This window comes from Clostridium prolinivorans, from assembly GCF_004011155.1.
Taxonomy (GTDB): Bacteria; Bacillota; Clostridia; order Clostridiales; family Clostridiaceae; genus Clostridium_AT; species Clostridium_AT prolinivorans.
The window spans coordinates 519,043-565,418 of the sequence record NZ_RJWG01000001.1 but is presented as its reverse complement, the minus strand read 5'-3'; the positions used below and the strand labels follow the sequence as shown (position 1 = coordinate 565,418).

General features: G+C 27.2%; 37 protein-coding genes, 1 pseudogene, 2 riboswitches and 2 other annotated features (1 of these 42 running past the window's edge). Of the genes and pseudogenes, 25 read left to right on the top strand and 13 right to left on the bottom strand.

The annotated features are described in order from the left end of the window. Positions 1-213 precede the first annotated feature (213 nt). The 6 genes from EGD97_RS02735 (at position 214) to EGD97_RS02710 (ending at position 5,138) form a co-directional block, all read left to right on the top strand. The gene (locus tag EGD97_RS02735; RefSeq protein WP_078681367.1) at positions 214-726 is read left to right on the top strand and encodes a GNAT family N-acetyltransferase; all 513 of its coding nucleotides are present in this window, start codon (positions 214-216) and stop codon (positions 724-726) included. A gap of 443 nt (positions 727-1,169) precedes the next feature. Further along, positions 1,170-2,132 (top strand): aldo/keto reductase, encoded by a 963-nt coding sequence (locus EGD97_RS02730; RefSeq protein ID WP_127836437.1) that lies wholly within the window; start codon positions 1,170-1,172, stop codon positions 2,130-2,132. Between the two features lie 93 nt (positions 2,133-2,225). Next, the gene (locus tag EGD97_RS02725; RefSeq protein WP_078681369.1) at positions 2,226-2,594 is read left to right on the top strand and encodes a MerR family transcriptional regulator; all 369 of its coding nucleotides are present in this window, start codon (positions 2,226-2,228) and stop codon (positions 2,592-2,594) included. A 95-nt stretch (positions 2,595-2,689) separates the two neighbouring features. After that, positions 2,690-3,034 (top strand): phenylpyruvate tautomerase MIF-related protein, encoded by a 345-nt coding sequence (locus EGD97_RS02720; protein WP_078681370.1) that lies wholly within the window; start codon positions 2,690-2,692, stop codon positions 3,032-3,034. Between the two features lie 219 nt (positions 3,035-3,253). Further along, the gene (locus tag EGD97_RS02715) at positions 3,254-3,658 is read left to right on the top strand and encodes a MerR family transcriptional regulator (RefSeq protein WP_078681371.1); all 405 of its coding nucleotides are present in this window, start codon (positions 3,254-3,256) and stop codon (positions 3,656-3,658) included. A 25-nt stretch (positions 3,659-3,683) separates the two neighbouring features. Continuing rightward, a complete protein-coding gene (locus EGD97_RS02710; protein ID WP_078681372.1) occupies positions 3,684-5,138 on the top strand; it encodes an MFS transporter in 1,455 nt (484 codons plus the stop codon). A 111-nt stretch (positions 5,139-5,249) separates the two neighbouring features. Here the strand turns inward: EGD97_RS02710 and metA are convergent, their stop codons facing one another. Further along, positions 5,250-6,170, bottom strand: a complete 921-nt coding sequence (metA, locus tag EGD97_RS02705) for a homoserine O-acetyltransferase MetA (RefSeq protein ID WP_127836448.1) — start codon at positions 6,168-6,170, stop codon at positions 5,250-5,252. Positions 6,171-6,297: 127 nt separating this feature from the next. Then, positions 6,298-6,415: riboswitch (SAM riboswitch) on the bottom strand. A 164-nt stretch (positions 6,416-6,579) separates the two neighbouring features. Between metA and EGD97_RS02700 the strand changes: the two genes are divergently transcribed. Genes EGD97_RS02700 through EGD97_RS02690 form a run of 3 tightly spaced genes read left to right on the top strand, consistent with a single transcriptional unit; the run spans position 6,580 to position 11,042 of the window. Then, positions 6,580-8,502, top strand: coding sequence for a PrkA family serine protein kinase (locus EGD97_RS02700; protein ID WP_078681373.1), 1,923 nt, complete (start codon positions 6,580-6,582; stop codon positions 8,500-8,502). 4 nt (positions 8,503-8,506) lie between these two features. Beyond that, entirely contained in the window at positions 8,507-9,673 is a 1,167-nt protein-coding gene (gene yhbH / locus EGD97_RS02695) for a sporulation protein YhbH (protein ID WP_078681374.1), read from the top strand. A 1-nt stretch (position 9,674) separates the two neighbouring features. Beyond that, a complete protein-coding gene (locus tag EGD97_RS02690) occupies positions 9,675-11,042 on the top strand; it encodes a SpoVR family protein (protein ID WP_127836436.1) in 1,368 nt (455 codons plus the stop codon). A gap of 93 nt (positions 11,043-11,135) precedes the next feature. Here EGD97_RS02690 and treR read toward each other — a convergent pair whose 3' ends face one another. From treR to ilvB, 6 genes are all read right to left on the bottom strand, one after another. After that, positions 11,136-11,849, bottom strand: a complete 714-nt coding sequence (gene treR / locus EGD97_RS02685) for a trehalose operon repressor (protein WP_127836435.1) — start codon at positions 11,847-11,849, stop codon at positions 11,136-11,138. A 36-nt stretch (positions 11,850-11,885) separates the two neighbouring features. Next, a complete protein-coding gene (gene treC, locus EGD97_RS02680) occupies positions 11,886-13,550 on the bottom strand; it encodes an alpha,alpha-phosphotrehalase (protein ID WP_127836434.1) in 1,665 nt (554 codons plus the stop codon). A 94-nt stretch (positions 13,551-13,644) separates the two neighbouring features. Then, positions 13,645-15,072 carry a PTS system trehalose-specific EIIBC component gene (treP, locus tag EGD97_RS02675; RefSeq protein ID WP_127836433.1) on the bottom strand — a complete coding sequence of 476 codons (1,428 nt, stop codon included), beginning with the start codon at positions 15,070-15,072 and terminating at the stop codon, positions 13,645-13,647. Between the two features lie 291 nt (positions 15,073-15,363). Further along, entirely contained in the window at positions 15,364-16,233 is an 870-nt protein-coding gene (locus EGD97_RS02670; protein ID WP_127836432.1) for a fumarylacetoacetate hydrolase family protein, read from the bottom strand. Between the two features lie 172 nt (positions 16,234-16,405). Continuing rightward, complete coding sequence (ilvN, locus tag EGD97_RS02665) at positions 16,406-16,723, bottom strand: acetolactate synthase small subunit (RefSeq protein WP_127836431.1); 318 nt, start codon at positions 16,721-16,723, stop codon at positions 16,406-16,408. Continuing rightward, positions 16,713-18,395, bottom strand: coding sequence for a biosynthetic-type acetolactate synthase large subunit (gene ilvB / locus EGD97_RS02660; protein ID WP_127836430.1), 1,683 nt, complete (start codon positions 18,393-18,395; stop codon positions 16,713-16,715). Before ilvB ends, ilvN begins: the two co-directional genes overlap by 11 nt. 51 nt (positions 18,396-18,446) lie before the next feature. Next, positions 18,447-18,710, bottom strand: a binding site (T-box leader). A gap of 666 nt (positions 18,711-19,376) precedes the next feature. On the opposite strand from ilvB, the gene EGD97_RS02655 reads away from it, so the two are divergent. The 4 genes from EGD97_RS02655 (at position 19,377) to EGD97_RS02640 (ending at position 25,823) form a co-directional block, all read left to right on the top strand. Next, on the top strand, positions 19,377-19,820 hold the full coding sequence (locus EGD97_RS02655; RefSeq protein WP_127836429.1) for a MarR family winged helix-turn-helix transcriptional regulator: 444 nt from the start codon (positions 19,377-19,379) through the stop codon (positions 19,818-19,820). A 43-nt stretch (positions 19,821-19,863) separates the two neighbouring features. Further along, positions 19,864-21,591, top strand: a complete 1,728-nt coding sequence (locus EGD97_RS02650; RefSeq protein WP_127836428.1) for an ABC transporter ATP-binding protein — start codon at positions 19,864-19,866, stop codon at positions 21,589-21,591. 1,145 nt (positions 21,592-22,736) lie between these two features. After that, positions 22,737-24,929 carry an ABC transporter ATP-binding protein gene (locus EGD97_RS02645; RefSeq protein ID WP_164850144.1) on the top strand — a complete coding sequence of 731 codons (2,193 nt, stop codon included), beginning with the start codon at positions 22,737-22,739 and terminating at the stop codon, positions 24,927-24,929. A 180-nt stretch (positions 24,930-25,109) separates the two neighbouring features. Then, positions 25,110-25,823 carry a polysaccharide deacetylase family protein gene (locus tag EGD97_RS02640; RefSeq protein ID WP_078681384.1) on the top strand — a complete coding sequence of 238 codons (714 nt, stop codon included), beginning with the start codon at positions 25,110-25,112 and terminating at the stop codon, positions 25,821-25,823. Positions 25,824-25,969: 146 nt separating this feature from the next. Here EGD97_RS02640 and feoB (EGD97_RS02635) read toward each other — a convergent pair whose 3' ends face one another. Together feoB (EGD97_RS02635) and EGD97_RS02630 are read right to left on the bottom strand one after the other, a co-directional pair. After that, positions 25,970-28,087, bottom strand: coding sequence for a ferrous iron transport protein B (gene feoB / locus EGD97_RS02635; protein ID WP_127836427.1), 2,118 nt, complete (start codon positions 28,085-28,087; stop codon positions 25,970-25,972). Between the two features lie 35 nt (positions 28,088-28,122). Then, complete coding sequence (locus tag EGD97_RS02630) at positions 28,123-28,350, bottom strand: FeoA family protein (RefSeq protein ID WP_127836426.1); 228 nt, start codon at positions 28,348-28,350, stop codon at positions 28,123-28,125. Positions 28,351-28,800: 450 nt separating this feature from the next. On the opposite strand from EGD97_RS02630, the pseudogene EGD97_RS02625 reads away from it, so the two are divergent. The 5 genes and pseudogenes from EGD97_RS02625 to EGD97_RS02605 all read left to right on the top strand — a co-directional run bounded on the left by EGD97_RS02625 (position 28,801) and on the right by EGD97_RS02605 (position 35,961). Then, positions 28,801-30,355, top strand: a pseudogene (locus EGD97_RS02625) (alpha-glucoside-specific PTS transporter subunit IIBC). 70 nt (positions 30,356-30,425) lie between these two features. After that, a complete protein-coding gene (locus EGD97_RS02620; protein WP_078681388.1) occupies positions 30,426-31,751 on the top strand; it encodes a 6-phospho-alpha-glucosidase in 1,326 nt (441 codons plus the stop codon). 308 nt (positions 31,752-32,059) lie between these two features. Next, the gene (locus tag EGD97_RS02615) at positions 32,060-32,830 is read left to right on the top strand and encodes a MurR/RpiR family transcriptional regulator (RefSeq protein ID WP_127836425.1); all 771 of its coding nucleotides are present in this window, start codon (positions 32,060-32,062) and stop codon (positions 32,828-32,830) included. Between the two features lie 219 nt (positions 32,831-33,049). After that, positions 33,050-33,260, top strand: a binding site (T-box leader). A gap of 60 nt (positions 33,261-33,320) precedes the next feature. Beyond that, on the top strand, positions 33,321-35,024 hold the full coding sequence (gene argS / locus EGD97_RS02610) for an arginine--tRNA ligase (RefSeq protein ID WP_078681390.1): 1,704 nt from the start codon (positions 33,321-33,323) through the stop codon (positions 35,022-35,024). A gap of 148 nt (positions 35,025-35,172) precedes the next feature. Then, positions 35,173-35,961, top strand: coding sequence for a ribonuclease H-like domain-containing protein (locus EGD97_RS02605; RefSeq protein WP_078681391.1), 789 nt, complete (start codon positions 35,173-35,175; stop codon positions 35,959-35,961). 41 nt (positions 35,962-36,002) lie between these two features. Here EGD97_RS02605 and EGD97_RS02600 read toward each other — a convergent pair whose 3' ends face one another. The 3 genes from EGD97_RS02600 to EGD97_RS02590 are packed head-to-tail and all read right to left on the bottom strand — an operon-like array spanning position 36,003 to position 38,204. Beyond that, the gene (locus tag EGD97_RS02600) at positions 36,003-36,149 is read right to left on the bottom strand and encodes a FeoB-associated Cys-rich membrane protein (protein WP_078681392.1); all 147 of its coding nucleotides are present in this window, start codon (positions 36,147-36,149) and stop codon (positions 36,003-36,005) included. 15 nt (positions 36,150-36,164) lie between these two features. Beyond that, positions 36,165-37,937 (bottom strand): ferrous iron transport protein B, encoded by a 1,773-nt coding sequence (gene feoB, locus EGD97_RS02595; protein ID WP_127836424.1) that lies wholly within the window; start codon positions 37,935-37,937, stop codon positions 36,165-36,167. Positions 37,938-37,973: 36 nt separating this feature from the next. Then, on the bottom strand, positions 37,974-38,204 hold the full coding sequence (locus EGD97_RS02590; protein WP_078681394.1) for a FeoA family protein: 231 nt from the start codon (positions 38,202-38,204) through the stop codon (positions 37,974-37,976). Positions 38,205-38,535: 331 nt separating this feature from the next. On the opposite strand from EGD97_RS02590, the gene pflB reads away from it, so the two are divergent. The 7 genes from pflB (at position 38,536) to EGD97_RS02555 (ending at position 46,119) form a co-directional block, all read left to right on the top strand. Beyond that, positions 38,536-40,758, top strand: coding sequence for a formate C-acetyltransferase (gene pflB, locus EGD97_RS02585; protein WP_078681395.1), 2,223 nt, complete (start codon positions 38,536-38,538; stop codon positions 40,756-40,758). Positions 40,759-40,879: 121 nt separating this feature from the next. Continuing rightward, on the top strand, positions 40,880-41,605 hold the full coding sequence (pflA, locus tag EGD97_RS02580; RefSeq protein WP_078681396.1) for a pyruvate formate-lyase-activating protein: 726 nt from the start codon (positions 40,880-40,882) through the stop codon (positions 41,603-41,605). A gap of 267 nt (positions 41,606-41,872) precedes the next feature. After that, a riboswitch (SAM riboswitch) is annotated at positions 41,873-41,983 on the top strand. A gap of 89 nt (positions 41,984-42,072) precedes the next feature. Further along, a complete protein-coding gene (locus tag EGD97_RS02575) occupies positions 42,073-43,041 on the top strand; it encodes a methionine ABC transporter ATP-binding protein (RefSeq protein WP_078681397.1) in 969 nt (322 codons plus the stop codon). After that, the gene (locus tag EGD97_RS02570) at positions 43,031-43,687 is read left to right on the top strand and encodes a methionine ABC transporter permease (protein ID WP_078681398.1); all 657 of its coding nucleotides are present in this window, start codon (positions 43,031-43,033) and stop codon (positions 43,685-43,687) included. The genes EGD97_RS02575 and EGD97_RS02570 overlap by 11 nt, the downstream gene beginning before the upstream one ends. A 31-nt stretch (positions 43,688-43,718) precedes the next feature. Then, the gene (locus tag EGD97_RS02565) at positions 43,719-44,567 is read left to right on the top strand and encodes a MetQ/NlpA family ABC transporter substrate-binding protein (protein WP_127836423.1); all 849 of its coding nucleotides are present in this window, start codon (positions 43,719-43,721) and stop codon (positions 44,565-44,567) included. A 126-nt stretch (positions 44,568-44,693) separates the two neighbouring features. Beyond that, a complete protein-coding gene (locus EGD97_RS02560; protein ID WP_078681400.1) occupies positions 44,694-45,422 on the top strand; it encodes an HAD-IB family hydrolase in 729 nt (242 codons plus the stop codon). A 16-nt stretch (positions 45,423-45,438) separates the two neighbouring features. Beyond that, positions 45,439-46,119 (top strand): ribonuclease H-like domain-containing protein, encoded by a 681-nt coding sequence (locus tag EGD97_RS02555; protein ID WP_127836422.1) that lies wholly within the window; start codon positions 45,439-45,441, stop codon positions 46,117-46,119. A gap of 143 nt (positions 46,120-46,262) precedes the next feature. Here the strand turns inward: EGD97_RS02555 and proS are convergent, their stop codons facing one another. Next, on the bottom strand, positions 46,263-46,376 hold the end of the coding sequence (proS, locus tag EGD97_RS02550) for a proline--tRNA ligase (protein ID WP_078681402.1). It continues 1,329 nt past the right edge of the window; only the last 114 of its 1,443 coding nucleotides appear in the window; its start codon lies off the right edge, out of view — the gene reads right to left on this strand; it ends in the stop codon at positions 46,263-46,265.

Here is a 46,376-nt window from a genome sequence, read left to right as displayed (position 1 = left end):
CCCCTGTAGAATATAGATTATAAAAAATGACCGAATAAAAATTGTACAAAAAAGTGTTGACAATCCATATTGGATAGATTACAATAAATTAGACAATAAATATTTGCTCATGATATAATATAAAAAAATTAATTAATAAAATTAATTTCACGTTTTGTATAATAATATTCTAAAATAAAATATAGGAAAAAATTTATTGTAAAAGGAGAAAAAATGATAAGAGAAGCAAGTGAAAAAGATTTAAAAAGTATTTTAGATATTTATAATGACGCTATATTAAATACAACAGCAATTTATGCGTATAAGATTCAGACTCTTGAGGAGAAAAAACAATGGTATGAAAAAAAGAAACAAAATGGATATCCGTTGTTAGTATTTGAAGAAAATGGTATGGTTGCTGGATTTGCTACATTTGGTCCATTTAGGGAATGGCCAGCATATAAATATACAATAGAGCATTCTGTATATGTTCATAAGGATTATAGAAATCAAGGGATTGCAACAAAATTAATGAAAAAGATAATAGAAATTGCTAATGAAAAAGAATATGCAACACTTGTTGCTGCAATTGACTCGTCGAATAAAACTAGTATAAAAATGCATGAAAAAATAGGATTTAAGTATTCTGGTACAATAAAAAAAGCGGGCTTTAAATTTGGTAAATGGCTAGATCTTGATTTTTATCAATTAAACTTAATAGGGCCTAAAATGCCTTTAGAAGAATAGGAGTTATTTTAGCTATCCAAAGTTTAGCAATGACATTGATTGAAACAACTTAATTAAATTTTGAAGTTATTATTAAAAAATACAAAAAACATAGCCTCTTATAAAAGAAGATTATAGTTTAATGGCAAGATGGTAAGCCACCCGTTTGGGTGGCTTATAATTTTTGCTTGATTTATAAATTTTTACCTTTTGTATTGATGATACAATGTTTTTTAATATATCTTCATTATAAAGAATAATAAGAATGCTTTCACTTTTCAAATTTTTTAGAAAAAACTATTGACTTAGAGTGAACTCTATGGGGTAAAGTAATAATAAAGTAAAAAAGAAAGGAGAATTGCAAAAATGTTTTTCTAGAAGAAGCATTAGTGTGAATGAATCAGAGGAATAAATTTTCAAATAGGTTAAAAATAATATTTTTTAAAATATGAGGAGAAAATAAAATGGAATATTCAAAATTAGGAAATTCAAACATTCAAGTTTCACGTCTTTGTGTAGGGTGCATGAGCTTTGGTGATCCCAAAAGCAATTTTCACGCATGGACATTGAGTGCTGAAGAGAGTGAGAAGATTGTCAAACATGCTCTTGATTTAGGTATCAATTTCTTTGATACAGCTAATACCTATTCAGCCGGTACTAGCGAAGAGTATTTAGGCCGAGCAATTAAAAACAATGTTGCCAGGGATAAGGTAGTTATTGCTACTAAGGTTTATTTTAATGAGGGTAAGCTCTCAAAAAAAGCTATATTGCGTGAAATTGATGGCTCACTCAAAAGACTGGGCACAGATTATGTTGATCTTTACATTATTCACCGTTTCGATTACAATACTCCTATTGAGGAGACTATGGAGGCTTTAGATAGTCTTGTTAAGGCTGGTAAAGTGAGAGCACTTGGTGCTTCTGCAATGTATGGTTATCAGTTTCATAATATGCAGATTGTAGCTGAGCGAAACGGCTTTACGCCTTTTAGTTCTATGCAGAACCACTATAATCTGCTTTATCGTGAGGATGAGCGAGAACTGATTCCAATTTGTAAGCAGCAAAATGTAGCACTTACTCCATACAGCCCTCTTGCTGCTGGTAGGCTTTCCCGTCTTGAGTGGAAGGCTGATACGAAGCGTAGTCAGACAGATAAAACAGCAATTTCCAAATACGATAGTACACAAGAAACTGATTATCCTATAGTGCTTCGGGTACATGAACTTGCTAAAAAGTATGGAGTGACAATGACTCAAATTTCTCTTGCATGGCTGCTTTACAAGGGAGTGACTGCTCCAATTATCGGAGCAACAAAGGCAAAGTATTTTGATGATGCTGTTGGAGCGTTAAATGTAAAGCTTACTAATGAAGACATAGATTACCTTGAAGAACTGTATGTTCCACATAAAATAGTCGGTGCAATATAACATTTGATTTTAGATAAAGGTTTTAATGATTGTCTTGAGAGGTTACCTTATGAAGAGTATAATAGATTTAAATAATGTAAGGAGGTAAATCCAATGACGATTTCAGAAGTAAGTGTGAAATTTGATATTTCACAAGATACACTTCGTTATTATGAACGTATTGGTCTAATTCCACCTGTAAATCGCAATAAAAGTGGAATTAGAGATTATAAAGAAGAAGACTGCAAATGGATAGAATTTATAAAATGTATGAGAGGTGCAGGACTTCCTATTGAAGCTTTGATTGAATATGTTAATCTGTTTCAAAAAGGTGATGAAACAATTGAGGCAAGAAAAGAACTTTTAAATGAACAGCGTAAAAAACTTATAGCCAAAATAGAGGATATGAAAAAAACATTGGAACGTTTGAATTATAAAATTGCAAGATATGAAAAAATAGTAATTGAAAAAGAAAAAAAGTAAAAAAGGTTTGATAATTAATTATTATTGTAAATAGTTATAGAATATTTTTATTATGGTAAAATATCTTTATAAAATTTTAAGAAAGGATGATTGATATGCCATTTATAAATTCAAAAGTAACAGTTAAACTTTCTGATAGGGAAAAAGACTTATTAAAATCTAAAATGGGAGAAATTATAAAAGAGTTTCCAGGTAAAACTGAAGAATGGTTAATGGTTAGTTTTGATGATGATAAAAACATATACTTTAAAGGACAAAAGATGGAATATGCAGCTTTTGTTGAAGTTAAAATACTTGGAAGTGCTGAAAAAAAATATAAAAATAAGGTTGCAGATTTAATAAGCAGTCTTTTTAAAGAAACACTTAATATTCCCAAAGAAAGCATATACATAACTTTTGAAGAAATAAAAGATTGGGCATGGAATGGAGAACTTCTTTAATAATTATTTATTTTAAATTTAAGACGGTTGCAATTATAACTGATTTTTGTAGAATGTAATAATTGCCAACCGTCTATTTTGTAATATAAGTTTTTAGTAGAAATCATAAGAAAGAATTAAAAAATAGCTAATTTTTCTTCTTATTTTGTCAAAAATACTTTACCATGGGAAAACTATAACATTGACGTAAATGTTATAATGATAAAAGGAGGAATGAATATGGATAATAAATATTATCAAATTGAAGAGGTAGCAGCCAAAACAGGTCTTACTAAAAGAGCCATACGTTATTATGAAGATATTGAACTTATAAAACCTATTAGGACTAAGTCTTTTTATAGACTTTATACTGATGAAGATATAGAAAATATATTGAGGATTAAGGATTTAAAAGGTAAACTTGGTTTTTCTCTTAATGAAGTTAAAGATATATTTGAGCTTGAACTTGATATAAAAAGTATTTTTAAAGGTGAAAAATATGATCATGATTTTATAGAAGACTCTATAAAAAAAATTGAAGGACAATTAAAGATTATTGAAGAAAAAGAAGAAACGTTGAAAAAAGTGAAAAATAAATATATAGAAATTTTAGAAAAACTTTTAACAATCAATTATAATAAATAAATTATACAAAAATGGAGGTAATAAGATGAAAAAAGATAATTATAAGTGGGTTGCACTTTCGTGTACTACGATAGGTGCACTTTTTTCTGTGTTAAGCGGAAGTACATTAATGATTGCACTTCCTGTTATTATGAAAGATTTAAATGCAAGCATGGGAATTGTTACATGGATTCTTATGGGGTACATGCTAGCTATGACTATATTAGTACCTTCAATAGGTAGAATAGCAGATATGTTTGGGAGAAAAAAGCTTTATGTAAGTGGTTTTGCTTTATTTACATTTGCTTCATTTTTATGTTCAATATCAAAAACAGGAATACAGCTATTAATATTTAGAATGATTCAAGCTATAGGTGGATCTTTAATGGTTGCAAATAGTACAGCTATAGTTGCAGATGCCTTCCCTAAAAAAGAACTTGGAAAAGCCTTAGGTATTAATAGTATGATTATAAGTATAGCTTCTATTATTGGGCCAATTTTAGGTGGATTTCTAATAAGCATTGGATGGAGAAGTATATTTTATATAAATATTCCAATAGGAATTATAGGAACACTATGGGCTGCTTTTCAATTAAAAGAAACTGCTACAATTTCTAAAAAGCATAAATTTGATTTTAAAGGTACGCTGACTTTTTCTTTTGGTATGTTGGCATTATTAGTTGCTTTAAGTTTTGGAGGATTTATTGGATGGGTTAATATAACTGTAATAAGCCTTATAATAGTTTCTATAATATTATTGGTGTTATTTGTATATATAGAAAACAATACAGATGAGCCAATGCTCGATTTAAGGCTTTTAAAAACTAGAGTATTAGCTTTTGCATATACTAGTAATCTTTTAAATGGAATAGCAAGAGGAGCAGTTACATTTTTATTAATTTTTTTCTTTCAAGGAGTTAAGGGGATTGATCCTATTGTAGCTGGAATGTTATTAGCTCCATTAGCTGTATCTATGATGATTGTATCTCCAATTAGTGGATATTTATCAGATAAATATGGTGCGAGAATTTTAAGTTCATTAGGTTTGCTTATTTCTGCGGTAGGTCTTTTAGGTATGATGTTTATAACAGAAAATACATCAACATTTGAAATTATAATTTGGATGCTTATAATGGGATTTGGATCAGGAATGTTTTTTTCTCCAAATACAAGCTCAATAATGGGTATGGTACCAGCTGATAAAAGAGGTATAGCAGCAGGATTAAGAACAATGGCTAATAATGCAGGTAATGTATTAAGTATAGCAATTTCAATGGCTATAGTATCTTCAAGTATATCACAAGAAGCAATGCAGGCATTGTTTGTAGGTACACAGGTAGGTTCTAAAGGTATTGCAGTCGATCAATTTGTATTAGGACTTAGAACTGCATTTACAATATCTTTTATTTTTAGCATTATAGCAGCTGTAATTTCTTATTTAAGAGGTAAAGAACCAGATTGGGAAGAAGAATTAGAAGAAGAATTAGAAAAAGCACAATAGTATACAATATAATTTAAAATAAAAAAGCACCAGTTTAATAAAAGTCTATTTAAACTGCTGCTTTTTTATTTTAAATTTTTAAGTGTTTAAATAAAATTGATAATTTTAAATTTAATTGTTAAGCTTACTTAAATCATAAGGTGTATTTTGATAAACATAATAATTAAGCCAATTTGAGAATAATAAATTAGCATGACTTCTCCATTTAACTACTGGCTTGTTTAATGGATTATCATCTGGAAAATAATTTTTAGGAACTTTTATATTAAGGCCTTTAGCAATATCGCGATCATATTCTGCTTTTAATGTTAAAGGATCGTATTCTGAATGACCTGTAACAAAAATTTGTCTTCCATTTTTATTTGCAACTATATATACGCCAGCTTCATCAGATTCTGACAATATAGATAATTCAGGAATTTTCTCAATATCTTCTTTTCTTACTTCAGTATGCCTAGAGTGTGGCGCAAAAAATTTATCATCAAAGCCTCTAAGTAATGGTATATTTTCTTTTAAAATCTTATGCTCGAATACACCAAACATTTTTTCTTTAAGAGCATATTTTGGAATATTATAATGATGATATAATCCAGCCTGAGCACCCCAACATATATGAAATGTAGAATATACATTATGTACACTCCAGTCCATTATATCTTTTAATTCATCCCAATAATTAACCTCTTCAAAAGGCATTTGTTCAACAGGGGCACCTGTAATGATTAATCCATCAAATTTTTGATATTTTATTTCATCAAATGTTTTATAAAATGTCATTAAATATTCTTCTGAAGTATTTTTAGAAATATGACTTTTAGGATGTAATAATTCAACTTCAATTTGTAAAGAAGTATTAGCAATAAGTCTTAAAAGTTGAACTTCTGTGGTAATTTTAGTAGGCATAAGATTTAAAATAGCTATTTTTAAAGGACGAATATCTTGATGAAAAGCCTTGCTTTCAGGCATTACAAATATATTTTCATTATATAAAATTTCAGCAGCTGGTAAATCGTCTTTTATTTTTATAGGAATAGTAATCACCTCTCAATTCTGTTTGCTTTTGTAACCACATTAAACATAAAAAAGTAAAAAAAATAAAGGTTAGCTTTCTAAGACAGGAAAACCAACCTTGAAAATATAATTTTCATTATTTGCTGATTTCCTATCTTTCAGAATAAATATAATTTATTCTGCAGGAATTGACACCGATGCATTATAAGTATAATGCCGGTTGTCGAGCTTCATAGGGCCAGTCCCTCCGCTTCTCTAGATAAGAACATTAAATTAATAAATATTCAGATGAAAACATCTTACATTATAGAGGTGAAATTGTCAATAGTAATACATTTTAAATTTTTATTTTAATTTATGAAATTAAAGTCATAAAATACCGTCATTGAAAAATAAAATATATTAAACATAATTTTTGGAGGTACCATATATGGATTTTAAGGAATTAATAAATAATGATAGAGAGCAACAAAAGAAAAATAAATTTGAAGGTACCATGCTTGACTATCTTGAGATAGTCAAAGAAAACCCTGATGTAGCAAAACTTGCACATAAAAGAATGTATGACATTATTATGGAAAAAGGCTTTGAAATACTAAAGCCTGAAGAAAATCAAAGAATTAGAAAGATATATGGCAATGAAACAATAAAACGCTATAATTTTTTTAAAGATGATTTTTTTGGAATAGATAAAGTAATTATGAAGCTAGTAAATTATTTTCATGCTGCATCTATGAAAGGTGAGGAGTCAAGACAGGTATTATATCTTGTAGGACCTGTAGGTGCTGGTAAATCTTCTATTGTAGAAGCTTTAAAAAAGGCATTAGAATCTGCACCACCTATATATTCGATTAAAGGTTGCCCTATGTCAGAAGAACCACTACATTTAATTCCAAAACATTTAAGAAAGGAGTTTGAGGAAATTTTAGGGGTTCAGATAGAAGGAGATTTGTGTCCTGTATGCAGATATAGATTGCTTAATGAATATGATGGACAATTTGAAAAAGTTCCTGTAGTAAAAAATACATTTTCTATAAGATCAAGAAAAGGAATAGGAGTTGTTCCTCCTGTTGATCCTAATAATCAAGATACTTCTATACTTACAGGCTCTATAGATATATCTAAAATGGATATGTATCCAGAGGATGATCCACGTATTTTTTCATTAAATGGTGCTTTTAATGTAGGTAATAGAGGTATGGTTGAATTTATAGAGGTGTTCAAAAATGATGTAGAGTATTTGCATACTATAATAACTGCTACTCAAGAAAAATCTATACCATCTCCAGGGAAAGGTTCAATGATATATTTTGATGGAGTTATTTTAGCTCATTCAAACGAAGCTGAATGGAATAAATTTAAGTCAGATCATACAAATGAGGCTATTTTAGATAGAATCGTTAAAATAGAAGTTCCTTATTGTTTAGAATTAAATGAAGAAATAAAAATATATGAAAAGATACTTAAAAAGAGTAATTTTAAGGCACATATAGCGCCACATACTATAGAAACTGCAGCTATGTTTGCTGTACTTTCAAGACTTACACCTTCTGCTAAAGTTGATCCTATGACAAAGTTAAAGATTTATAATGGTGATGAAATAGTAGAAAAGGGAACTACTAAAAAGATAGATATAGAAGAACTTAGAGAAGAAGCTGGTATGAGAGAGGGCATGAGTGGTATTTCAACAAGATTTGTTATTAAAGCTATAGATAATGCTTTATCAAATTCAGAGCATAATTGTATAAATCCTCTTAGTATTATGGAAAGTATTATAAAATCAGTTAAAGAACTTGATATAGCAGAGGATGAAAAAAAGAAATATTTAACATTTGTACAAGATACTATTAGAAAAGAATACAATAAAACATTGGAAAAAGAAATTACTAAAGCTTTTATAATTAGTTTTAAAGAACAGGCAGAAAGTTTGTTTAATAACTATATCGATAATGCTGAAGCTTATGTAAATAAAACAAAGCTTAAAGATAAATCAACAGGAGAAGAACTTCAACCAGACGAAAAATTTATGAGATCTATAGAAGAACAAATAGGTATAGCAGAAAGTTCTGCAAAGGGATTTAGAACTGATGTAACTTCATATATGTTTTATGTTGTAAGAAAGGGAGGAAAGATAGATTATACTTCTTATGAACCTCTTAAGGAAGCTATTGAAAAGAAACTTATGGCTTCAGTTAAAGATTTATCAAGAATAATAACAAAGTCTAGAGTGAGAGATAAAGAACAAGAATCAAAATATAATATTATGGTAGAAGAAATGAAGGAAAATGGATATTGTGAGCATTGCTGTGATGTTATATTAAAGTATGCAGCTAATAACCTATGGAAGGATTGATATTATGGCTATTTTTAAGGAATATAGTCCAGTAGATCATGATAGATCCATAGAAGATAGGAGACGACATAGAGAGCTTATTGAGAAATCTATTAGAGATAATTTGGGGGATATATTATCTGAAGAAAGCATTATAGGTGAGGGGAAAAATAAAAAAATAAAAATACCTGTTAGAGGAATTAAGGAATATCAATTTATTTATGGTAAAAATGCTCCAGGAGTTGGAAGTGGAGATGGAACTGAAAAAAGAGGGGATAAAATAGGAAGTGATAAAAGCGGTGAGGGAAAAGGCAGCGGTAGAGCAGGTAATGAAGAAGGAGAAGATATATATGAAACTGAAATTTCGATAGATGATGTTTTAAATTATCTTATGGAAGATTTAGATTTACCTGACCTTGATAAAAAGAAATTTTCTGAAATTTTATCAGAAAATGCAACTAAAAGATCCGGTTATCAAAAGCATGGTATAAATCCAAGACTTGCTAAAAAAAGAACTGTAATTGAAAAAATTAAAAGGGAACAAGGGAAAAAAAGGGCACTTAAAGAAGCAGGAATAGAAGAAAAAATAGAAAGATTCCCATTTAAAGAAGATGATTTAAGATACAACAGAATGAAAAAGACAAAAAAGAAAGAATTTAATGCAGTAATATTTTGTATAATGGATACCTCTGGATCTATGGATAGTACTAAAAAATATTTAGCTCGATCATTTTTCTTTGTATTATCAAGATTTATAAGAATGAAGTATACTAATGTGGAAATTGTATTTATAAGTCATTCTACTACAGCAAAGGAGGTTAATGAAAACGAGTTTTTTCATAAGGTTGAGTCTGGAGGAACTTATATATCAAGTGGGTATATAAAGGCTTTAGAAATTATTGAAGAAAGATACAATCCGAACTTTTGGAATATATATACTTTTAATGTTAGTGATGGAGATAATTGGACAGAAGATAATGAAAAAGCAATAAAGGTTGCAAAGCAATTAACGGATTTATGTAATATGGTTGCTTATGCAGAAATTATGCCTAGTTTTTATTCAGCAAATCTTAAAGATAGATTTTCTAAAGAAATAGATAATAAAAAATTTATTTCAGTATCAATTAAAAAAAAGGAAGATTTATGGAATGCCCTCAAAGGTATTTTAAAAAAAGAAATAAAGGAGGGCTAAAATGGAATATACTATTAAAGATTTAGAAAAGTGGAATGAAAAAATAGAAGCATTAGCTAAAAATATGGGACTTGATTTTTATGAACAAGAATTTGAAATTATTAATTATAATGATATGTTAGCTTATGAGGCTTATGTTGGTATGCCTTCAAGGTATCCTCATTGGAGCTTTGGAAAATCATACGAAAGAAATAGAACAATGTATAAATATAATCTTACAGGGCTTCCATATGAAATGGTTATAAATTCCAACCCTTGCTTAGCATATTTAATGAAAGATAATACATTATTGCTTCAAATTTTAACTATTGCTCATGTTTATGGTCATAATGATTTTTTTAAAAACAATAGGCTTTTTAAAGAAGGAACTTATGCTGATTATACTATTGAAATGTTTAAAAGTCATGCTGATAAAATAAGAAGTTATATAAATGATCCTAGTATAGGATATACTAATGTTGAAAGAGTATTAGATGCTGCTCATTCTATAAAGCTTCAAATTTCAAGGGTACCAGGAGAAAAGAAAATAAGTAATGATGAAATTGCTAAAAGAATTATAGATGACTATAAGAAGAAATGTGAAAAAAGAGATATTCTTAAGCCTTATGTAAAACCTGAAGAACCTGATATAAATAAGGTTCCTTTAGAACCTGAAGATGATATATTGTATTTTATAATGCAATATGGAAATCTTGAGGAATGGGAAAAAAATATACTTGAAATAGTAAGGGAAGAAACTTTATATTTTATTCCTCAGATAGAAACAAAAATAATGAATGAAGGCTGGGCTAGTTATTGGCATTACAATATATTAAAAAACCTTCAACTTTCAGATCCATTTTATCTTGAATTTATAAAAAGACATAATGATGTAATTACACCTTGGCCAGGAGGATTGAATCCTTATTATTTAGGATTTAAAATATTTCAAGATATTGAAAAAAGATATGGAAGAGATAAAATATTTGAAGTTAGAGAACTTGAAAGAGATTCATCATTTTTAAGAAGATATCTTACTGAAGAACTAAGTGAAGAAATGAATTTATTTGAGTATGTAAAAAAAGGCAACGATTATGTTATTGAAGAGGTTTCTGACGAAAAAGGCTTTATTGAAATTAGAAATGTACTTAGCTCAAGTTGTGGTATGGGATCAGTTCCCGTTATGAAGATAATTGATATGAATATTAAAGATAGAACATTAACAATTGAACATGTATTTGACGGAAGAGAACTAAATTTAACTTATGCAGAAGCTACATTAAAATATATTCAAAAATTGTGGGGACATAATGTAAATCTTTTAACTAAAATTAATGGAAATAATATAAAATTAAATTGTAATGGAGATAAAGTAACATTTATGGCTTAAATTTTAAGTAAAAATATGTTTAAATAAAATATTATCTAATATGGGAATATCTCATTTTTGGATATTCCCATTACTATTTTTATATTTAATAATTTAATAAATTCTTCTAGCAAAATCTACAAACCTAAATTTGTCTGGTCTGTGTCTAGATTCAGTATATTGAAATAAATCTGCATTATCTAAATAAGTATAATTTTTTACAACTACAATCATATCATAATTTTCTAAGTCTAAATATTTTTTATCTTCTTTTGAAGCTTGTTGCATTGTAATTTCTTTTTTTGCAAAGCTGATTTTAAGACCTAAATCATTTTCGATGTATTCATATATTGAGTTTTTACAAATATCTTTAGTTAATAAAGGTACATATTTTTTGTTTAAAAAATCTTTATCTAAAATAATTTTTTTATTTTCTATTTCTCTTACTCTTACAACTTTCCAAACATCATCATCTTTAGATACATCTAGATGTTTCATTAAATATTTATCAGGTTTAATTAATTCTAATTCTTCTACAATTGTATTTGATTTTATACCAAGTTTTAAAGATAACTCTTTAAAACTTACTAATCCTGAAACAGGAAAATCAAATTTATTAAAGTCTAATACAAAAGAACCAACTCCATTTATTTTTTGAATATATCCGTTCATTTCCAATAAGTTTAAAGCTTTCCTTACTGTATCTTTAGAAACATTATAATATGCCATTAATTCACTTTCGGAAGGAAGTTTTGTTTTTGATTCAATTTTACCACTTTTTATTTCATTAACAATTTCATTATAAATAGTTAAATATTTTCTATTCATATAGTCATCACCAAAGATATTGTATCATTTATTATGTTATCTCTCAAGGTGATATACAATTGATTCATAAGGTCTTAACTTTATTTCTTTAAAATCAATAGGAGAATCTTCATAATTAGAAATTAAAATTTTACTTTTATATTCATAAAAATTTATATGAGAAGGAAGCTTAAAAGTAGTTTCAGTTCCATAAAAATTATTTATTACTAATAATTTTTCATTTTTATATGTCCTAATATATGAAAATATTTTATCATGTTCTTTTAGTATTAGCTCAAAATTGCCATGAGAAATAATATCATATTCTTTTCTTAACTTAATTAATTTTTGGTAGTGATAAAATATTGAATTTTTATCATTTAGTGCCTTTTGAACATTAATTTCTTTATAATTTTGATTTACTGATATCCAAGGTGTTCCAGTAGTAAAGCCAGCGTTGTTATCATCATTCCACTGCATAGGAGTACGAGAGTTGTCACGTGATTTTTGTTGTAAAATTTTAATTATATTTTCTTCATTTACTCCTTGTGTTTTTAAAATATTATAATAATTGATTGATTCTACATCTTTATATAAATCAATTTTATCAAAGTATGGATTTGTCATTCCAATTTCTTCACCTTGGTAAATATAAGGTGTTCCTCTTAACATGTGTATTGCAGTTGCAAGCATTTTTGAAGATTCAACGCGATACTTTTTATCATCTCCAAAACGAGATACAATACGCGGCTGATCATGATTACACCAAAATACAGCATTCCAGCCATTTCCTTCTTGCATTCCAACTTGCCAGTAATCGAAAATTTCTTTTAATTTTTTAAAATCAAAATTCATTAATGTCCATTTATCTCCATTTTTATAATCAACTTTTAAGTGATGAAAATTAAATACCATTGATAATTCTTTTTCATTTGGGTTTGAATATTTAATACAGTTATCTATTGTTGTTGATGACATTTCACCAACTGTAATAATATCTTTATATTTACCAAAAGTTTCTTTGTTTAATTCTTTTAAGTATTGATGAATGTGTGGGCCATCTGTATAAAAACGACGTCCATCACCTTGTAAATCATCTTCATATTTATCTGGTTTAGAAATTAAATTTATAACATCAAAACGGAATCCTTTAACTCCTTTGTTAATCCAAAAGTTAACTACATCAAAAATTTCTTTTTTTAAATTTTCGTTTTTCCAGTTAAGATCTGCTTGAGTAACATCAAATAGATGAAGATAATATTCGTTAAATTCTTTTACATATTCCCAAGCAGAACCACCAAATTTTGATAACCAGTTTGTTGGTTCTTTACCATTTTTAGGTTCTTTAAATATATAATAATTTTTATATTTTTCATTTCCATTTATAGCTTTTTTAAACCATTGATGTTCTGTTGAAGTATGGTTAAATACCATATCAAGCATAACATCTATACCATATTCATTAGCTTTACATACCATTTCTTCAAAGTCTTGCATTGTTCCAAAACGTTTATCGATTTTGTAATAATCAGAAACATCATAACCATTATCTTTTTGAGGAGAAACATAAAATGGAGTTAACCATATATAATCTACTCCTAATGTTTTTAAATAATCAAGTTTATTGGTTACACCTTTTAAATCACCAAATCCATCACCATTAGAATCGTTAAATGATTTAGGGTATATTTGATATATTACACTTTTTCTAAAATCTTTCATGACCATTGCTCCTTTAATTAAATATATTGAAGAAAAGGAAGGACATAAAATTCCTTCCCATATTTTAATTTTATTAATAAATAATTATTTTAATTTACATATCTTTTTTCTTTGCTAATTTTGTCTTAGAAAAGATATTAGTTAATACAAATGGAATAACAATTGCTACTAACATTGCAATAGCAAAAACAAACATATGCTGTGGTTTTATAGACAATATACCTGGCAATCCACCAACTCCAATTGAATTAGCCATAACACCTGAACCTACTGAAATAACAGATGCAATTGAAGAACCAATCATAGCAGCTAAGAATGGATAAATATATTTTAAATTTATACCAAACATAGCTGGCTCTGTAACACCTAGGTAACAGGAAATTGCAGCAGGAATAGATACTTGTTTTTCTTCATCATCATGTCTATTGATAAATATCATAGCTAAAACTGCAGAACCTTGAGCAATATTTGATAAAGCAATCATTGGCCATAAGTTAGTGCCGCCTAGTTGCCCCATTAATTGTAGGTCTATAGCATTTGTCATATGATGTAGTCCTGTAATTACAAGTGGTGCATAAGTAAATCCAAATAAAGCAGCAAATAACCATCCAAATGATGATGTTAAACTTGAGTATACAATAGAAGATATTCCTTTACCTATTGCCCAGCCTAATGGCCCTAAAACAATATGTGCTATTAATACAGTTGGAACTAATGATAAAAATGGTACTACTATCATTGATATATATTCAGGTACAATTTTACGAACATTTTTTTCTAATATTGATAAAAGAAATCCTGCTAAAATTGCTGGGATAACTTGTGCTTGATAACCTATCATTTGAACTTTTGCAAATCCAAAATCCCAAACTGGAATTTTATCAACAGGTGTACTAGCAACGGCATAAGCATTTAATAATTGAGGAGAAACTAATGTAATACCTAAAATAATACCTAATATTTGAGTTGTACCCATTTTTTTAGAAATTGACCATGTTATTCCAACTGGTAAAAAGAAAAATATAGCTTCACCAATTAACCATAAGAAAGAATGAACTCCAGTCCAAAATTGTGATATTTGTGTTAAAGTTTTTGTTCCTCCTTCAAATAATTTGATATCTCCAATTATATTACGAAATCCTAATATTAAACCTCCAACTACAAGTGCAGGAATAAGAGGTGTAAATATTTCTGCTAAATTAGCAAGTAATCTTTGAATAAAATTCATATTACTTTTAGCTGCAACCTTTGCAGCTTCTTTACTAACTCCATCTATACCAGATATTTCTATAAAATCATTATAAAATACAGATACTTCATTGCCTATTATAACTTGAAATTGACCAGCTTGGGTAAAAGTTCCTTTTACAGATTTTATACTTTCAATTTTTTTGACATCTGCTTTTTTGTTATCTTTTAATACAAAACGCATACGTGTTGCACAATGAGATACTGCAGCAATATTTTCCTTACCACCAACATATTCCAATAATTGTTGAGCATCATTAAAAAACTTAGACATACTGAAATCCTCCTAATTAATAATTAAATTATTCCACATTAATAATTTAGCAATTAAACCTATACGTAAAGGTACCTTTGTTTTAATTATAAACCTTTACGTATAGGTTCGTCAATACGATTTCACAACATTTTTTGATAAATATCAACATTTTTTATACTTTTAAGTAAAAATTTATTTAGAATATATTTAGTTTTCATTTGTTTTAATATTGATATCTATAATAAAAAAAGAATTTGTTTTAATTTTAAAATTAAAACAAATTCTTTTTTTTTTTTACTTTTAATATTTTTATATAGATTTTACAGTATTAATTAAAGTGCCTATTTTTTCAATATAACATTCAACAATATCTCCATCTTTTAAAAGCTTAGGGGGATCAAAGCTTAGACCAACACCACTTGGAGTCCCTGTACAAATTATATCACCAGGTTTTAAAGTAAATCCTTTTGATAAATCGCTTATTATATAAGGAATATCAAAAATTAAATTCTTTGTATTTGAATTTTGTCTTATTTCTCCATTTACTTTACATGTAATATCAAGTTCTACTGGGAAAGGGATTTTACTTTTATGAACTATTGAGGGACCTATAGGGCAGAATGTATCTAAACTTTTTGCTTTAAACCATTGATTATGCTTAACTTGAAGATCTCTAGCAGATACATCATTAACTATAGTGTATCCAAATATATAATCTTCTGCATCTTCTTTATTTATGTTTATTCCTTCTTTTCCTATAACTATAGCTAATTCTGATTCATAATCTACTTGACTTGTAACATTTTTATAAAATTTAATATAATCATTATTACCTATAACAGATCCATTAGATTTAGTAAAATATATTGGTGCATTTGGTATAAATGTGTCTGATATTTTAGTTGTCATTAATTCTTTTGCATGATCTTCATAATTTTTGCCAAGACATAAAATATGTCTTTTAGGATAAGGAATAGGGGCAAGTAATTTTACTTTTTCTAATGGAATATAATTATAATCATTTTTATAAATAATATTTTCAAATTTTTTTAAAATTTCTTCATTAAAATTTTTAATCAAATCAATCATTGAATTATATTTTTCAAGATGTATTATTCCGTTTTCAGTTAATATTCCAACATTTTCTTTATTATTATAATAATAAGAAATAAATTTCACAATAAAATCTCCTTTTAAATAAAATTTTAATTATAGATATAAAATTTTAAAGAATAAATTCTAGTAAAATAATAATCCTCTCTACAAAAGCCTTTACTTCTAAATATTGTTGTATAAAATAAAATATGCTTTTGATTGGATTATTATTTTACTATATTATACTTAATTATACTTAGTTTTCATTTTTGATATCTATATCTAATTTTAAAATTTTATCTATATTATCAAAAATATTATTATTAAGAGAATAATTCAATACATTAACTTCCAAAACATCATAAAGTTTTTTTAACTGCTTTATGATTTGTTCTTTAGAATCATCGTTATTTATAAGTAAATACATTTTACTTTTAGTTCCATCGCCGATTCTTCCACATAATATACCTTCAAGGTTAAAAGCTCTTCTTGCAAATAAACCTGTAATGTGGGTCATAACTCCCGGATGATTATTTACTATTAACTCTATAATACAAAGATCATTAATTACCATAATATTCACCACCTATTATCATTTCAGTATTTCCTGCACCAGGAGGTACAATTGGAAGTACATTTTCATTTTCTTTTATAGGTATATTTATTAAGGTAGGGCCTGGTTTTATTAAAGCTTCTGTGAGTAGTTTTAAAGGTTCATTTTCTTTGCTAAGGTCATAAGCTTTAACACCAAAACCTCTGCTTATAGCTGCAAAATCTGGATTAGTTATAAATTTTGAAGCTATATAATGTTCTTTATAAAACATCTGTTGTTGCTGTCTTACTAGTCCTAGATGGCCATTATTTAAAATAAGTATCTTTACATTAAGATTTAAATCAGCTAAAGTAGCTAGTTCTTGAATATTCATAAGTATAGAACCATCTCCGCTAAAGCATATAACTTCTTTGTCTGGATTTGAAAGAGCTGCTCCTATTGCTGCTGGTAGCCCAAAACCCATAGTTCCAAGCCCTCCTGAAGTTAATAGGTTACGTGGATATTTAAAAGGATATACCTGAGCAACCCACATTTGATGCTCTCCTACATCTGTAGTGATTATAGAATCTTTTGAAACTATATTACTTACATATTTTATGATATTTATAGGATGCATATATTCATCTTTGCTAGGCATAATAAAAGGATGTTTATTTTTCATTTCTTTAATTCTTGCAATCCATTTTTTTCTAGGATTATTTTCAACATAAGATAAAATATCCTTTAAAGAATAATCTATATCTCCATTTATATATAAATGAGACTGTTTTATTTTATTTATTTCAGATTCATCAATGTCAATGTGAATTATTTTTGCCTTAGGACAAAATTTTTCAGTATTTCCTATAGCTCTATCATCGAATCGAACACCAAGGGCTATAATTAAATCTGCTTCATGCATTAAAAAATTAGTATAAGGTGCTCCATGCATACCAAGCATTCCTAAATATAAATTATTATCATGATTAAATGAACCAAGTGCCATTAATGTTGAGACTACTGGAATATTGTTTTTATATGCAAGCATTTTAACAGCTTCTGAAGCATTACTACTTATAATACCTCCTCCAATATATAAAATAGGTTTTTCAGAATTATTTATCATTTCTGCTGCTTTCTTAATAAATTTATCTGGAACAGGATTTTTTATTTTTTCATATTTATAGGGTTTTGGCCATTCATCAAATTCAATTTCTTCTAATTGTATATCTTTAGGAATATCAATATTAACAGGGCCTGGCCTGCCTTCTTTAGCTATTTTAAAAGCTTCAGGAATTACATAAAATAATTCTTCTACAGATCTTACTAAAAAATTATGTTTTGTTATTGGTATTGTAAGTCCATAAGTATCAACTTCTTGAAAAGCATCAGTGCCTATTGCACAATGGGAAACCTGACCTGTTATCGAAATTATTGGAACAGAATCGAGTTTTGCGTCTGCAATTGCAGTGAGTAAATTTGTTGCACCAGGTCCTGAAGTTGCAAAACATACAGAAACTTCACCAGTAGATCTAGCCATACCTTGAGCTATAAAGGCTGCCCCTTGTTCATGTCTAGCCAATATATGGTTTATACTACTTTGGTATAAAGCATCATAAAGAGGTAAATTTGAACCTCCTGGAATTCCTATAATATTTTTAATTCCTTGTCTTTCTAATAATTTAATAGTTATAGCTGCTCCACTATATTTCATAAAAATGCCCCCTTTATTTAGATTATTTTGTTAATAAAAACCCTTCATCCTAACAAGGACGAAGGGTTAACTCCGCGGTACCACCTAGATTCGTATAGAAATACACACTCAAACATAGCACAAATAAAATAAATGCTATTTTCCATTTAACGGTGGAATTACGGTTAACTCTACTTTCAATATATTTTTATTATATATTGATTTCATTTAACAACTCCGAGGCTACCTTCTATATATTTCCTCAGGGAATTTTCACCAGCCTTCCCTCTCTAAACTTTGGAATATATATATACTCCTCCTCATCAAGATTTTTTCTGAAAATTCTATTTTTAGAAATTTTACAACATAAATCTTTTATAGTCAATAGCTTTTTACAATTTTATTTTAATTATATGTAAAAAATAAATAATTATAAATAAAATTATAAAAAATATTTAATGTTTGTGATGTTATATGATTAGCTATAATAAGTCTTTCTACTATATAAGTTATAAGAGAAGATATATATATAGACATAACCAAGAAAACAGAGATAATTAGTTTTTTACTATATATGTTATAAGAGAAGTTGCTAAAGACAGGGAAATATAAAAAACTAAAAAATTTTCTTATATATATTTATATACTATAAGAGGTGTTTCTAGTTGATAGAAGATTTTAAAAATTTTAATATAATAGTAGAGGAGTTTTATTAGATTATATTTAGTTTTTAACTTAAAGTATATATAAATAAAATAATAATTAATAGTTGCTTATAATAATTTTGATTTAATTCAAGTATAATTAATGAAATAAAATAATATATTAATAATAATTTTAAAATATGTATATAATTTTTTTATAATTTTAAATAAATGACAAGGATTACACTTATAAAAATGGAAAAAATATATTGACTATTAGACGGCTAAGTGATAACATAAACAATGTTAGATAACTAAGTAATATTGTTGAGATAGTGATAAACAAAGGAGGCATATGATGAATGAGTACAATAGAGATAGTTTATACCATATATTTGCTGAAATAATAAAACTCCATTTTGCCCGTTCTCACAATTTACTAGAAAAACTAGGAATTTATCCAGGGCAGCCACCATTGCTTTTTGCACTTTATTGCAAAGATGGTCAAAGCCAAAGAGAACTTGCAGAAAAGTTAATAATTAGTCCTGCTACAATGACTGTGATGTTAAAAAGAATGGAAAAATCAGAACTTATAACAAGAAAACAGGATGATAAAGATCAAAGAATATTAAGAGTTTATCTTACTAAAAAAGGCAGAGAAACTTGTGAAAAATTAAAAAGTACTATGAAAGTATTGACAGAAGAGTGTTTTTGCAACTTAACAGAAGATGAGAAAATTTTATTAAGAAGGTTGCTTATGCAGATAAGAGATAATTTAATAAAAGCAAATAAAAGAAATTAGATAGCTAATTAAATTTATTTTAAATGGTAGGAGATGGTTAATAGTGATTAGGCTATATAAATTTTTAAAGCCATATGCTGCTATGGTAATAGCTGTATTTATACTTGTGGCTTTACAAGCCATAGGAGATCTTTATCTTCCAACTTTGATGTCAGATATAATTAATGATGGGGTTATGCAGGGAGATACAAATAAAATTATACAAATTGGTGGAACGATGTTATTGGTTGCTTTAGGAATAGTTATTTGTTCAATTTTAGCAAGTTTTTTATCAGGAAAAGTTTCATCAAATCTTGGAGCAATATTAAGAAGCAAGGTATTTAGAAAAGTTGAAAGTTTTTCACTACATGAATTTGATAAATTTGGTACATCAACTCTTATTACTAGAACAACTAATGATATTACACAAATTCAAACAGTTACTGTTATAATAATGCGTATGATGATTAGTGCACCAATTATGGCTATTGGTGGTATTACTATGGCGTTAAAAAAAGATAAACCTCTTACATTAGTTTTTGCTGTTTCAATACCAGTTCTTATAATAACTATAGGATTAATAGCATCAAAATTAATTCCTCTTTTTAAACAGGTGCAAGTAAAAATCGATAAAATTAATTTAGTATTACATGAAAAACTTACAGGTATAAGAGTTATTCGTGCTTTTAATACAGTAGAAAAAGAAAGCAAGCGTTTTGATGAAGCTAACGTAGATCTTACAAGCAATTATATTAAAGTTAATAAAATAATGGCATTTATGATGCCTTCTATAATGCTTATTATGAATTTTACTTCTTTAGCAATTCTTTGGTTTGGTGGAATTCGTATAAGTGAAGGCAATATGGATTTAGGTGCTCTTGCTGCATTTACTCAATATGCTATGCAAATTATGATGTCAATGCTTATGTTTGCTATGATGTATATTATGGTTCCACGTGCACAAGCTGCAGTAGCAAGAATTAATGAAGTACTTGATACTGTACCAGAAATAACAGATGCAAAAGAAACTAAAAATAATTTTGAACGCAAGGGATATGTTGAATTTAAAAATGTAACATTTAGTTATCAAGGTGCTGAAGAACCAGCTATTAAAAATATTTCTTTTACAGCAAATCCAGGAGAGGTTGTTGCTATTATAGGTAGTACAGGTTCTGGTAAATCTACATTGGTAAATTTAATTCCAAGATTTTATGATGTAGATAGTGGAAGTGTTTTAGTAGATGGCGTAGATGTTAGAGAAATTTCTCAAAAAGATCTTAGAAACAAAATAGGTTTTGTACCTCAAAAGGCAGTTTTATTTTCAGGAACAATAGCTGAAAATATTAGATTTGGAAATAAAAATGCAACAGATGAAGAAGTTAAACATGCAGCTGAAGTTGCACAAGCTGCTGATTTTATAGAAACAATGGATGGAGGATATGAGCATGAAATTGCTCAAGGTGGTACCAATTTATCTGGAGGTCAAAAACAGCGTCTATCTATAGCTCGTGCATTAGTTAAAAAAGCTGAAATATATGTTTTTGATGATAGTTTTTCAGCTTTGGATTTTAAGACAGATGCAAAACTTAGAGCTGCATTAAAAAATGAAACAAAAGAATCAACTGTAATTATTGTTGCGCAAAGAGTTGGAACTATTATGGATGCTGATAAAATTATAGTTTTAGATGAAGGTTCTATTGTGGGGATGGGAACTCACAAAGAATTATTAGATAATTGTGATGTATATCGTGAAATTGTAGCCTCACAGCTTTCAAAGGAGGAGATAGCATGAGTGATAATAAAAGCAAAAGACCTGTGAGAATAAGAGGCGGCGGTGGTAGAGGTGGATTTGGAAGACCAGTAGAAAAACCTAAAGATTTTAAAGGTAGTTTTAAAAGACTTGTTGGATATCTAAAACCTCATAAAATTAATTTAATTATTGTTGTTATATTTGCAATAATGAGTACAACATTTGCAATATCAGCTCCTAAAATAACAAGTAAAGCAATGAATAAACTTCAAAATGCTTATATGGCTCGTAAAATGCTATCAGAATTATCAAAAGGTCAAAATGAAGCATTAGATCAAATGAAAGACAAAATGGGAGATGTTCAAGAAGAAGCTATAAACGAAATTAATAATAAAATGGCTGATGGGCAAAAGAAAGCAGTAGATGAAATAACTACTAAAATGGGTGATGCTCAAGTTAAAGCTGTAGATGAAATTTATGAATCTATGGCGGTACAAGTATATCAAGGAGTATTAAATGGACAAAAAACTGCTGTTGATAAAATAACAGAACAAATGGCTTCTGTACAAAAGAGCATGGTATCTCAAATTAATCAGCAGATGCAGCAAATGCAGCAAATGCAACAGCAGATGCAGCAAGCTGCCCAAAATGGAGTTGAAGTACCAAAACAAGATGTTAATATGCCAGATGCTAAAACAATGGAAGCATTTCAAAAATTATTAAAGCTTCCTATGATTGACGCAACTAAAGATAGAACAACAAGAGTAAAAACTACTATTCAATTTATTGATATACTTCAAAGTATGCCTGAAAATAATAAAATAGATAAGAAATCTTTATCTACTATGAAAGAATTATTAAATCTTCCAATGCTTAGTACTGTTAAAAGTGGGAACGAAAGAGTTAATGTAATTAAAAAATTCATGGATATTTCAAAAAATTTACCTGGAAGCAGCAGTCAAGCAAAAAGTTCTATGCAGCTTGATACAGCAACAATGAACAAAGTATATTCTAAAATTTCAACAATGAAAGATTTTACTGCTAAATCTTCAAATATTAGTACTAATGCAGATAAAAAGACTACAGATGCTGTACAAAAATTATTAAAACTTCCTATGATTAATAATATTAAAGATCCAGTACAGAAAAAGAATACTTTAGTTCAACTTATCGATATATTTAAGAGTATGCCTGATATATCTAGTATAGGCAGCAGTGGAAATTCTGATATTAAAATAAATAAATCAGATTTACAAACTATTCAAGACTTATTAGCTTTGCCAGATATAAGTTCTATTAAAGATTCAAAAGAAAAAAATTCAACTGTGATTAAAATGGTTGATATATTAAATAAGATGCCCAATATAGAGAGTAATAAATCAAACGATATTATGAATACAGAACAACTTAATAGCGTTAAAGAATTACTTAAGTTGCCTATGATAAATACAATAACTGATGCTAATGAAAAAACAAAAGTTGTAAATCAAATGCTTGATATATTCAGTAAAATGCCAGATATAGATACTGTTTCTAATAATACTGATTCAAAAATAGATTCTAAAAGCATAAAATCATTACAAGAGTTTCTTGCACTTCCAAAGTTAGATACATTAACAGATGCAAATCAAAAGGCAGATGTATCTAAAAAGATTTTGGATTTAGGCAAGGAAATGAAAAATACTATGGAAAATGCTCCAACAGATCCTAAAGAAAATGTAAACTTTACTGATGATCAAATAAATTCAGTAATTGATGCAATAAGGGAAACTAATGGAGAATACGATTTTCATTATATTGGTAATATTGTTCTTATATTAATAGGTATATATTTAATTAGTGCACTTTGTAATTTAACTATGGGTATTGTAATGTCAGGAGTTTCACAAAAAACTGTTCGTGATTTAAGAAGAGAAGTAGATGCAAAACTTGCAAAATTACCACTTAGATATTTTGATATGAATGCTCATGGTGATATATTAAGCCGTGTTACTAACGATGTTGATACTATAGCTACTACATTACAGCAAAGTTTAACACAAATAATTACAGCTGTTATTACTATTATTGGATATATTATAATGATGATTACAATAAGTCCTTCATTAACATTAATAGTAATGGCAACATTACCTTTATATATTATAGCTACTATGCTTATTGCAAAGAAATCTCAAAAATATTTTGCAGTTCAGCAAAAAGAAATTGGATTAATTAGCGGGCATGTGGAAGAGATGTATACAGGTCATAAAATAGTTAAAGCATTTTGTCACGAAAAAGATTCAATAGAAGAATTTGAATCTATAAATAATAGACTTAAAAATGCAGCATGGAAAGCACAATTTGTATCTGGTATAATGTTTCCACTTATGAATTTTATAAGTAATATAGGTTATGTAGGTATTAGTATAGTTGGAGGTATTTGGATAACTAAAAGTTTACTTGGATTAGGAGATATACTTGCATTTATACAATATTCAAGATCTTTTACTATGCCAATTGTTCAAACAGCTAATATAGCAAATATAATTCAATCAACAATAGCTTGTGCTGAACGTGTATTTGAAATATTAGATGAAGAAGAAGAAATTCCAGATAAAGAAGATGCAATAGTAATAGAAAATCCAAGAGGAGAAGTTACTTTTGAACATGTAGATTTTAGATATGTAGAAGATGTACCTCTTATAGAAGATATGAATTTAGAAGTAAAACCTGGAAGTATGGTTGCTATTGTTGGACCTACAGGGGCAGGAAAAACAACTCTTGTTAATCTTTTAATGCGTTTTTATGAAATAAATTCAGGTAGAATAAAAATTGATGGCGTTGATATAAGAGATATAAAACGCAGTGAATTACGTAAAATGTTTGGTATGGTTCTTCAAGATACATGGCTATATAATGGAACAATTAAGGATAATATAGCTTATGGAAAAGAAGGAGCTACAATGGAAGAGATTGTAAATGCTGCAAAGGCAGCACATGCAGATCACTTTATAAGGACTTTACCTCAAGGTTATGATACAGTTGTTAATGAAGAAGGAACTAATATTTCACAAGGACAAAAACAACTTTTAACTATTGCTCGTGCAATACTTGCAGATCCTAAGATTTTAATTCTTGATGAAGCTACAAGCAGTGTTGATACTAGAACAGAAGCATTAATTCAAAAGGCTATGGCTAATTTAATGAAGGGTAGAACAAGTTTTGTAATTGCTCATAGACTTTCTACTATACGTGATGCGGAAAATATTTTGGTAATGAATAAAGGAAGAATTATCGAAATGGGCAATCATGAAGAATTAATGAAAAAAGGCGGATTTTATGCAGATCTTTATAATAGTCAATTTTTAGGTGCAAATTTAGAAGATGAGGCTATTTAAAATATTAATAATATGCATTTTTAAAAATAAAAATATTAACTTTAGAGAGAGTGCTGAAAAGTACTCTCTATTTTTATGTTTAAAATTCCATTTAACCCTAAATGTTTTATTATTTATTTCGTATATAAAATTTTATTGGATACAAAATATTGAATGAAGTGTAAAAAAGGAGGGGTTATGATGAAAAAATTTTTATTTAAAATTATTACAATTTCTATTTTGTTAATTTGCTTTTTTACAAATATTTATAGTTATAATGTATTAGGAAAAATGGATAATAATCAAAGTGAAAATAAAATAATATATTTAACATTTGATGATGGCCCAAGCAATATTACAGAAGATGTATTAGATGTTTTAAATAAATATGATGTTAAGGCTACTTTTTTTCTTATAGGAAATCAAATTGAAGGAAATGAGGATATTGTAAAAAGAATAAATAATGAAGGCCATGGAATAGGATTACATAGCTATACTCATAATATAAAAAAAATATATTCTAGAAATAAATATTTTATTGAAGAAATGTTATTAACTCAGAAAAAAATTAATGAAGTTATAGGAGTAAAACCTGTTATATTAAGATTTCCAGGAGGAAGCAGGAATAGATTAAACAAAGAAAATTTGAAATTAATTCATAGTAATAATTTTAAAATATATGATTGGAATATAGATTCTAAAGATGGAATAAATCCCAAAATGTCTCCAAATCAAATATTTAAACAAGCAACTAAAATTAAAGATGTTGAAAATCCTATAATTTTACTTATGCATTGTGATTATATGCATAAAAATACTTGTAGAGCATTACCTGAAATTATAAAATTTTATAAAAATAAAGGATATGAGTTTAAAATTATAGATGAAAATACTCCAGAGTATTATTTTAAATAAAACATTTAAAAGTATTATATTAATATAATAATAGTATTATAAGTGATTTTGATTTTATATATAAAAATGTTATATTTATATATAAATAATCAGCTTCTAATATTAAATTAAATATTAATATTAGAAGCTGATTATTTACTGTATTTTTAGCCTAAACCTAATGTTTTAAATATTACAGTAGTTATAAAGCATACACAAAATGCTATTATTGTTGGTATAATTGCTGAAAGTATTGTCCATTTTAAACTACCAGTTTCTTTTTTTATAGTTAAAAGAGTGGTAGCACAAGGCCAATGAAGTAAGCTAAATAACATAAAATTTAATGCTGTAAGATAAGTCCATCCATTATCAATTAATATTTTTCTAAGAGTATCTATACTTTTAAATTCAACCATGGAACCTGTTGATAAATAAGCCATGAGTAGTATAGGTAAAACAATTTCATTTGCAGGAAGTCCAAGTATAAAAGCCATTAATATAAATCCATCTAATCCAATTAATTTCCCAATTGGATTAAGAAAAATAGATATATGATTTATAATACTTAAATTTCCAATATATATATTTCCAAGTATCCAAGTTATAGCACCAGCTGGAATCGCAACTATTATTGCTCTCCAAAGAACAAATATTGTTCTGTCAATTATAGATGTATATAAAACTCTCCCTATTTGGGGTACTCTATAAGGAGGAAGTTCTAATGTAAAAGTAGAAGGTATTCCCTTTAATATTGTCTTAGATAAAGTGTATGATACTAATAATGTTATAGCTATACCTAAAATAACTAAACTTGTAACAGACAAAACTGGTAAAATACCGGAATTTGTACTGCCTTTTGAAGCAAGAAAAATTGTAGATATTACAATTAAAGTAGGAAACCTTCCGTTACATGGAACAAAGTTATTTGTTAAAATTGCTATAAGTTTTTCTCTAGGAGATTCAATTATTCTGCATGCTGTTATTCCAGCTGCATTACATCCAAAGCCCATACACATTGTTAAACATTGTTTACCATGAGCACAAGCTTTTTTAAATAAATGATCAAGGTTAAATGCAACTCTTGGCAGATATCCTAAATCTTCAAGTATTGTAAAAATAGGAAAGAATATTGCCATTGGAGGCAGCATCACAGATATAACCCAAGATAAAGTTCTATAAATTCCAAGAACTAAAATCCCATGAATCCAATTTGGAGCATTTATATTTAAAAGCCATAATGTTAGTTTGTTTTCAATTTTAAAGAAAAAATTTGATAATATTTCAGAAGGTAAATTTGCTCCAACAATAGTAATCCAAAATATTAATGCTAAAGTTAAAAGCATTAATGGTATTCCAAAAATTCTTGATGTTATATAATTATCAATTAGTCTATCTCTATTTATTTTTGTTGAATTTTCTTTTACATATTTATTTTTTATATTTTCAGCCTTTTTATATATTGATTCTGATATATCATCTCTAATATTTTTTTTATACTCATCTGATATAGATATATCTTTTATTTTTAATAATTTTTCAAGTGATTCATTGTTTATATTATTTAAAATAGATTTTATAAATTTTGTATCTCCATCAATAAGTCTTAAAGTAATCCATCTAGAATTTATATCATGAATATTTTCTTCAATAATTGGTTTTATTAAATTAACTTTTTCTTCTATATAATCTTGATATTTTATAATTTTGGGACTTGGTATAATTTGACCTGTAGTAACTTTATATACAGTTTCTTTAAGCTCTTTTATACCTATTTTACTTTTTGCAGCACATAGAACTACTGGAATACCTAATTCTTCTTCTATCCCATGTTTATCTATTATTATATTTTTCTTTTTAGCTTCATCTATAAGATTAATGCAAAGTATTATATTATTTGTAAGCTCCATAACTTGATAAACGATATTTAAATTCCTTTCAAGACAGGTAGCATCGGTAACTATTATTACAGCATCAGAATTACCAAAGCATAAAAAATCTCTTGCAACTTCTTCCTCAGAAGAAGAAGCAAATAAAGAATAGGTACCAGGAAGATCCACTAATATGTTATTTTTACCTTTATATTTAAACTCTCCTCTTGCGTTTACTACTGTTTTACCAGGCCAATTACCTGTATGTTGTTTAAGTCCAGTTAATGCATTAAAAACTGTACTTTTCCCTGTATTTGGATTGCCTGCAAGAGCAATAATATATTCTCCATCTTTTTTATCAATTTTAAATATATCCGTTAATGCAGCGTTTTTGGTAGATTGGAATGTTAACCCCATTATGAACCTCCCAAAATATTATTGAATATTTAAGATTATTTATTATTAATAATTATTAATGAAGCTTCCTCTTTTCTAAGAGCTATCATAGCTCCATGAATATTATAAATTGTTGGATCACCAGAAGGTCCTCTTCTAACAACTTCTACTTTAGAACCTTTTGTTAGACCAAGTGCAAGCATTCTTTCTCTTAACATTCCAGTTGAAGATAAATTTTCAATTGAAACATAACTTCCTACAGCTGCATCATTAAGACTTAACATATAATTACCTCCTATAATTTTTTATAAATATATTATTAATATTTTAACTTTAAGGTTTATAAATTTATATAATTGTTTTAATCAAGCTAATATTATAATATGTAAAAATGTATTTGAAAGTTCATTAATTAAACAATATAAAATAAAAATTTCATATAAAAAATAAGCTTTTAAATTCTATAAAAGATTCTTTTTATAAAATGAAATGTCAATATATACAACTAAATTTGTGAAAATTCTCTTAAAAAGTGAAGAATCACATTTAAGGAGATTAAGAACTGAAAGGGCTAAATATCTTGCAAATGTTTACTAGCTTTGATATCATAAAACCAATGAAAGTACTTTCATAAAATTATACAAAATAAACACAAATAAATTATTTATATTTAAGTATTTATAATTCATATTAGATTATATTATTTTAAAAAGTTTTAAGGGGTGAGAAGTATTATGATGCAAAAAATTCAGCGTTTTGGTGCTGCTATGTTTGTACCAGTTTTATTATTCGCTTTTTCTGGAATAACTGTTGGTATATCTATTTTATTTATGAATCAAGATATTATGGGGTCACTAGCTAATCCTAATGGATTATGGTATAAATTTTGGTTTGTAATTCAAGAAGGTGCATGGACTACTTTTAGACAACTTCCTCTTTTATTTGTGGTAGGATTGCCTATAGCTTTAGCTAAAAAAGCACAAGCACGTGCATGTTTAGAATCTTTAGTGATATATTTAACATTTAATTACTTTATTAGCGCTATACTTACTTTATGGGGAGTAAATTTTGGTGTTAACTTTGATACACAAGTTGGTGGGACAAGCGGTTTAACAATGATTGCTGGAATTAAAACTCTTGACACTGGAATGATTGGAGCAATTTTAATTGCAGCTATAGCTGTTTATATTCACAATAAGCATTTTGAAACAAAATTACCTGATTATTTAGGAATTTTTCAAGGTTCATCTTTTGTTGTAATTATTGGATTTATTGTAATGATTCCTACTGCATTTTTAATGTGTTTAATATGGCCTAAAATTCAAAATGCTATAGGAGCATTACAAGGATTTTTAAGTTCATCTGGTGTTTTTGGGGTATGGTTATATACATTTTTAGAACGTATTTTAATTCCAACAGGATTACATCATTTTATTTATGGACCATTTATTTTTGGACCAGCAGTAGTAGAAAATGGTATAGCTGCTTATTGGCCAAATCATTTAGCTGATTTTGCAACAACAGCACATTCTTTAAAAGAAATGTTCCCTGCAGGAGGATTTGCTTTACATGGATCATCAAAAATTTTTGGATGTACAGGAATTGCATTAGCGATATATTCAACTGCTAAGCCAGAAAAAAAGAAAGTCGTTGCAGGGCTTTTAATACCAGCCACATACAGAACCACTTGAATTTACATTTTTATTTATAGCACCAGCATTATTTGCTGTGCATGCAGTTTTAGCAGCAACTTTAGCGGCCACATTATTTGCTTTTGGAGTGGTAGGTAATTTTGGAGGAGGAATAATTGAATGGGCTGCGCAAAATTGGCTACCATTATTTAAATACCATCCAGGCACTTATTTAACACAGATAGTTATAGGACTTTGCTTTACTGCAATTTATTTCTTTGTATTTCGCTTCTTAATTTTAAAATTTAATTTTGCAACTCCAGGACGTGAACAAGATGAAGAAGAAACAAAACTTTACACAAAGGCAGATTATAAAGCAAAACAAGCAGAAATTACATCTGTTAAAGAAAATAAGCAAAGTAAAGCAGCTAAATTTTTAGAAGCTTTAGGTGGAAAAGAAAATATTGAAGATGTTACCAATTGTGCAACTCGTCTTCGTGTAACTGTAAAAGATGAAAGTAAATTAGCAAGTGATAAGGTATTTCGCGAAGCTGGTGCTCATGGAGTAGTGAGAAACGGAAAAGCTATTCAAGTTATAGTAGGGTTATCCGTTCCTCAAGTAAGAGAAGAATTTGAAAGTTTACTTGTAAATAATTAGATTATTTGACATTCGTATATTACTAATTGCGAATGATATATAAAATAAAAGCTTTTAGGAGGGACTTTTTATGAAAAAATTTTCTATAGTTATAGCAGGAGGAGGAAGTACATTTACACCAGGCATTGTTTTAATGCTATTAGATAATCTAAATAAATTTCCTATTCGTAAAATTAAGTTTTATGATAATGACCAAGAAAGACAGGATGTTGTTGCAAAAGCTTGTGAAATAATTTTAAAAGAAAAAGCTCCAGAAATTGAATTTTTAGCAACTACAAATCCAGAAGAAGCATTTACAGATGTTGATTTTGTTATGGCACATATACGTGTAGGTAAATATGCAATGCGTGAATTAGATGAAAAAATTCCATTAAAATACAATGTTGTAGGTCAAGAAACCTGTGGACCAGGAGGAATTGCATATGGAATGCGTTCCATAGGGCCTATAATTGAAATAATAGATTATATGGAAAAATATTCACCAAATGCTTGGATGCTAAATTATTCAAATCCAGCAGCAATTGTAGCTGAAGCTACAAGAAGGCTACGTCCAAAATCAAAAATATTAAATATTTGTGATATGCCAATAGGAATAGAAACAAGGATGGCAGAAATATTAGGCATAAAATCAAGAAAAGAAATGATAGTAAGATACTATGGTCTTAATCATTTTGGATGGTGGTCAGATATAAGAGACAGAGAAGGTAATGATTTAATGCCTAAATTAAAAGAACATGTTTCTAAATATGGGTATGTAGTTTCAAATGGAGATAATCAACACACTGATCCAAGCTGGGATGATACATTTGCTAAAGCTAAAGATGTATATGCAGTAGATCCAGAAACTTTACCAAACACATATTTAAAATATTATTTATTTCCAGATTATGTAGTTCAGCATTCAAATAAAGAATATACTCGTGCAAATGAAGTAATGGATGGACGTGAAAAATTTGTATTTGGTGAATGCAGAAAAATAATAGAAAATCAATCAACAAAAGGATGTGAACTTCATATTGATGAACATGCTTCTTATATTGTTGATTTAGCACGTGCAATTGCTTATAATACACAAGAAAGAATGTTGTTAATCGTTGAAAATAATGGAGCAATAGAAAATTTTGATTCAACAGCAATGGTTGAAATACCTTGTATAGTAGGTAGTAATGGCCCAGAACCACTTAGAATAGGCAAAATTCCACAATTTCAAAAAGGTTTAATGGAACAACAAGTGTCTGTTGAAAAATTAGTAGTAGAAGCATGGATAGAAAAATCTTATCAAAAATTATGGCAAGCTATTACATTATCAAAAACTGTTCCTAGTGCATATATTGCTAAGAAAATTTTAGATGATTTAATTGAGGTAAACAAAGAATACTGGCCTGAATTAAAGTAATATAATATTTAAATAAATTTGATTGTTTTAAGGCTTTATTTGATAAGATATAAATTTATAAAGTAAAATTTAAATAAAACTGAACAGGTTAATTATACTGTTCAGTTTTATTTTTAGATATCCAATATAAAAACTATATATAATATAGAAAAATAAAATAATATATTTTATAAAAGAATATTATTTTTTATTATATGTTTACATTAACTTTGTAACTTGATATTTTATAACTAAAGATAATTGTTATTTACTGTAATATTCTAGTATAATGTATAAATAAAGTAAATGAGAAGGGGAGAAAATATATTATGAAATTAGAAGAATTGGTAAATAACAATTATAACAAATTAAATGAAAATGATTTATATATATTAAAGTATATTTTAAATAATAAGAAAAAATGTTGTGATTTAGGTATTAATGAAATTGCGAAAAAATGTAATGTATCAAGAACAACAATTCTTCGCTTTGTACAAAAATTAGGATTTAAAGGATATAGTGAATTTAGAGTATATTTAAAGTGGCAGGAAGAAGAAGAAAACAATTATAATGAAAGTGATTATATGGAAAAACTATATTCAGATTTAAATGAAAATATAAAGTTTATTAAAGAAAAAGATTTTGAAGAGATATGTAAGTTAATATATAATGCTGAGAGGGTTTTTGTATATGGAACAGGAACAGCGCAGTTAACTGTTGCACAAGAATTAAAGAGAACATTTTTAGCGGCACATAAATATTTTCACATAATTGAAGGATATACTGAATTTGAAATAATAACTCCTAGTATAACAGAGAAAGATATTGTCATTGTTATTTCTTTATCAGGGAATACAACCTCTCTTTATAATTGTATAAATGAGTTATTAATAAGAGGAGTAGAAATTATATCTATTACAAAATTTAGTAATAATAAGCTTTCAAGTATGACAAAGCATAATTTATATGTAACGACATCAACTATAAATCTTCCTAATGGGATTACATCTGAAACTTTTTCATTTTTTTTTGTTTTAAATGAAGTACTGTTTAGACATTATATTACTTATCAGCAAAAGCAAGAAAAATTAATCGATTAATAACAATATTATATTAAAAAATTTATATAAGTAAAAATTATTGTAAATATTTAAAATTAAAATGTGGATTATCATACTAAAATATTGTATTTGGTATATAATTAATTATGATATATTAAGAAATTATCATAAATCAATATTAAAGAATTAAAATGTGAATTAATATAATATTGACATAATTTGCATAAGACAGTATAATATGTTGTAAATATTTTATATAAAAATTCGTTGATGAGAAGAGTACTTTTTTAAATTTCTTATAGAGAGCAGAGGATGGTGGAAGCTTTGCAGAATATAAAAAAGGAAGAGAGCCTCTAAGAAGCTGCTTGAATTTTTAGTAGGGTAAGCCGTTAACTGCGTTAAAGTTTTAAGTGGATATGTTTTTCATATCAACTAGAGTGGTACCACGGTAATAATACCCGTCTCTATATTTTTAGAGATGGGTTTAATTTTTATTATTTAAAATTAAATAATAGATGGAGATGATTATATGAATTATAAAGCGTTAGTTGCAGAAAGAATTAAAGAATGTGTAGATTTAGAGATTGATGTAATAGAAAAACTTATTGAAATTCCACCAAGACCAGAGATGGGAGATTTCGCGTTCCCTTGTTTTCAGCTTTCTAAAGTTTTAAGGAAATCTCCTCAAATGATAGCAGAAGATTTAAAAAATAAAATAAATAAAGAATACTTTGAAAAGATAGAAAATCTTGGACCTTATCTTAATTTCTTTATGGATAAATCTTTATTTATAAAGGAAACTATAGAAAAGGTATTAAAAGAAGGAGATAAATATGGTTCTTCTAAAATTGGAGAAGGTAAAAATATTATAGTAGAATATTCTTCGCCTAATATAGCAAAACCATTTCATGTAGGTCATTTATTTACTACTGTTATAGGAAATTCATTATATAGAGCTTTTGGTTTTGAAGGATATAACCCTATAGGAATAAATCATTTAGGAGATTGGGGAACTCAATTTGGGAAACTTATAGCTGCTTATAAAAAAGGCTGGGCAGATGAAGAAAAACTTGAAAAAGAGCCTATAAAAGAACTTTTAAGAATATATGTAAAATTTCATGATGAAGCAGAAAAGGATCCTTCTCTTGAAGATGAGGGAAGAATGTATTTTAAAAAGTTAGAAGATGGATGCGAGGAAGAAGTTGCTTTATGGAATAGATTTAAAGATTTAAGCTTGAAAGAATTTGCAAAGCTTTATGAAACTTTAGATGTTAAATTCGATTCTTATGCAGGTGAAAGTTTTTATACGGATAAAATGGATGATGTAGTAAAAGAAATAGAAGAAAAAGGGCTTTTAAAAGAGAGTAATGGCGCAAAAGTAGTTATGCTTGATGATTATAATATGCCGCCTTGTATAATAAAAAAAGCAGATGGAGCAAGCATTTATGCTACAAGGGATTTAGCTGCTGCAATTTATAGAAAAAAAACTTACGATTTTGATAAATGTATTTATGTAGTTGGTTCTGATCAATCTTTACATTTTAAACAAGTATTTACAACATTAAAGCTTATGGGACATAAGTGGGCTGATAATTTAATTCATGTAGGATTTGGACTTGTAAAATTTGCTGATAAAAAGCTTTCTACAAGAAAGGGAGATGTAATATTTCTTGATGATTTACTAAATGAAGCTGTTTCAAAAACATTAGAAATAATAAATGAAAAAAATCCAAATCTTAAAAATAAAGAAGAAACAGCTAAAAAAATAGGAATAGGTGCGGTAATATTTACTTATCTTAAAAATAACAGAGAAAGAGAAATAATTTTTGATTGGAAAGAAATGCTTAATTTTGAAGGAGAAACTGGACCATATGTACAATATACTTATGCAAGAGGAAAGAGTATTTTAAGAAAAGCAGGGGAAATTAGCAGTGATATAAAATATGTAAATTATGATAAAATAAATTCTTCCGAAGAATTTGAATTGGTTAAGCTTATATCAAGATTTCAAGATGCTATACTTTTAGCATTAGATAAATTAGAACCTTCAATAATAACAAGACATATAATTGAAATTTCTAAAGCATTTAATAAATTTTATAATGCTCACGGTATATTAAATGCTAAAGATGAAGATGTTAAGAATGGAAGACTTAATTTAGTTAAAGCAACTTGTCAAGTGATTAAAAATGGTTTATGGCTTATAGGATTAGACGTGGTTGAAGAAATGTAAAATAAAAAGGTCTAATAGGGTTTTGTTAATATTAACTCTATTGGATCTTTTTTATTTTAAAATTATTAATTTTAGTGTATAATTATTTTAAAAATATTTTATGTGACAATTGATCTGACATTTAAAATCCTGATAGAAGGAGGAAGCAATGTTTATAAAAGAATATACAAATGAAATAAAAATAGAAAAATCTATAATTAATAAATATGATATGCATAATATAGCGTATTTTGATATAGAAACTACGGGTTTTGATAAAGATAAAGATTATATTATTCTTATATCTTTAGGATATTTTAATGAGTATGGAGAGTTTTATATAAAACAATATTATGCAGAAGAACTTACTGATGAAGTAGAAATATTATGTGCTCTTAAAAATGATTTAGCATTATTTGAAAAATGGTGTTCTTATAATGGATTAGCTTTTGACGAACCATTTATAATAAAAAGAATGGAAAAGAATAATATTTATTTCGATATTCCTAAAGAACATATAGATTTATATAGATTAATTAGACCTTATTATAAACAACTGGGATTAGAAAGATGTAACTTAAAAACTGTTGAAAAATTTTTAGGAATTAATAGGGAAGATAAAATTGATGGAAGTATGAGCGTAGATTTATATTATAAATATCTAGAAAGTAAAAATGATAATTTAAAAGATTTGATAATGCTTCATAATTATGAAGATGTTTTAAATTTACCTAAAATTTTTAATCTTGTGTATAAAGTTGAAAATAGTAAAAATTTGATTAGGGAAGATTGTATTACAGAAAAGCAGATGAGATTTTTAAAAAGTTTAATAAAGAAAAATGAAATAGATATATCTTTTGAAATAGATAAAATATCTAAAAAGGCAGCATCAAAAATAATAAATGCTATTTTAAAAGGTAATACAGATAGTTTTGAATTAAATAGTATGGCTAAATAGTATGGCTAACATTAGTTATTAATAAAAAGCAGGATTTAATCCTACTTTTTATTTTTTTCTTTATTATACATAGGGCAGCTTGATGAACAACTCCCGCAATTGCATTCTCCTTTAGTGCTTTTTTTAAAATTTTTATAAAATATAAATATAGCTAGGGCTAAAAGTAAAATTGTTATAATTATTTCCATTATACATTAACTCCTTTATAAGAATTTAATTAAAAAATTACCTAGATTAAATACTAAAAATGATACTATCCAAGCTAAAATAAATTGATAAGTTACTGAGAACAAAGCCATTTTTGTTCCATATTCTTTTTTCATTGTAGCAATTAAAGAAATACAAGGAGTATATAGTAATACAAACACTAGAAAACTAAAAGCTGAAATTTTAGTAAAAACAATAGGAAGCATTTGTGATAAATCTCCACCGTAAATAACCCCCATTGTACCTATAACTACTTCTTTAGCCATAATCCCAGCTAATAAAGATACAGAATTTTGCCAAGAAGCAAACCCTAAAGGTTTAAATATTGGACTTATAAGTCTTCCTATGTAGGCCATAAAGCTAATGTCCATATCAGTCATACCTTTAAAATTAAAATTAGATAATAACCAAACAATTACAGATATTGAGAATATTATAGTTCCAGCTTTTTTTAAAAATCCTTTTCCTTTTTCCCAAGTATGAATTAATAAACTTTTTATTTCTGGCATCTTATATTCTGGAAGTTCTATTATGAAAGGTTCATCATCTTTTTTAAATATTGTATTTTTAAATATTATGCCTATTATAAAAGCTATAATTATTCCAAGAGCATATAAAGAACCTATTACTAATGCTTCATGACCTTTAAAAAATATATTAGCAAAAACTAAATAAACAGGAAGCCTTGCATTGCAAGACATTAATGGAACTATAAGTGCTGTAAGTTTTCTATCTTTTTCACTCTCTAAAGTTCTTGCAGACATAACTCCTGGAACGGAACATCCAAATCCTATAATAAGAGGAATAAAAGCTTTACCTGATAATCCCATTTTTTTTATTATTTTATCCATAATGAAAGCAACTCTTGCCATATATCCGCTATCTTCTAAAAAGGATATGCATAAAAACAATGCCAATATTACAGGTAGAAAAACTATAACAGAGCCAACTCCTCCTATTACACCATCAATAAGTAAAGATTTAAACCATGGACTACTGTTATTTAATAAAATTTCTAATTGAGGTACTAAATAATCATTTAATAATTTATCTAATAAATCAGCAAGAGGTTGCCCTACCCAACTAAAAGTAAATTGAAAAATAAAAAATAAGATTATTATAAAAATAGGGTAGGCTAAAATTTTATTTATTACAATTTCATCAATTTTTTCTGTTTTTGTTTTTATAGTTTTTTTTGTATAAGTAATGGAATTAGAGAGAATGGTATCTATATATTCATAAGTTTCTTTTTCATTATTAAAATGATAATTATTCTCAATAGGAAAGTTAAAAAAATCAGAACTTTTAAGCAAGGCTTTAAGTTCATTTATCCCTTTACCTTTTGAAGCTATAATAGGAATAACGGTGACTCCTAATTGTTTTGAAAGTTTAGAATAATCTATTTTAATTCCTTTTGCTTTAGCAGAATCTATCATATTTAAAACTAATACAATTGGTTTATTAAATTCTTTTAATTGCATTGTTAAATATAAATTTCTATTTAAATTTGAAGCATCTACTATATTAATTATTAAATCTACATTTCCATTTTTTAAAAAATCTTTTGCAACTTTTTCTTCATTTGAATAAGTATCCATAGCATAAATTCCAGGCAAGTCTACTATTTTAATATTTTTATCTAAATAACCTTCTTTTTTTTCAACTGTAACTCCAGGCCAATTACCAACATGTTGATTAGAACCAGTAAGTAAGTTAAATAGAGTAGTTTTACCTACATTAGGGTTTCCAAGCAAAGCTGCAGTAATCATAACAACCACTCCTTTTAATTATTAAAAATATTTAAATTACATTTTTATATTTTTTATTTTTATATTTTTTGCATCTTTTTTTCTAATAGCTAAATCAAATCCCCTAAAATTTATAATTATTGGATCGCCAAGAGGAGCAGCTTTTTTTACTTTTATTTCTGTACCTTCGATTGCTCCAAGAGCGAGAAGTCTTTTAGCAAGTTTATCATTTCCAGAAATATTACTTATATATCCTATTTGACCAGGTTTTAAATCATAAATGCTCATTGATATCACCCTCTCTTAATGAAAATTATTCTCAACTAAAGAATAGCATTTTATAATATATATGTCAATAATTTATTTTAAAATTATTAATATTTAAATTTAAAATTTCAAAACATATATAAATAAAGATATAAATTTATTTTACTTTTAAATTTTATAAAAAAATGATATAGTTATATTATTACAGAAAGGGGATATAAAATATAACAGATATTAAAACTGTTATATAATATTTTAAAAAACTAGATAAAATAACAAAAAAACTATTGATACAGATTAAAAAAAGATGTATAATAGTATCACAAAGAAACGATATAAGGAGTGAAGCAATATGTTTAAGCAATGGGAAGGGTTTAAAGAAGGCAATTGGATGAATGAAATAGATGTAAGAGATTTCATTCAAAAAAATTATACAGTTTATGAAGGAGATAAAAGCTTTTTAGTTGGACCAACAGATAAAACTAAAAAAGTTTGGGATAAATGCAGCAAGTTAATATTAGAGGAAATTAAAAAAGGAATATTAGATGTAGATACAAAAACTATATCAGGGATAGATGCCTATGAACCTGGATATATAGATAAAGATAATGAAGTTATAGTAGGTCTTCAAACAGATGCACCATTAAAAAGGATAACAAATCCATGGGGCGGAATAAGAATGGCTGAAGGTGCTTTAAATTCTTATGGATATAAAGTAGATGAAAAGATGCATGAAATTTTTACAAAATATAGGAAAACTCACAATCAAGGTGTTTTCGACGCTTATACAGAAGAAATGAGAGCTGCAAGAAAAGCATCAATTTTAACTGGACTTCCAGATGCTTATGGAAGAGGAAGAATAATAGGAGATTATAGAAGAATTACACTTTATGGAATAGATAGATTAATAGAAGAAAAGAAAAAAGATCTTAAGAATCTTAAAGGAACAATGCTTGATGAATTAATAAGATTAAGAGAAGAAGTTACTGAACAAATAAGAGCATTAGAGAAAATTAAGAATATGGCAGCTTCTTATGGCTTTGATATATCAGAGCCAGCTAAAAATGCAAAAGAAGCAGCTCAATGGCTTTATTTTGGATATTTAGCAGCTATAAAAGAAAATAACGGTGCTGCAATGTCTCTTGGAAGAACAAGTACATTCTTAGATATATATATAGAAAGAGATTTACAAAACGGAATAATAACAGAAGAAGAAGCACAGGAAATAGTAGATCAATTTATAATTAAGTTAAGAATTGCTAGACATTTAAGAACACCTGAATACAATGAATTATTTGCTGGAGATCCAACTTGGGTTACTGAATCTATAGGCGGTGTAGGTATTGATGGAAGACCTCTTGTTACAAAAACTTCTTATAGATATTTACACACTTTAATAAACCTTGGAACAGCACCAGAACCAAATATGACAGTACTTTGGTCACAAAATTTACCTGAAAACTTTAAAAAATTCTGTGCTGAGATGTCAATAGCTACTGATTCAATTCAATATGAAAATGATGATGTTATGAGACCAATATATGGTGATGATTATGCTATAGCTTGTTGTGTATCAGCTATGAAAGTTGGAAAGCAAATGCAGTTTTTTGGAGCTAGATGCAATTTAGCTAAGTCATTACTTCTTGCAATAAATGGTGGAGTTGATGAAAAGCTAGGATTGAAAATTGTTCCAGGACTTGAACCAATAACTGATGAAGTGTTAGACTACAATAAAGTATTAGAAAATTATAATAAAGTTCTTGAATATGTAAGTGAATTATATGTAAATACAATGAATGTAATTCATTTTATGCATGATAAATATGCCTATGAAGCAGCACAAATGGCATTACATGATACAAAGGTAGAAAGACTTATGGCTTTTGGTATAGCTGGACTTTCAGTTGCTGTAGATTCATTAAGTGCTATAAAATATGCAAAAGTTAGACCAATAAGAGAAAATGGAATAACTGTTGATTTTGAAATTGAAGGCGATTTCCCTAAATATGGAAATGACGATGATAGAGCTGATAAAATAGCTGTAGAATTAGTTGAAAAATTTTCAAATGAATTAAAAAAATATCCAACTTATAGAGATGCTGAGCATACATTATCTATATTAACTATAACTTCAAATGTTGTTTATGGTAAGAAAACTGGAGCAACACCTGATGGAAGAAAAGCAGGAGAACCATTTGCACCTGGAGCTAATCCAATGCATGGTAGAGATATAGAAGGTGCCCTTGCTTCACTTAATTCAGTTGCAAAAATTCCATATGAATCTTGTCAAGATGGGGTATCCAATACATTTTCTATACTTCCAGATGCATTAGGAAAAGACAATGATTCTAGAATAAATAATCTTGTAGCATTACTTGATGGATATTTTGCTCAAGATGCTCATCATTTAAATGTAAATGTACTAAATAGAGAAACATTAATGGATGCTATGGAACATCCAGAAAAATATCCAACATTAACAATAAGAGTATCTGGATATGCTGTTAATTTTAATAGATTAACTAAAGCACAACAAAAGGAAGTAATAAAAAGAACATTTCATGAAAAAATGTAATTGCAGTGCTCCTCTAAACCTTAGGTTTAGAGGAGCTTTAAGATTAATATATTAAATATTTTTTTACTTGAAAAATTAATTAGATTGGTTTATTTTAGATTTATACAAAGGAGGGGATTTTATGCTAAAAGGAAAGGTACATTCAATAGAAAGTATGGGTTTGGTAGATGGACCTGGAGTTAGAACAGTTGTATTTTTACAAGGATGCAAATTAAGATGTGCTTATTGTCATAATCCAGACACTTGGAATTTAGATGGTGGAACTGAAATAACATCTGAAGAACTTTTAAAGAAAATTATGAGATATAGGCCATATTTTGAACGTTCTGGAGGTGGTGTTACCTTTTCTGGAGGTGAGCCCCTGCTTCAACCAGAGTTTTTACTTGAAATGCTAAAATTATGTAAAGAACAAGGTATTAATACAGCGATAGATACTGCAGGATATGGGTTTGGTGAATATGATGAAATATTAAAATATACAGATTTAGTATTATTAGATATAAAACATATAGATGATAATGGTTATAGAAAACTTACAGGTAGTAGTAAATCTGGATTTGATAAATTTTTAGAATCACTTAATAAAACTAATGTAAAAGTATGGGTTAGACATGTAGTGGTTCCTGGGATAACTGACTCAGAAGAACATATAGAAAAATTAAAAGAAATAATAAAATCTATTAATAATGTTGAAAAGATAGAATTATTGCCTTACCATACATTAGGAGTAGAAAAATATAAAAAATTAGGCATTAAGTATAGATTAGAAAATGTAGAACCTATGGATAAAGAAAAAGTAAAAGAGTTAGAAAAAATTCTTATAGATAGAGAAAAAGCTGACAATTAGAAAAAATTTTCAAATAGTTTTTTATTTTTTAATTAAACCTGTATATATAAATATTACTGGTAAAACTGCATTATTATCTGCTTTTATAATTTGTTAAATAAGATTTTAAATAAATTTTTTAGCAGATTTTTAGCAGATAGAGAAAGTAAAAAATTATAATTTATTGTAGTTTTAATATTGACATATACAATAAATGTTATTATAATTAAATCAATGCAAAGATAAGGTCCTATTTTATATGTTAAAACAAGTAAATAGAATTTATTAATCTTATCAAGAGAGGTGGAGGGACTGGCCCTATGAAGCCCGGCAACCGGTATTTTAATACAATGGTGCCAATTCCTGCAGTATTGCTTTTGCAATACTGAAAGATGAGGAAATAAGGGATATAATGCTGACCCGAGGTTCCCTCGGGTTTTTTTATTTTAATTTTAAAAAGTTAGTACATATGAAATGGAGGAAAATGGATGATAAATGTATATAAAGTTTCTAAAAGTTTTGCAAATACAAAAGTTTTAAAATCAATAAGTTTGAGCGTTAATCAAGGAGAAATATTCGGAATAGTAGGACATAGCGGTGCAGGAAAATCAACTCTTTTAAGATGTTTAAATGGTCTTGAAAGTTATGATGAAGGAAGTATTACTGTTATGGGGAAAGAAGTAAAAAACTTAACTTCATCAAAACTTAGAGAACATAGAAAAGAGCTTGGAATGATATTCCAAAATTTTAATCTTTTAAATAGATCTAATGTTTATGATAATGTTGCACTTCCGCTTAAAATTTGGGGAGTAGAAAAAAATGAAATAGAAGAAAAAGTAAAAAATCTACTCAATTTGGTTGGGCTTTATGATAAAATGGAAAGCTATCCTAGAGAATTAAGTGGAGGACAAAAGCAAAGAGTTGCTATTGCAAGAGCTCTTTCTTTAGAGCCTAAAATACTTTTGTGTGATGAAGCTACATCTGCTTTAGATCCTAAAACTACTAAATCTATATTACAGCTTTTAAAAGATATAAATAAAAAACTTAATATAACTATTGTTATAGTAACACATCAAATGGAAGTTGTAAAAGAAGTTTGTGATAGGGTAGCACTTATGGAAGGAGGCGAAATTAAGGCAATAGGAAAAGTAGATGAACTGTTTTTAAAACCTAGTGATGAATTAAAGGACTTAATGGGAGAAGAAGAAGTATTGCCTAAAAAAGGATCAAATATAAAAATATTTTTCCCAAAAGAATTAAGTGAAAGAACTATTATAACCTCCATGGCAAGAGAACTAAATATCGATTTTTCTATAGTTTGGGGCAAACTTGAAAAATTTAAAGAAGATGTATTAGGAAGTCTTGTTATAAATACAGATGATAAATACGAAGATAGAATATTCGAATATTTAAAAAAACATGAAATCAGCTGGGAGGTCATAAAAAATGACAATTAAAGAATTAATTTTAGAAATACTTTTAAGAGGTCTTGGTGAAACACTCTATATGGTAATTATATCAACTTTGCTTGCTGTAATTATAGGATTTATACCAGCTATAATATTAGTTATTACTGATGATAAAGGATTAAGTCCTAATAAAGCTGTATATAAAATATTAGATTTAATAATAAATTTATTAAGATCTTTTCCATTTGTTATACTTATGATAGCTGTAATTCCATTAACAAGATTTTTAGTTGGAACATCTATAGGAATAAATGCAGCAATTGTACCATTAACTATAGGTGCGGCGCCTTTTGCAGCAAGGGTTATAGAATCTGCTTTAAAAGAAGTAGATCCAGGAATAATTGAAGCTGCAAAATCTATTGGAGCAAATAATTTTCAAATAATATTTAAAGTAATGTTAAAAGAAGCACTCCCATCTATAATTTTAGGAATAACTTTAACAGTTATAAGTGTTATTGGTTATTCTGCCATGGCTGGAACTATTGGAGCAGGTGGCCTTGGAGATATAGCATATAAATATGGATATTTAAGGTTTAAAACCGATATAATGATTTATACAATTATTATACTTATAATAGTTGTACAAGTATTTCAAAGCTTAGGCAATTATGCTTATAAAAAATTATCTAAATAAAAATAAATTAATAAAATTAGGAGGTTTTTATATGAAAAAAATATTAAGTATTATTTTATCAGCACTATTAATATCTGGATTATCAGGATGTTCTACGCAAAAGGATACATCTAAAGAAACTAAAGTAGAAGATAAAAAAGTAATAAAAGTTGGTGCAACTGCAGTACCTCATAAAGAAATATTAGAAGGTGCTGTTAAACCATTATTAGAAAAACAAGGATATAAGCTTGAAATAATAGAATATACAGATTATGTTCTTCCAAATACTGCTCTTGCTGATGGAGAACTAGATGCAAACTATTTCCAACATGAACCTTATCTAAACAATATGATTAAAGAGAAAAATTTAGATTTAACATATACAGTTAAAGTACATTTAGAACCAATAGCTTTGTATTCAAAGAAAATAAAAAGTTTAGATGAATTAAAAGATGGAGCTGTTATAGCTGTTCCTAATGACTCAACAAATGAAGCTAGAGCTTTAAGACTTCTTGAATCACAAGGATTATTTAAACTTAAAGAAGGAGAATTAGTTACAAAGCTTGATATAGATAAAGCTTCAAATACTAAAAATATTCAAATAAAAGAAGTTGATGCAGCACAAATTCCAAGAAGTCTTGTTGACTTTGATGCCGCTGTTATTAATTCTAACTATGCAATGTCCTCAGGATTAACTCCAAATACTGATTCTATTGTAAATTCTGAAGGAAAGCATATAATAGAATCTACAAAGGATAATCCATATAATAATATACTTGCAGTAAGAAAAGAAGATAAAGACAAGCCATATATTCAAGCTTTATCTAAAGCTCTTACTTCACCAGAAGTTAAAAAATTTATAGAAGATAAATATAAAAGCAGTGTTATTCCTGCATTTTAGAAAGTAGACTTTACTGTCTACTTTTTTATTTTATATATAAATTGGGTATACTTATTGTATAAAAATAATAGCATTATATTAACTTTTATAATATTATATTAATAAAGGGTATAATGGAGGATTAATATGAATAAAAATATTGGAGCATTTTTTGATATTGATGGTACCTTATATAGGGAAGGGCTTATTGCGGAAATATTTAAAAAACTAGTAAAATATGAAATAATAGAGGAAAAAAGATGGTATAATGAAGTAAGACCAGAATATCAAAAATATGATAAAAGACAAGGTAATTATGATAATTATCTATTAAAAATGGCAGATATATACATTGAAGCAATAAAAGGTCTTCATAAATCTCAGGTAGAATTTATAGCTAAAAATGTAGTAAAGCAAAAAGGAGATAGAGTATATACTTTTACTAGAGATAGAATTAAGTGGCATAAAGAGCAAGGACATATGCTTATAACTATATCAGGAAGTCCTATAGAACTTGTAAAAGAGATGGCACTTAAATATGGTTTTGATGATTATAAAGGAGCTTTATATAAGCTTGACGAAAATAATATGTATACAGGTGAAGTTGTACCTATGTGGGATAGTAGAAGTAAGAAAAAAGCTATAATGGAGTTTATGGACAAATATAATATAGACCTTGAAAAAAGCTATGCTTATGGAGATACAGCAGGGGATTTTTCTATGTTTGAGCTTGTAGGGTTTCCAATTTGTGTAAATCCTACAAAAGAACTTGTTAAAAAGGTAAAAGAACACGAGGAAATTAGTAAAAAAGCTATAATTGTAGTAGAAAGGAAAGATATGATTTATAAATTAACTCCAGATTTAATTCAGTTTTAGAAAAGAGTGGTTATTGGTGATTACTAGAGAAAATAAAATATATATTGATAAATTTGATTGTGAATTTTCATTAAACTTTAATAATAAGAAAGATTTATATAAAGATGCTTTATTTTTTGATTTAGAACATTATGTGTATAAAAAACCTATATGTATTGGAGTTTTTGGCTGCTCTTATTATGATGAAAATGAAAAAACATTAAATGTAACACAATATATGATAGAAAACAGCAATGATTCTTATGATATATTAATTTTAGCTAAAAATTATTTTAATAATATGATTAAAAACTATAATAAAAAATATATTGTTACATTTTCTGGAAATAATGATTTTACTGTTATAAATTATTTATTTCAAAAATATAAATTTAATTTTAAAGTGGAAGATTATTTTATAAGTATAGATTTACAAAAGGAGTATGAAAAAGCTAAAAAAACTTCAATAGGTCTTAAAACACTTGAAAAAAATTTTGAAATAATAAGATCTAGTGAACTTATAAGCGGAGCTAATTTAGCTAAAACTTTTAATAAAATTATAAAAGATAAAGATTATATAAATAGAATACCTGAAAAAAAGAAGGAAAAAATATTACTTTATAATCAGCAAGATGTGGTAAGTCTTTTTCAAATATATATTAATTGGGATAAATTTATTATGTGTGAAAAAGAAAATAACAAAGTTATAGAAGATTAAATTATGTATTTTAATAAAAATAAATATTTATGCAATTATATAAATAAGTTAAAACCATGCACAAAAAAGATTTTTATGCATGGTTTTAACTTATTTAATTTATTTAAAGCATTTATGTATTTTTTAACATATATTAATTTAAATTAATATGCCTTTCCCCAATAAACCAATTTTTTAGCAGGCTTTTTACAACATACACATGTATCATCTATATGTTCCTGCTCAAAAGGAATGCATCTTGAAGTAGCAGAAGTTTC

Coding starts and splice junctions, on each gene's coding strand:
- EGD97_RS02730 (WP_127836437.1), top strand. CDS start 1,170: ATGGAATATTCAAAATTAGGAAATTCAAACATTCAAGTTTCACGTCTT.
- EGD97_RS02615 (WP_127836425.1), top strand. CDS start 32,060: ATGAAATTAGAAGAATTGGTAAATAACAATTATAACAAATTAAATGAA.
- treR (WP_127836435.1), bottom strand. CDS start 11,849: ATGAATAGAAAATATTTAACTATTTATAATGAAATTGTTAATGAAATA.
- pflB (WP_078681395.1), top strand. CDS start 38,536: ATGTTTAAGCAATGGGAAGGGTTTAAAGAAGGCAATTGGATGAATGAA.
- yhbH (WP_078681374.1), top strand. CDS start 8,507: ATGGCTATTTTTAAGGAATATAGTCCAGTAGATCATGATAGATCCATA.
- EGD97_RS02725 (WP_078681369.1), top strand. CDS start 2,226: ATGACGATTTCAGAAGTAAGTGTGAAATTTGATATTTCACAAGATACA.
- EGD97_RS02655 (WP_127836429.1), top strand. CDS start 19,377: ATGAATGAGTACAATAGAGATAGTTTATACCATATATTTGCTGAAATA.
- argS (WP_078681390.1), top strand. CDS start 33,321: ATGAATTATAAAGCGTTAGTTGCAGAAAGAATTAAAGAATGTGTAGAT.
- EGD97_RS02630 (WP_127836426.1), bottom strand. CDS start 28,350: ATGTTAAGTCTTAATGATGCAGCTGTAGGAAGTTATGTTTCAATTGAA.
- EGD97_RS02735 (WP_078681367.1), top strand. CDS start 214: ATGATAAGAGAAGCAAGTGAAAAAGATTTAAAAAGTATTTTAGATATT.
- EGD97_RS02605 (WP_078681391.1), top strand. CDS start 35,173: ATGTTTATAAAAGAATATACAAATGAAATAAAAATAGAAAAATCTATA.
- treP (WP_127836433.1), bottom strand. CDS start 15,072: ATGTCTAAGTTTTTTAATGATGCTCAACAATTATTGGAATATGTTGGT.
- feoB (WP_127836424.1), bottom strand. CDS start 37,937: ATGATTACTGCAGCTTTGCTTGGAAACCCTAATGTAGGTAAAACTACT.
- EGD97_RS02575 (WP_078681397.1), top strand. CDS start 42,073: ATGATAAATGTATATAAAGTTTCTAAAAGTTTTGCAAATACAAAAGTT.
- EGD97_RS02620 (WP_078681388.1), top strand. CDS start 30,426: ATGAAAAAATTTTCTATAGTTATAGCAGGAGGAGGAAGTACATTTACA.
- EGD97_RS02565 (WP_127836423.1), top strand. CDS start 43,719: ATGAAAAAAATATTAAGTATTATTTTATCAGCACTATTAATATCTGGA.
- EGD97_RS02715 (WP_078681371.1), top strand. CDS start 3,254: ATGGATAATAAATATTATCAAATTGAAGAGGTAGCAGCCAAAACAGGT.
- EGD97_RS02710 (WP_078681372.1), top strand. CDS start 3,684: ATGAAAAAAGATAATTATAAGTGGGTTGCACTTTCGTGTACTACGATA.
- EGD97_RS02690 (WP_127836436.1), top strand. CDS start 9,675: ATGGAATATACTATTAAAGATTTAGAAAAGTGGAATGAAAAAATAGAA.
- feoB (WP_127836427.1), bottom strand. CDS start 28,087: ATGGGGTTAACATTCCAATCTACCAAAAACGCTGCATTAACGGATATA.
- EGD97_RS02600 (WP_078681392.1), bottom strand. CDS start 36,149: ATGGAAATAATTATAACAATTTTACTTTTAGCCCTAGCTATATTTATA.
- EGD97_RS02720 (WP_078681370.1), top strand. CDS start 2,690: ATGCCATTTATAAATTCAAAAGTAACAGTTAAACTTTCTGATAGGGAA.
- ilvB (WP_127836430.1), bottom strand. CDS start 18,395: ATGAAATATAGTGGAGCAGCTATAACTATTAAATTATTAGAAAGACAA.
- treC (WP_127836434.1), bottom strand. CDS start 13,550: ATGAAAGATTTTAGAAAAAGTGTAATATATCAAATATACCCTAAATCA.
- EGD97_RS02645 (WP_164850144.1), top strand. CDS start 22,737: ATGCCTGATATATCTAGTATAGGCAGCAGTGGAAATTCTGATATTAAA.
- EGD97_RS02700 (WP_078681373.1), top strand. CDS start 6,580: ATGGATTTTAAGGAATTAATAAATAATGATAGAGAGCAACAAAAGAAA.
- EGD97_RS02560 (WP_078681400.1), top strand. CDS start 44,694: ATGAATAAAAATATTGGAGCATTTTTTGATATTGATGGTACCTTATAT.
- EGD97_RS02570 (WP_078681398.1), top strand. CDS start 43,031: ATGACAATTAAAGAATTAATTTTAGAAATACTTTTAAGAGGTCTTGGT.
- EGD97_RS02590 (WP_078681394.1), bottom strand. CDS start 38,204: ATGAGCATTTATGATTTAAAACCTGGTCAAATAGGATATATAAGTAAT.
- ilvN (WP_127836431.1), bottom strand. CDS start 16,723: ATGGTAATTAATGATCTTTGTATTATAGAGTTAATAGTAAATAATCAT.
- EGD97_RS02640 (WP_078681384.1), top strand. CDS start 25,110: ATGAAAAAATTTTTATTTAAAATTATTACAATTTCTATTTTGTTAATT.
- pflA (WP_078681396.1), top strand. CDS start 40,880: ATGCTAAAAGGAAAGGTACATTCAATAGAAAGTATGGGTTTGGTAGAT.